The 57,671-nt window shown below is 57.1% G+C and carries 38 protein-coding genes (1 of these 38 running past the window's edge); 5 read left to right on the top strand and 33 right to left on the bottom strand.

Going from position 1 to position 57,671, the window contains the following annotated elements; translation table 11 throughout:
- Nucleotides 1-12: 12 nt before the first annotated feature.
- The 4 genes from H6F75_RS18170 to H6F75_RS18155 form a co-directional block, all read right to left on the bottom strand.
- On the bottom strand, nucleotides 13-525 hold the full coding sequence (locus tag H6F75_RS18170) for a TetR/AcrR family transcriptional regulator (protein ID WP_199303996.1): 513 nt from the start codon (nucleotides 523-525) through the stop codon (nucleotides 13-15).
- A gap of 264 nt (nucleotides 526-789) precedes the next feature.
- A complete protein-coding gene (locus tag H6F75_RS18165; RefSeq protein WP_190753853.1) occupies nucleotides 790-1,212 on the bottom strand; it encodes a VOC family protein in 423 nt (140 codons plus the stop codon).
- A gap of 26 nt (nucleotides 1,213-1,238) precedes the next feature.
- Nucleotides 1,239-3,533, bottom strand: a complete 2,295-nt coding sequence (glgB, locus tag H6F75_RS18160; protein ID WP_190753852.1) for a 1,4-alpha-glucan branching enzyme — start codon at nucleotides 3,531-3,533, stop codon at nucleotides 1,239-1,241.
- Nucleotides 3,534-3,654: 121 nt separating this feature from the next.
- Nucleotides 3,655-3,951: a hypothetical protein gene (locus H6F75_RS18155; RefSeq protein WP_190753851.1), complete on the bottom strand. Its 297-nt coding sequence runs from the start codon at nucleotides 3,949-3,951 to the stop codon at nucleotides 3,655-3,657.
- 159 nt (nucleotides 3,952-4,110) lie between these two features.
- Between H6F75_RS18155 and H6F75_RS18150 the strand changes: the two genes are divergently transcribed.
- Nucleotides 4,111-4,803, top strand: coding sequence for a pre-peptidase C-terminal domain-containing protein (locus H6F75_RS18150; RefSeq protein ID WP_190753850.1), 693 nt, complete (start codon nucleotides 4,111-4,113; stop codon nucleotides 4,801-4,803).
- A 242-nt stretch (nucleotides 4,804-5,045) separates the two neighbouring features.
- On the opposite strand, the gene H6F75_RS18145 is transcribed toward H6F75_RS18150, so the two are convergent.
- The 21 genes from H6F75_RS18145 to H6F75_RS18045 form a co-directional block, all read right to left on the bottom strand.
- Nucleotides 5,046-5,807: a phycobilisome rod-core linker polypeptide gene (locus H6F75_RS18145; protein WP_190753849.1), complete on the bottom strand. Its 762-nt coding sequence runs from the start codon at nucleotides 5,805-5,807 to the stop codon at nucleotides 5,046-5,048.
- Nucleotides 5,808-5,951: 144 nt separating this feature from the next.
- Entirely contained in the window at nucleotides 5,952-7,352 is a 1,401-nt protein-coding gene (gene fumC / locus H6F75_RS18140) for a class II fumarate hydratase (RefSeq protein WP_190753848.1), read from the bottom strand.
- A gap of 140 nt (nucleotides 7,353-7,492) precedes the next feature.
- Entirely contained in the window at nucleotides 7,493-8,332 is an 840-nt protein-coding gene (locus H6F75_RS18135; RefSeq protein WP_190753847.1) for a PEP-CTERM sorting domain-containing protein, read from the bottom strand.
- 190 nt (nucleotides 8,333-8,522) lie between these two features.
- The gene (locus tag H6F75_RS18130; protein WP_190753846.1) at nucleotides 8,523-9,710 is read right to left on the bottom strand and encodes a DNA double-strand break repair nuclease NurA; all 1,188 of its coding nucleotides are present in this window, start codon (nucleotides 9,708-9,710) and stop codon (nucleotides 8,523-8,525) included.
- A gap of 534 nt (nucleotides 9,711-10,244) precedes the next feature.
- Complete coding sequence (locus tag H6F75_RS18125; RefSeq protein WP_190753845.1) at nucleotides 10,245-11,453, bottom strand: ferrochelatase; 1,209 nt, start codon at nucleotides 11,451-11,453, stop codon at nucleotides 10,245-10,247.
- A gap of 175 nt (nucleotides 11,454-11,628) precedes the next feature.
- Nucleotides 11,629-14,811 carry a hybrid sensor histidine kinase/response regulator gene (locus H6F75_RS18120; protein ID WP_190753844.1) on the bottom strand — a complete coding sequence of 1,061 codons (3,183 nt, stop codon included), beginning with the start codon at nucleotides 14,809-14,811 and terminating at the stop codon, nucleotides 11,629-11,631.
- Nucleotides 14,812-15,043: 232 nt separating this feature from the next.
- Complete coding sequence (locus tag H6F75_RS27795; protein WP_199303995.1) at nucleotides 15,044-17,989, bottom strand: methyl-accepting chemotaxis protein; 2,946 nt, start codon at nucleotides 17,987-17,989, stop codon at nucleotides 15,044-15,046.
- Between the two features lie 56 nt (nucleotides 17,990-18,045).
- Nucleotides 18,046-18,621 (bottom strand): chemotaxis protein CheW, encoded by a 576-nt coding sequence (locus H6F75_RS18110; protein ID WP_190753843.1) that lies wholly within the window; start codon nucleotides 18,619-18,621, stop codon nucleotides 18,046-18,048.
- A 13-nt stretch (nucleotides 18,622-18,634) separates the two neighbouring features.
- Complete coding sequence (locus tag H6F75_RS18105) at nucleotides 18,635-19,000, bottom strand: response regulator (RefSeq protein WP_190753842.1); 366 nt, start codon at nucleotides 18,998-19,000, stop codon at nucleotides 18,635-18,637.
- A 51-nt stretch (nucleotides 19,001-19,051) separates the two neighbouring features.
- Complete coding sequence (locus H6F75_RS18100) at nucleotides 19,052-20,248, bottom strand: response regulator (protein ID WP_190753841.1); 1,197 nt, start codon at nucleotides 20,246-20,248, stop codon at nucleotides 19,052-19,054.
- 351 nt (nucleotides 20,249-20,599) lie between these two features.
- The gene (locus H6F75_RS18095; protein WP_190753840.1) at nucleotides 20,600-21,091 is read right to left on the bottom strand and encodes a hypothetical protein; all 492 of its coding nucleotides are present in this window, start codon (nucleotides 21,089-21,091) and stop codon (nucleotides 20,600-20,602) included.
- 84 nt (nucleotides 21,092-21,175) lie between these two features.
- A complete protein-coding gene (locus tag H6F75_RS18090) occupies nucleotides 21,176-24,184 on the bottom strand; it encodes a hybrid sensor histidine kinase/response regulator (RefSeq protein ID WP_190753839.1) in 3,009 nt (1,002 codons plus the stop codon).
- Between the two features lie 146 nt (nucleotides 24,185-24,330).
- On the bottom strand, nucleotides 24,331-27,801 hold the full coding sequence (locus tag H6F75_RS27790) for a GAF domain-containing protein (RefSeq protein WP_199303994.1): 3,471 nt from the start codon (nucleotides 27,799-27,801) through the stop codon (nucleotides 24,331-24,333).
- Nucleotides 27,802-27,955: 154 nt separating this feature from the next.
- Nucleotides 27,956-28,474 carry a chemotaxis protein CheW gene (locus H6F75_RS18080; protein ID WP_190753838.1) on the bottom strand — a complete coding sequence of 173 codons (519 nt, stop codon included), beginning with the start codon at nucleotides 28,472-28,474 and terminating at the stop codon, nucleotides 27,956-27,958.
- Nucleotides 28,471-28,857, bottom strand: coding sequence for a response regulator (locus tag H6F75_RS18075; protein WP_190753837.1), 387 nt, complete (start codon nucleotides 28,855-28,857; stop codon nucleotides 28,471-28,473). Before H6F75_RS18075 ends, H6F75_RS18080 begins: the two co-directional genes overlap by 4 nt.
- Nucleotides 28,858-29,048: 191 nt before the next feature.
- Nucleotides 29,049-30,047, bottom strand: a complete 999-nt coding sequence (locus H6F75_RS18070; RefSeq protein WP_190753836.1) for a response regulator — start codon at nucleotides 30,045-30,047, stop codon at nucleotides 29,049-29,051.
- 943 nt (nucleotides 30,048-30,990) lie between these two features.
- Nucleotides 30,991-33,534, bottom strand: coding sequence for a UDP-forming cellulose synthase catalytic subunit (gene bcsA, locus H6F75_RS18065; RefSeq protein WP_190754174.1), 2,544 nt, complete (start codon nucleotides 33,532-33,534; stop codon nucleotides 30,991-30,993).
- Nucleotides 33,535-33,772: 238 nt separating this feature from the next.
- Entirely contained in the window at nucleotides 33,773-36,079 is a 2,307-nt protein-coding gene (locus H6F75_RS18060) for a cellulose biosynthesis cyclic di-GMP-binding regulatory protein BcsB (RefSeq protein WP_190753835.1), read from the bottom strand.
- Nucleotides 36,080-36,169: 90 nt separating this feature from the next.
- Nucleotides 36,170-37,438, bottom strand: coding sequence for a glycosyl hydrolase family 8 (locus H6F75_RS18055; protein ID WP_199303993.1), 1,269 nt, complete (start codon nucleotides 37,436-37,438; stop codon nucleotides 36,170-36,172).
- Nucleotides 37,439-37,497: 59 nt separating this feature from the next.
- Nucleotides 37,498-39,861 carry a tetratricopeptide repeat protein gene (locus H6F75_RS18050; RefSeq protein WP_190753834.1) on the bottom strand — a complete coding sequence of 788 codons (2,364 nt, stop codon included), beginning with the start codon at nucleotides 39,859-39,861 and terminating at the stop codon, nucleotides 37,498-37,500.
- Nucleotides 39,858-41,078: a hypothetical protein gene (locus H6F75_RS18045; protein ID WP_190753833.1), complete on the bottom strand. Its 1,221-nt coding sequence runs from the start codon at nucleotides 41,076-41,078 to the stop codon at nucleotides 39,858-39,860. Before H6F75_RS18045 ends, H6F75_RS18050 begins: the two co-directional genes overlap by 4 nt.
- A gap of 867 nt (nucleotides 41,079-41,945) precedes the next feature.
- On the opposite strand from H6F75_RS18045, the gene H6F75_RS18040 reads away from it, so the two are divergent.
- On the top strand, nucleotides 41,946-42,671 hold the full coding sequence (locus tag H6F75_RS18040; RefSeq protein ID WP_190753832.1) for a hypothetical protein: 726 nt from the start codon (nucleotides 41,946-41,948) through the stop codon (nucleotides 42,669-42,671).
- A 14-nt stretch (nucleotides 42,672-42,685) separates the two neighbouring features.
- Here H6F75_RS18040 and H6F75_RS18035 read toward each other — a convergent pair whose 3' ends face one another.
- On the bottom strand, nucleotides 42,686-43,225 hold the full coding sequence (locus H6F75_RS18035) for a pentapeptide repeat-containing protein (RefSeq protein WP_190753831.1): 540 nt from the start codon (nucleotides 43,223-43,225) through the stop codon (nucleotides 42,686-42,688).
- Nucleotides 43,226-43,361: 136 nt separating this feature from the next.
- Nucleotides 43,362-43,706: a hypothetical protein gene (locus H6F75_RS18030; protein ID WP_190753830.1), complete on the bottom strand. Its 345-nt coding sequence runs from the start codon at nucleotides 43,704-43,706 to the stop codon at nucleotides 43,362-43,364.
- Nucleotides 43,707-43,948: 242 nt separating this feature from the next.
- Here H6F75_RS18030 and H6F75_RS18025 point away from each other — a divergent pair, with 242 nt between their 5' ends.
- Both H6F75_RS18025 and H6F75_RS18020 read left to right on the top strand, forming a co-directional pair.
- The gene (locus H6F75_RS18025) at nucleotides 43,949-44,257 is read left to right on the top strand and encodes an antibiotic biosynthesis monooxygenase (protein ID WP_190753829.1); all 309 of its coding nucleotides are present in this window, start codon (nucleotides 43,949-43,951) and stop codon (nucleotides 44,255-44,257) included.
- The gene (locus tag H6F75_RS18020; RefSeq protein WP_190753828.1) at nucleotides 44,241-44,777 is read left to right on the top strand and encodes a GNAT family N-acetyltransferase; all 537 of its coding nucleotides are present in this window, start codon (nucleotides 44,241-44,243) and stop codon (nucleotides 44,775-44,777) included. Before H6F75_RS18025 ends, H6F75_RS18020 begins: the two co-directional genes overlap by 17 nt.
- Nucleotides 44,778-44,805: 28 nt before the next feature.
- Here the strand turns inward: H6F75_RS18020 and glcD are convergent, their stop codons facing one another.
- The 6 genes from glcD to H6F75_RS17990 form a co-directional block, all read right to left on the bottom strand.
- Nucleotides 44,806-46,278, bottom strand: a complete 1,473-nt coding sequence (glcD, locus tag H6F75_RS18015; RefSeq protein ID WP_190753827.1) for a glycolate oxidase subunit GlcD — start codon at nucleotides 46,276-46,278, stop codon at nucleotides 44,806-44,808.
- 156 nt (nucleotides 46,279-46,434) lie between these two features.
- On the bottom strand, nucleotides 46,435-50,943 hold the full coding sequence (locus H6F75_RS18010; RefSeq protein ID WP_190753826.1) for a hybrid sensor histidine kinase/response regulator: 4,509 nt from the start codon (nucleotides 50,941-50,943) through the stop codon (nucleotides 46,435-46,437).
- Between the two features lie 61 nt (nucleotides 50,944-51,004).
- Nucleotides 51,005-53,653 (bottom strand): methyl-accepting chemotaxis protein, encoded by a 2,649-nt coding sequence (locus H6F75_RS18005; RefSeq protein ID WP_190753825.1) that lies wholly within the window; start codon nucleotides 53,651-53,653, stop codon nucleotides 51,005-51,007.
- Nucleotides 53,654-53,706: 53 nt separating this feature from the next.
- Nucleotides 53,707-54,237 (bottom strand): chemotaxis protein CheW, encoded by a 531-nt coding sequence (locus H6F75_RS18000; RefSeq protein WP_190627170.1) that lies wholly within the window; start codon nucleotides 54,235-54,237, stop codon nucleotides 53,707-53,709.
- A 43-nt stretch (nucleotides 54,238-54,280) separates the two neighbouring features.
- Nucleotides 54,281-54,646 (bottom strand): response regulator, encoded by a 366-nt coding sequence (locus tag H6F75_RS17995; protein WP_190521686.1) that lies wholly within the window; start codon nucleotides 54,644-54,646, stop codon nucleotides 54,281-54,283.
- 253 nt (nucleotides 54,647-54,899) lie between these two features.
- Complete coding sequence (locus H6F75_RS17990) at nucleotides 54,900-56,171, bottom strand: response regulator (RefSeq protein ID WP_190753824.1); 1,272 nt, start codon at nucleotides 56,169-56,171, stop codon at nucleotides 54,900-54,902.
- Nucleotides 56,172-56,982: 811 nt separating this feature from the next.
- Between H6F75_RS17990 and hmpF the strand changes: the two genes are divergently transcribed.
- On the top strand, nucleotides 56,983-57,671 hold the beginning of the coding sequence (gene hmpF, locus H6F75_RS17985) for a pilus motility taxis protein HmpF (protein WP_190753823.1). 1,063 nt of this gene lie beyond the right edge of the window; 689 of the gene's 1,752 nt are visible here — the first part of the coding sequence; the start codon lies at nucleotides 56,983-56,985; the stop codon falls past the right edge of the window.

The following is a 57,671-nucleotide window of genomic DNA, read 5'->3' as shown; positions in this document are numbered from 1 at the left end:
GACGCAAAAAAATTAGCTGGGTGTTGCTAGCTGTTGAATATAGGTTCTTAAATGGGTTAGAGCCTGTTCTAAATAGGAGGGGTCGTCATATAGCTTACTGAGCATAATGCCTCCCTCAATGGTGGCAATCAAAATCGTAGCTACTGTTGCAGCATCTACGGTGGGTTGCAGCTCACCGCGGGCAACGCCTTTGTCGACAATGCGCTCAATCAGCGATCGCCAAGCATCCATCGCTATCTGCGTTTGCTTTCGTAACGCCGGGTGGGCATCATCGCTCTCCACCGCTGTATTGAGGAGTGGACAGCCACCCTGAACCGGCGGATCCTCCAAAAACCGTTCATAAACACTAAGTATGGCCATTAACCTGTCTACGGCGTGGCGCTTACCTTTCAGAGCCCCCACAAATAGCTGCTGAACGCGCTGAACTGCGAAGACAAAGGCCTCTAAGGCCAACTCATCTTTGCTGCGAAAGTGGTTATAAATACCCCCCTTTTGCAGTCCTGTCACCCGCATCACATCAGACATCGACGACCCAGCGTAGCCCTGTTGGTTAAACAGGGCTACGCTGGGTCGATGATATGCGCCTTGGTAACTTGGGCTTTTGACATCCGAAAAAGACTGATCGGTCTGATTCGGACTACCAGCAACTTCTAAAGAGGGCAAGGGTTAGCTACGGCGTAGAAACGTAGCCCTACCGATTGAAGCGACATCCGAAGACGTTGAACGTTCTTGTCTGTACAGCTGTTGTGATGCCGATCGAGTTAATCCTGGGAAGGTACCTTGGAGCGCTCAATCCGGCGCTGCCCACTGTGGATTCCAGACAATCTCCCAAAGGTGGCCGTCTGGATCCTGGAAGTATCCCGCGTAACCCCCCCAAAAGGTCTCTTGGGGTGGCTTGACGATGGTTGCACCGGCGGCGATGGCTTGCTCCATAACAGCATCGACTTCTGCTCTAGAGGCCACGTTGTGCCCTAACGTGAACTCTGTCGAACTGGGTGCGCCCCGCAACAGCCCTGTGTCATGGGCAATGCTCTCGCGGGGCCAGAGGGCAAGTCTTAGGTCTGACTGAAGATCGATGAAGACAACGGCTCCATGCTCAAACTCCTGGCCCACAATCCCGGCTGTTGAGAGGCCTAGGCCATCTCGGTAAAACTGCAGCGATCGCTCCAAATCATCCACGCCAAGGGTGATAACAGTAATGCGTGGTTGCATAGGGACCTCGACCAGCTAACTCTCGGTTATTGACCTGATAGAGCTTTCTGAGTTTCTTCCGAAGTCAGCTTCAGCACAATCACTCCCAGCGGTGGCAGAGTCAGATCCAGCGAGTAGGGGCGGTTGTGAAAAGACCAATCCTCAGACCATTTACCGCCCAGATTGCCCATATTGCTGCCGCCAAAGTCGCGGGCATCGCTGTTGAAGAGCTCTCTGTAGTAGCCCTGTTCGGGCACACCCACGCGGTAATGGCTATGGGGCTGGGGCGTAAAGTTGCACACCACAACAACAAACTCATCACTGCCCTTATCGCGGCGAATAAAGGCCACCACGCTGTGGCGGTTGTCGCTACAGTCAATCCACTCAAAGCCAGCTTGGTCAAAGTCTTGGGTAAACAGAGCCGGTTCACTGCGGTAAAACTCGTTGAGCTTACCCATAAAGTGCTTAAGGCTGGCGTGGGCCTGATGCTGAAGCAGGTGCCATTCCAGGTCGCCCCAAACATTCCATTCGCTCCACTGACCAAACTCCATGCTCATAAATAGGGTCTTCTTGCCCGGGTGCATGAACATGTAGGTGTAGAGGCAGCGCAGGTTGGCAAACTTTTGCCACTCATCCCCCGGCATTTTGCCCAGCATATTGCTCTTGCCGTGCACCACCTCGTCGTGGGACAGCGCCAGCATGAAGTTTTCAGTGAAGGCGTACCAAATGCTAAAGGTGACGTTGTTCTGGTGGAACTGGCGGAACCATGGATCCATGTTGAAGTAGTCCAACATGTCGTGCATCCAACCCATGTTCCACTTGAGGTTGAAGCCTAACCCGCCCACGTAGGTAGGCCAGGAGACCATCGGCCAAGCAGTCGATTCTTCTGCGATCGAGAGCACCCCAGGGAAGTAGGTAAACAGCACATGGTTTACCTGGCGGAGAAAGTCTGCCGCCTCAATATGTTCGCAGCCGCCATAGTCGTTAGCCACCCACTCCCCATCCTTGCGGAAGTAGTTGAGGTAGAGCATGGAAGCTACAGCATCTACCCGGATCCCATCAATGTGGTACTTTTCAAACCAGAAGATGGCGTTGGCCACCAAGAAGTTGCGCACCTCATTGCGACCATAGTTAAACACCAGGGTGCCCCACTCCTTGTGCTCGCCCTTGCGGGGGTCAGCATGCTCGTAGAGGTGGGTGCCGTCAAAGAATGCTAAGCCGTGGCCATCTTTGGGAAAGTGGCCTGGCACCCAGTCGACAATAACGCCAATGCCGTTGGCATGGCACTGATCGACAAAGTACATAAAGTCTTCGGGCGTTCCGTAGCGAGAGGTGACGGCGTAATAGCCGGTGACCTGGTAGCCCCAGGAACCATCGAACGGGTGCTCAGCAACGGGCAGTAGCTCGATGTGCGTGAATCCTAGTTCTTTGATGTAGGGGATCAGCCGATCCGCTAGCTCTCGATAGGTAAGGAAACGAGCTCCGGGCTTGAGCTCAGCTACCGTAACGACCGGTTCTGGACTGCCATCGGGGCGCAGGGCAGGGCTAGCCGATGACTCGTGCAGCCAGGAACCAATGTGCAGCTCATAGATAGAGACTGGCTGGGTTAAAGGCTCGGTCTGGCGACGCTTTTCCATCCAATCGGCATCTTGCCAGGCGTAGCTGTCTAGATCGGTGACAATAGAGGCAGTTTTGGGCCGAATTTCTTGCTGAAAGCCGTAGGGGTCGGACTTTTCGTAAATGTGACCGTCGTAGTTTTTAATTTCGTACTTGTAGTGGGTGCCAACGTCTAACCCAGGAATAAATAGGTCCCAGATGCCGTTAGAGAGGCGGCGCATCTGGTGTTTGCGGCCATCCCAGTAGTTAAAATCGCCCAGTACCGATGCGTTGCGAGCGTTAGGGGCCCACACGGCAAAATACACGCCAGTGACGCCTTCGACTTCAGTGAAGTGCGCACCTAGCTTTTCGTAAATGCGGTGGTGGTTGCCTTCGCTAAAGAGGTGGATGTCGAAATCGGTGATAGCACGGGTCTTAAAGGCGTAAGGGTCATAGATGACGTGGACATGGTCACCGATAACGTATTTGAGCTGGTAGTTAGCCAGATCTTGAACCTGCAGCACACATTCAAAGAAGTGAGGGTTATGGTTGGGCTCCATAGGCACTTCTTTATGCTCTTCTGGCAGTACTACCCAGGCTTTCTCAGCCTGAGGTAAATAGGCTCTTACGGCCCAGACCGTTTGACCATCTTGCTGCACCATGTGCGGCCCTAAGATTTCGAAGGGGTCATGGTGCTGGTTCCAGACGATCCGGTCAATCTGCTCAGCGTCAACGGTTGCAGGCATGTTATTAAAGGTCCACAGGGGGATATAGACGGTCTATGTAAATTTACTATCTGCGGAATAGAGTAACAAAACTTAGCGATTTCCACAGGGAAATTTTCGCGTATCTTGGTTTATTTGGCCCCTACCGTAAGAAAGGGAGAATGGGCTTAAGGAGACGCCTTAGCTGCAAAAGTTTAATCAGTTCAGCAATATCAGGGTTAACCACGGTCTCGGTGTTGGGGTCGCGCAGATGCTCTTGCAGAGCAGCGTAGTCTGCGGCAGAAAGCGGCTCTCCGTCAAGGGGCGATCGCGCCTCCGTAATTACCTCTGTGCGTAAAATTTCTTCGGGAATGTCATCGGGAGGCGGCAGTGCTAGGGCACGCTCCCCTAGGACGGCCATCATTCCTAGACAGGTTAATACGCAGTACAGACGGGGCATAGGTAGGCTAAGTAGCATGGCTCCAGTATTACCATAGCCTGCTGAGACACCGCTAATGGTTCCGTAGGCTAGGTCGGCCTTGTGTTAGGCTGCATGGCAGATTTGTGTGTTCGTTGTTTCTCCAAGGGAGGTTGCATGGGTTTTCTACGGTTGTTTCCTGTGGGAGTAGTCGCGCCTGTGGCCTTGGTAGGGCTGCTGGCTGGCCCGGCAGCGCTGGTTGCTCGCGCCGATACCGTGCTAGAAGAGGCGGGCACCATCTATCCGGCAGAGTCTACCTATACCTTCGAGGGCACAGCCGGACAGGTGATGACGATCACCTTGGCCAGTGAGGACTTTGATCCAGTGTTGTCGTTGACAGGGCCTGACGAGGCCGAAATCGCGACTAACGACGATTTTGGCGGCACTTTAAACTCAACCATCATCGTCGAGCTGCCTGAAGACGGTACCTACACTGTGGTAGCTCGATCATTTTCAGGTCAGGGTGGCGACTATGACCTCGTTGTGCGCACCTCTACCGAATTTGAGGTGACCTATGCCGAGGCCGAGGCCCTGGCTCTGGCCGAAGACTACTCCGGCGCCATTGCTGCCTACACTGAAGCGATCGCAATTGACCCAGATCAATCATCGGCCTACCTAGGGCGGGCCCAGGCCACCTTAGGGCAGGTGTATGTGGAGCAAGGCGATTCAGTAGAAGGGCCAGAAGACATCCCTTTAGAGGCAAGAGAGTCAGTGATTGCCGATTTTGAGCAGGCCGCTACCCTGTTTGAGGCGAATGGGTCTGAAGACTGGGCCGCTTCTCTACGAGAGCAGGCCGAGGTGCTGCGCAATGCCGAGAGCCCACAACCACAATAGGTAAAACTCTTCAGCAACTTTTCCGGACGGAGTCTCGTCTTGGTGAAAAGGTGAATGGTAGATGCACCCTGAAAAGTCCCACTGGCAATAGCCAGGGGATTTTTTTTGCCCATGCACCCCGTTTTGAAAGAGCTCCTGACCAACGGACCTATCAAGCTTGGACAAAAAAAGGGATGCCAGCCGTAGCTCGCATCCCCAATGGTGTTCTAGAAATATAGCCAGAAGGCTATTGCTGAACCTAGTTACGACGACACTTTGCGGTAGGGCACAGCAGTGGCGATGTTGATGTCGCTGGTGGATACGCGAGCGGGTGCCGCACCAGTGGCTCCAATGCTGCGGGCCATACCTAGGAAGCCCTGAGGATTGCCAGCGGTAACCTTCTTCTCCTGGGGAACGTAGCGCTTGACTTGAGACTGCCACACAATCTGAGGGAAGCCCAGTTGGTTGCGGTGGTAGGTGTCGTAGCGGGGGTTCTTGATGTGGATGGGGCGCTCGCCTTCGGGGCGACCGGGCAGTACCCGGCGCTTTTGATAGGGCACGGTGTTGTAGCCAAAGCTGGTGAGGTACTCTTCGCTGTCGAGTAACTCATCGACTAGGCCTTTAATGCCCTTGTTGGCCACGACGATAGACCAGGCAATTTTTTCGCGATCGCTGTATACATCGCGGCCCAGAATTTTCTGGACGCAGTGCTCAACGAACTTGTAGTTGCTGTTCTTCTCGTAGAAGCTGCTGTAGAAGGTCGGCGACAGCGCCAGGCCACGAATAAAGTCGCGCACGGTAATTTGACCGTTGCGCAGCTGCGATTCCAGAAAGGTCTGGCGATCGCACTTAAAGGCGTGGAAGAAGATCTGCCGATAGGCTGCCGTAATCAGCGCATCCATATCGCTGGTATCGTACAGGTCATCGGTGGAGAAAATTCTGGGCTGTTCGTCGCCGCCAATTTCGTAAGCCGCAACGCGCTGATTTTGACTGGACGGGGAATAGTTTAGTAACGGAAGAGACACGTTTGAATCTCCAGAATCTTAGGAAAATTTACAAACTTTAAGGATGATCATACGGGAATGGCTGCCGCGAACCTGAGCATCCTGAGCAAATCAACATAGTCCTTAACATTCCACAGGTGTGGACACTGTAGCGGTTGCTGTGGCTCAAGGATGGGTCATGCGGCGGGGGACAATCAGCCGATCAAACTCCGATTCTGAGACATGGCCTAGGGCCAGGGCGGCCTGCCTCAGGGTGAGGTCGTGCTCAAAGGCGTGGTGGGCAATCTGGGAGGCTTTGTCGTAGCCAATGGCTGGGCTCAGGGCGGTGACCAGCATCAGCGACTGCTGCACGTACTGGTCGATCTTTTTGAGGTTAGGGGTCATGCCAGCGACCAAGAACTCAGTGAAGTTGTGGCAGCTGTCGGCCATTAACCGCACCGATTGCAGCAGATTAAAGATCATCATCGGCTTATAGACGTTCATCTCCAGAGAGCCGCTGGCTCCGGCAAAGGCTACCGCTGCGTCATAGCCCATGACCTGCACCGCCACCATCGCCAAGGCCTCGCACTGAGTCGGATTTACCTTACCCGGCATAATCGATGACCCCGGCTCGTTTTCCGGTAGCTGCAACTCCGCGAACCCAGCTCTCGGACCACAGCTCAGCAGACGAATGTCGTTGGCGATTTTATAGAGCGATACCGCCAGGGTTTTGAGCACGCCGCTGGCCATCACCACAGCATCGTGGGCACCCATGACGGTGAACTTGTTGGGGGCGCTGACGAAGGGTAGTCCAGTGATGGCAGCAATGTGTTCGGCGGCAGATTCAGCAAAGCCTGGCCCAGCATTGATGCCGGTGCCGATCGCCGTGCCCCCCAGAGCCAGCTCGTACAGCCCTGGCAGGCAGCCCTCGAGGCGTTTCAGGTTGTCGTTGAGCATGCCCACATAGCCAGAAAACTCTTGGCCTAGGGTGAGCGGTACGGCATCTTGCATGTGGGTGCGACCAATCTTAACGATGTCGCTCCAGGCCTGGGCTTTTGCATCCAGGGCATCCCTCAACCGGGTGACGGCGGGGCTTAGGGTGTGAACGAGGGCCTGGGCGGCGGCGATGTGCATGGCTGTGGGAAACACATCGTTGGATGACTGAGACATATTGACGTGGTCGTTGGGGTGAATGGGGGTTTTGCTGCCCATCTCGCCGCCCGCCTGCTCGATCGCCCGGTTAGCGATTACCTCGTTGACGTTCATGTTGCACTGGGTGCCACTGCCGGTCATCCACACGTGCAGCGGAAAGTGATCGTCGAGGGTACCGTTGATAACTTCATCTGCGGCCTGCACAATCAAGTCAGCTTTTTCCCGGGGCAGTTTGCCCAGGTCAGCATTCGTTAGCGCTGAGGCTTTTTTGGCGATCGCGATCGCATGCACCACCTCCAACGGCATTTTGTCTTTGCCAATGGAAAAATAGCGAATCGATCGCTGAGTTTGGGCTCCCCAATAGCGATCGCTGGGCACGGCGATCGCCCCCATGCTGTCAGTTTCCTGGCGGGTGTGTGGTGTCGGTTCAGCCATTGACGGTATTTCCCAGCGCACTATTCTCCGATTCAACCATAGGGCAAAGCCTTTAAGCGCCTTTCAATAGAAAAGCTCCGACGACATGGGTAAGTCACCGGAGCACTGTGGGCAATTTTTAGACGTTGAGACCAGCTGACCTAACCCTGCTTTTTGCGGGCTAGCCCGGCGGCGCTGAGGCCCACCAGTACTAGGGCAGCGGTAGAGGCTGGTTCTGGCACAGTGGTGTTGGGTTCTTCGGGGGTGAGGCCTTTGGCGACGAAGAACGAAGCGTGGGACAGGTCTTTTTGATCAAAGGTGGCCCAGGTGCCGCTGTTGAAACTGGTGCTGCTGTCGAAGTAGTAGGCTGTGTAGGCGTTACCAGCCTTGAGACTGACCACAAAGGGACTGGTCACGGTCTCAGCTAGGCTCCAGGTGCCACTGCCTTTGCCGGTTTGTACCCAGCTAAAGCCATAATCATTCGGCCCAGAGGAGTTGCGCCCACCTTCATACTTGCCATCGAACACCCAGCCGTCCCCCAGGGTACTGTCAAGAAAGGCGGTGAGGTTAGCCGCGATGCCGCTGCTGACATCGTTGCCCGATGACGTCATGCACTGGCTGTAGCTGAGGGAAGACCCGCCCGCCAGAGGATTACTGGTCACCGAACCGCCAGAACAGGCAAAAGCAGAAGTCGGCTGGCTAGTGGTCGTCGCAGGGGGAGCTATGGTAGTGGTCGTTGCAGGGGGAGTTGTGGTAGAAGCAGCATTACCGTTGCCATTGCTATTGCCATTAGCCTTGGCTGGTGGAGTAAAGTCAGCCGGCGGAGTGGAACTGGCTGGTGGAGTGGTGGTAGCAGGTGGAGTGGTGGTAGCCGGCGGCTGACTGGTTTGATTGCCTTTCCCATTGCCGTTGCCGTTAGCTTTGGCTGACGCTTCGGGAGCCATCGCTCCTAGCAGGCCCACTAGCGCTAGGGCAAATCCTAAGGTTTTAAAAGTTTTCATGCAGGGCAAATCCTTCTTAAGTAGGCACTGTAGGCAGTAGCCATAGACGAAAGGGGGCGTTTGCGTCTGATGGTCTCTCCGAGACAGATATGGGTTTTGGGTGTACTTCTTTACTAAAACACTCTCCGTAAGAGAGTGTGTAGGTCAAATTACGGAGTTTGGGAGTGGTTCACAAAGACTTTATAGTGAGCTAGCGGCGGCGCTGTTTGCTGACCATTTTGCGGGAGAGCCTCAGATTGATCGCTTCGCGATCGGCCCAATCTTGCAGCACGCGCAGAAAAATGTGTTTGTCTTGGCCCTGAAGTACGGCGGTTTGGTCGGCGGTTTCAATGCTGTAGGGGTAGCCGCCGCCAATAATCACTTCGCCTCTCACCCAGTTGAGGTATTGAGTGATGTGGCCACTTTCCCACATCCACCGGGGCATTTCGAGCCGCACGGGGTGACCGTCACGGGTAGTTTTGAGATAGGTAAAGGCGATTTGATCGCCGTAGTCGTTGTACTGGTCTAAAACGCCGCCGCGATCGCACTGAAACACGGCGCTGCGATCGCCCCACTCCATCAGCCGCGCCAGCAGTTGGGCGTCGTGAATGCCCTCGGTGGCCTCTAGCCCATAGACGTGGTGCAGCATTGTGGTCAAGTCGCGGGCGTAGGAAGTATCCACATAGCCCACCAGGGGGACGCGGCGGCGATCGCTGGCCTCTAACAGCGAGAGAATAGACTGCACGTAGGCAGTTTGGCTCTCCTGGTCAAAGGCTTCAGCAAAGGTGACCACCAGAGCCCCGTCGAAAAATACCAGCGTGCGCTCTGGGTCTTGGCAAGCGTTAATATATTCGACCAGCCGCGCCACCTCCATTTGAAAGCGGCGAATGTTGACGCGGCGCTCTACGGGCTGAGCTGGGTTTGGCCCCAGCTCAGCAGGGGTCATAAGATCGACCCGCACATCTTTTTTGTAGGGACGGGTGGCGCTGTGGGGGTTCTCAAACCAGCCAATTTGCAGCAGCGCAATTGGGATAGAAATATCTTTGCCAGGGGAGATTTGGGAGCCATCCACCGCGAAGGTGGTGATGTCTTCTAGCACGGTCTGCACCCACTGGGCGCTCTGTTCGCGGTTCGTCCAGCGATCGCTCACCGGGCCAGATTCCGTGAAGAAAAACGGCAAAATGCCTTTTTCAGCGGCGATCGCCTCTAGGGGACGGGCTCCCACCGGCCCGGATAGGTTATCTAATTGAGCGAGCTGCCTGTTGTGTGGCAGGGCGGCAAACTCAATCCACGCTCGGTTGTAGGCGTGCATCAGCTCAAACTTAGCCCGACTGAAGGCGCTAAAGGCATCTCGCTTTTGGTCGAGCAGGGCTTTAATTTGGCTGGAACTCACTGGCATAACCCATCCATTGCTGAGAACACCTGTATTAACGGCTGATTCTAGCGGGTTTGCTGTGGCTTTGTCACGAAGGGTCTTTGGGTAGTAGCGATCGCTGACTACAAATACCTACCTGCGATTGATGTTAGATTGCATTGAACCCGTCTGCTGCTTGCGGGCGATCGGACGCAGTGAAGCCAAAAATGCTCGCTCCAAAGTTCAGTATTCTTAACCATGTCTAGAGCAATGGTCCCCAGGCAGTCTAGAGATAGAGCAATCAACCTCAAAAAACTATGGCCCTCAAGCTTTATCTGTTGGCATCGCTGATGGTTTTTCTTCTGGCTATTAGCTCATTCTTAAATGACCCGTCAAACCCCAAGAGCCGCCTGAGCAGCTGGGCGTTTTTAGGGTTGGCTGTGGCGCTTAGCCCGATTACTTTGCCCAATATGGTAATGAAGCGGATAGGCAAGTCTCGCCCATCCGCCTCTATGCGCGTGTCGTCATCTAGAGCCTGAAATGATGCTTTCGCTTCAGGCGCCAGAGACAAACCCGGTGCTAGTGGTGATGATGACCGTGATCATGGCTGTGACCGTGATCGTGTCCGGGTAGATGGTGGTCGTGGCTGTGACCGTGGTGACTGTGCACCGCCGCCGCCTGAGATGCCGCCAGGGAAGGATTGATCGCTAGGGCATCTTCCTCCAGTAGATCGGCAATGTGCTTGTCGGCCCAGGTGGCCGCCATGGCTAGGAAGTCAGGGCGATCGTTGACGCAGGGCATCTGCACATAGGTCACGTCGGGGCGCTTGCGGCGCAGCCCTTCGATAATGTGCTCAACGTCCAGCAGGGTCTCATGGTTTTCGGTGGCGAAGCCGATGGGCATAAATACCAGGGCAGTGGCCCCCAGATCGATCAGGTTGCGGGCTGCTAGGTCAGCGTTAGGCTGAGTCCACTTGATCAGCGGGGTGTCGTGGTTGAGCCAGCCTACTGAAATCAATGGGTACTTGTAGATCAGGCGATCGCGCACTTTGTCGTAGAGCTTTTGGCTCTCGTCAATGCCAGAGGTAAAGCCCTTGGCCTCGTGGGGACAACCGTGGTTCATCAACACAACGCCGGTTTGGGAGGGCAGGTGGGCCACGGCTAGGTGGTCTTTGATTTTTTCTTCGACCATGGTTGCCAGCAGGTCGATATAGTCGGGGGCATCAAAGAATGAGGGGATGTAACGCGTTCCCTTGACCCAGTGCTCGGTGCCGTCGGAGAGCTTGACCAGCGCCTCGTTCACCTGTTCGATCGCAATACCGCTGGTGAAGATAGAATCGACCACCAGCAGAGGATAGATGAGGAGTTTGTCGTAACCCTCTTGCTTGATCTGCTCTAGCACTTGGTCGGGCAGGAAGGGCTTACAAAAGTTAAAGGCTTTGAACACCTTGACGCGATCGCCCCAGCGTTCCTGCAAATTAGCCTCGATGCCGGCCCGCTGGGCCTCAAAAATAGCGTTGTGGGGAGAGATAAAATTGCCGTGCTGGTGACTCCACTCATGGAGGTCGAAGGCGGCCAGCACTTTGGCCAGCGGCGGGTAAACCCAGGTGGGCACGGGGGCAAATTTTGCCGTTAGTAGGTTGAGCGCCTGCTCGTTGTAGTTGGCAAAGTCTTCGTAGCTTTCGACTTCGCCGTAGCCCATCAGCAGCACCGCTACCCGGCTATCGCTAGAGGATGATGGGTGGGAGTGAGATGCAGATGTCTGAATAACATCAGGGGTTGCAACCATAGTGCTTGCTCTTCGGAGGTGTATCTTGTACAGGCTAACATCCCCCTATAGGGGATAACATTAACAAAACCAGCAGGTTAGATAGACCTGAAGCGGTCTGTAGGTCTGAGTCAGACTGTGTGGGCATGGTACTGAAGCAGGTTACGAGCCTACTATCCCCCCAGAGGCATATCTATTAGCCAGTGACGAGGGGAGCGGCGATGCCGGTACCGATCGCTGCGCGAATTGCCGCCAAAAACTCCTGCTCTAGGTAGGGCTTGGTGAAATAGTCGGTGGCTCCCAGCTGCATGGCCAGCCAGCGGTGCTTGTCGTTGCTGCGCGAGGTTAGCATCAGGGTGGGAATTTGGACTAGGGCAGGATTTTGGCGGCGAGCAGTGAGAAACTCAAAGCCATTCATGTTAGGCATTTCAATGTCGCAGACCACCAGCTCCACGGCGGGGTTTTGCGCTAGCTGCTCTAGCCCTGCTTGGCCATCGCGGGCCTGCAAGACCCGGTAGCCCGCCCGCTCTAGGGAAAGCGCCAGAGTGCGGCGAGAGGTGACGGCATCATCAATCACTAGCACTGTGGTGGCAGCGTGTAGGGTGGTCTGGGGAATGGGGTCGGTGGGCAGCAGGGGAGCGGGTTGGTCTAAGCCTGCCTGCGGGGCATCGGTTGCAGGGCAGCTGAGCAGATCATCTAAGAACGCTTGACCGTCGATAACGGGAATGACACTGCCATCGCCCAATACAGTGCAGCCGTAGGCGTAGGCAGGCGGGCTAAGGGCTGCACCAAAGGGCTTGATCACCGACTCTTGCTCGGTGACGAGGCGATCGACTTGGATCGCAAAGTGGCGATCACCCCGCGCTAAAATCAGCACCGGAGCTTCCCAGTCAGCGGGAGAGGGCACTGCTGCCAGCACCTGACTGAGGGGCAGCTCGGGTCGCAGGCAGCGGTAGGAGAGCAGATCGCCGAGGCCGTAGACGGGCACCCGCTGGTCGCGCCAGGTCAGCCAGGTCTGGTCGGTTTCCTGTACTAGGTGCTCTGAGCGGGGCACCAAGATCTCGGTAATGCTGTCGCTGCGAAAGGCGATCGGAGTAGACCCCACAAAGCAGATCAACAGATTGACGATGCTTAATGTCATGGGCAGCGATAGGGTGAATCGGGTGCCTGCCCCCGGCGCCGACTGTACGGTAACAGTGCCCTTGAGCCGCTGCATTTGGTCGCGAACTACGTCTAGACCAACCCCCCGCCCCGACAGATCGCTAACCTGCTCGGCGGTGGAAAAACCCGGTTCAAAAAGATAGCGAGAGAGCTGGTCAGTGCTGGCGGCGCTGGCCTCCTCGGTCGAAAGCCAGTTTAAATCTACTAATCGCTGGCGCACACGCTCCAGGTCTAGGCCCCGGCCATCGTCGCTGACTTCAATGGCGATCTGGCGGCCCCGGTAGCAGGCCCCTATGGTGATCTGGCCAATCTCGGCCTTGCCCTGACGGAGGCGTTCTTCGGCGGGTTCTAAACCGTGGTCAAAGCCGTTGCGCAGCAGGTGTAGCAGGGGGTCGTAGAGCTTTTCTAGCACGGCTTTATCGACCAGCAGAGCGGTGCCTTCGAGGGTAAGAGCGGCAGGTTTGCCGTAGGTGTGAGCGAGGTCTCGCAAAACTCGGGGAAAGCGATTGAGCACTTGGCCTAGGGGCACCATACGGGCGTACATCAGGTCGTCTTGTACCTGGGAAAGCATTTTGCGGTGCTGCCCCAGCAGCTGATCGGTCTGGCGGTTGAACAAAGTAATGTCGGCGGCAGCTTCTTCGAACTGCACCATCTCTTCGAGCAGAGTTTGGGTATGGGTGTAGAGGGCCGTGTAGGTGTCCATTTCTAAAGAATCGAAGCCGGAGGGGCGGGCTGGCGCGGCGGGTGCAGCGGGGGTAAACTCGCCGATAGTGACGGGCTGACGTTGGCGATGGGGGGCGATCAAGATTTGATCAGAGACGCCTTGCAGTTGCTCTACGGTGGCGCGCACGCGCTCGAAGCGACTAACCAGTTCTTTTAGACCGAGACGGATCTGGTTGGTTTGCAGGGCCAGGCCGTTGCGGTTGATGGTGAGTTCGCCGAGCTGGTTTTCGAGTCGGGCGAGGCGTTGAGTGTCGACGCGGACGGTGAGGGGGGGAGATTGGGGGGGTGGGGAAGATGGGGAGGTGGTGGGGTGAGGAAGTGAAGTCTCATTTGGGGCTGAAACATTGCTGTCGCCCAATGTGGCCTCAGTAAATATGGCCTCAATGGCAGGTGCAGGGTTGCGGCTATAGTTGTTGGGATCGGTGAAGGGGATAGGCGCTGGGGCATCGATCGGGCTGAATTGCTCTAGCCCTGGCGGCGCAGGTTGGTCGACCTCTGTGGCTGACTGGGATTGGGTCAGCCATGCTAGGGCATCAATGTTTGAGGGCAGTTCTGCATCCCAGGTGCTGGCGATTAAATCGTCATCACCAAAAACGGATGTTAAGAACTGCTCTGAAATCGGTTCTAGGGACAGCTCTGAGTCTGGTGCTAGGGAAGAATCTGCAATTGCTGCTGGGGTTACTTCTAGGGTTGGTGTTGGGATTGGGGCCTCGGTAGCTAGGGCTTGCAGAGCAGCGGAGGGTTCGCCGCCCGTGGTTGAACTGGCAGTGAGGACGGAGGCACGACCTTGGGTAAAATCTGCCACGGCCAGGCGGGTAATTTCTGTCGCCATATCTGGGTTTACGGCTAAGGCCTGGAGAGTGGTTTCGGCAATTTGGGCAAACCCAGGCAGATCAAGCAATTCGGCAAAGCCCATGAAGATTTCGGCCTGAGCGCGCAGTTCGCCAGCGACTTCGTGGGCCTCGGGCTGCTCTAGTACGTGGCTCAGATGATCTAGCCCCTGCTGCACGTCCACCTCAAAGATAGAGGTGGCCATGTTAAACCCGAGGTCTGAGGAACTGGGGATGAAGTTCTCGGTTTCGGCCATGGCGCTGGCGAGGCGCTGCTCCAGGTTTTGCAGAATGGGTTCTGCCTGGGTCAGGGCCTGCTCTCCATCGAACGTGCCCTCGGTGAGCTGCTGGGTGAGGGGCAGCCGTAGGCAGTCGAAGGCCTGCAAGAGCTGGCTTTCTAGCTCGCTATCGATCGCCACAGTGTCGCTATAGAGGGCTTTGAATAAAGCCTCTAGACGGTGGGCCAGGGTTTTAATCGGTTCTAGCCCCACACTAGCCGCACCCCCCTTAAGCGAGTGGGCCGCCCGCATGATCTGGTGAATCTCGGCTGTGTCGCGCTGCGATCGCAGCCCCAGCAGCCCCGACTCGATGGTGTGCAGCAGCTCGGGGGCTTCTTCGAGGAAGAATTGATAGGCCTGGTCGCGGATGTGGGGAGGGGTTGGCATGGGAGGGGTGGGGAGTGGATGGGTAGGGGGTGAGGGAGATTAGGGGAGAAAGAGCCGTATCGCGGGCCAGTTGGTCGGGGCTAGAGCTATGGCCAAGTCGCTTAAGCACCGTCGTGACCCACGGATGGAGATGGGGAGTGGGGCAGGTTAATGGTGGGCAATGCCCACCCTACGGGTTTCTTAGTGGCTGCATTCCACCCATCCACCCCCTACGCCCCACCCATCCACTCTTCTAGCTGACCTTGAACCGGCCTACCTCCTCTTGCAACGCCTGGGCGACGGAGCGCAGCTGAGCGAAGGAATCGGATACCTGATTGGCGGCGGTGGAGTTTTGGCTGGCGCTGGCGGCGGCGCTGGTGATGGTTTCGCTGACCACTTCGGAGGCTTGGGTTTGGACCACGGTGGCGTCGGCGATCGCGGCCACTAGAGCACTGATCTGGCGGCTGACGGTGGTGATCTGGTTGAGGCTCTGGCGGGTTTCATCGACTAGCTGGGTGCCGGTGACCACCTGCTCAGTGCCGGTTTCCATGGCGGTGACTACAGCGTTGGTTTCGGCCTGAATGCTGGCCACCAGCTTTTCGATTTCGGTGGTGGCTTCGGCAGACTGGCGGGCCAGCTCGCGCACTTCTTCGGCGACTACGGCAAAGCCTTTGCCGCCTTCGCCGGCGCGGGAGGCTTCGATGGAGGCGTTGAGGGCAAGCATGTTGGTCTGGGCTGCAAAGCCGCTGATCAGGTTCACCACGTTGGAGATTTTTTGAGACGACTCGCCCAGGCGCTTCACTTTTTTGGCGGTGTCGGCCACGGTTTCGCGAATGGCTAGAATGCCGTCTACAGTGCGGTTCATGGCGGCGTCGCCCTGGGCCACGGTCTGCTCGGCTTCGAGCACGGCGGCTTCGGCTTTTTCGGCATTGGTGGCGACTAGGCGCACTGAGCTGGCCATGTCTTGGACGCGATCGAGGGCGGCCAGCATGGCTTGGGCCTGCTGATTGGCTGACTCGGCCAGGTCGCGCACGGAGGTTTGGTTAACGTCGGTGGTGGTGGCCACCTGGCGGGAGGCGTCTTGCACCTGCACCACAATTTTTCGCAGACTGGCGATGGTGGCGTTGTAGGAGTCGGCCAGGGTGCCAATTTCGTCCTCGGTGACCTGGGCGCGCACGGTCAGGTTGCCCTTACTGACCGGATCCACATCCATCAGCAGCTGTAGGGCGCTGCGCTGGAGGCCTTCTTTGAGCTGCCGCTGTTCTTCGGCCAAGTTGCGGGTGCGCTCGATTAGGTTTACCCGCTCCATCACTAGGCCCAGCTGTAGCCCCAACTGTTTGAGAAAGCTAATTTCGACCTCTTGCCAGGGGTGCACGGCCTGGCAGTGGTGGGTAATCAGCAGGCCGTAGAGCCTGCCCTGCCCAACGATGGGCACCCCCAGAATCGATTTGACCCGAAGATTTTGCAGTAGGGCCTGGTGCTCGGGGTGAAAGGCAGCATTGGCGACGTTATTTTCGAGCAAGATGCCTTCGGCCTCGTACTTAGTACGGGTTTCAGCGGGAATACAGGGATCATCAAGCTGTTGCTCCAAGGCGCTAGGCCAGCTGGCCTCTACCGATTCGGCCACGATCGCGCCACTCCAGTCGGGGTTGAACTGGTAGATAACTACCCGATCGGAGGCGAGAATATCGCGGGCCTCAGACACTAGGTGTTTATAGACGGGCAGCAGCTCGGCGGAGTCAACAATTTTGGCTCCGGTAATGGCGGCGGTTAGGTTGGCCCGGCGAGTGTTGAGGGTTTGCTCGCGCACAAAGCCGCGCACCTGCACGACCAGCTCGTTGAAGGTTTGGGCCAGGGTTTGAGCTTCAGACGACCCCACTAGGTCGGCCTGGGCATCAAGGTTGCCCCGCGAGACTTCTTGCGCTTTGCCTGCCAGGGCATTGAGCGGCGACGAGATTTGCTGGGCTACGGTTCGAGTTAACAGGGCGGCCACCCCACCCAGCACCAGCCCCACCAGCCCTAGGGTGACCAGGTTTTCGCGGCCAGCGGCACGAATTTCGGCGACATCCATCGATGCGATCGCCACCCAGTTCAGCCGGGGCACCGTCGCTAGCGAATACTGTTTGCCCTGGTAGCTAAAGGTAGCTACTAGGCTTTCTGCGCCACCAGCAGCACTCACCGCCGAAACTTCCAGATTTCTGACCGGGAAGGCTGAGTTGATCTGCTGTTGCAGAGCATTGGGGGCGGTCTCGGCCTGGGCAGCTTGGATGACAGCAGTAGCCAGCTTACCCACCACCTCGCCGCCGACTAAGTTAAGCGATCGAGGCGTTAGCGCTGCTTCTTGGCCCTGCTCGTCAAAGTTGGCCAGCACATAGTTAGAACTGGGTTCGAGCAATTGCACCTGCTGAGAGCCTTGAATACCAGCGTTGGCTAGATACTCGTTGAGCTGCTCAAACTCCAGGGCGGTAATAAAAAATTTCACCGCTCCTAAAAATTCGTTGCTGTTGGGATCGCGAATGGCTTGGCTAAAGTCGATACCGACCCGAAAGGTAGAGGCATCGTAGCCGGGCTGGCCAAACCAGAACCCGTTGCTTTTGGCCAGTTCCCACCAGTCTTGGCCTGATTGTACAAAATTGGCTGGAAGACTGCTGTAGCCTACGTTGAAGCCATTGGCCTCGGTGACAATGATCTCGGCAAACTGTTTGACAGCGGCGGTTTGGGCTAGGTAGTCGTTAAACGCAGGGTTAGTGGCCAACTGCTTGCGCAAAATAAACCGCGACTCCAGGGTTTCTTTTGGCACCTGCAGCAGATTCAAGTTAGTTGTTAAGGCGCGATCGCGGCGAACTTTATCTAAAACTAGCGGGTTTTGAGCAAAAACCTGAGCAAAGGCAATTTGCTCACTCACGTTGCCGCCGACGGTTTCACTGGCCAGCAGGGCCTGCCCCTGCAGATCTTGGGTGATGGTGGCGCGGGTGCGGCTTTGGGTCAGCGCATAGGTGATGAGGCCACTGACCAATAGGGGGACAAGGCTCAGGGGCAGTACCGCAGACAGCAGCTGCTGCCGCAGACTGCGACCGGCAAAATACTGTTTGACAGCGCCTTTGCGGGGGGCGGCGGCACCGGGGGTGGGGGGCACTCGGTCGGGCTCTACCGTTTGAGGCTGCGGTTGGGGGTGAGATAGCGACGAAACTTGAGTCATAGCAAATAACCTTAGGAGTTCAACATAATCGGCTTAGCCGATGCACTCTGGTCGGGCTAGGCCTGGGCCATGGCGTTTAACACTGCTGTGCCGTCTAAAATTAGTTGGGGCCGGTCGGCGCTATCAACACAACACCCTCGTAGAAAGGGCAGCAGACCGGGCTCAACAGAAATTGACTGGCCTGACGCCGCTGATAAGGGCTGTAGGGCGGGGGTCGGGTAGGCCACCATTGCCTCTACGGCGTTGACCACCAAACCCAGGGTGGGGGGCGGCTCGTCTGCAGGTTGGTCAGCCGTGTAGGGAGGCTTGATCACCACCACCGTGTGGCGGGTGGCGGCTTCGGCCTGGTTATACCAAGGAGCAAACCCTAAAAAATGGCCCAGATCGGCGACCCACAACATCTCGCCCCGCCAGTTGTAGAGGCCCATAACCCAAGGGGCCATCTGAAACATGGGCACTACCTGGCCGATGGACAGTTTCATGATTTCGACCAAATTGGCTCCCGGCAGCAGCAGGGGCAGACCGCCGTTAACGATGACCTTTAAAAACTGCTCTTCGGGTGGTGATCCAGTCGAGGTATCTTCCAGTGGAGAAGTGAAATTGTCGGTAGGCATTGCGGTCTCGAAATTCATTGCGCTCGACTCCTTAGGCGTTGACCAGTTGATTGACGGCCTGCATCAGCTCGTCTTGGTCGATGGGCTTGGCCAGGTAAGCATCAGCCCCCTGTTTTAAGCCCCAAAATTTGTCCATTTCGGTGCTTTTGGTGGAGCACATAATCACGGGTACCTGCTTGGTGTTGGTGTCTTCTTTGAGTTCGCGGCAAATTTCAAAGCCGCTGCGATCGGGCAGCACCACGTCGAGAATGATCAGATCAAAGTGGTGGCTTTTGATCTGATCAAAGGCTTCTTCGGCGCTTTTGGCAGTGAGGATGGTCAGGCCGCGATCGCGCAGGCAGAGCGTGAGAATTTCTTTGTCAGTAAGACTGTCTTCGACGATGAGAACTTTGCTCATGAATACACCTAGGGTAGGGAGAATTGTGAAGAAGATAGAAGAAGTTGAGGGTTAGATGCGGACGGGGGCGAGGTGTTTGCGAATGACAGAGAGAATCACGATAGGCTCCATGGGTTTACTTAAGAAATCGGTGGCTCCCAACAACCGGGCGCGCACCTGATCGACTAGGCCGTCGTTGCCGCTGAGAATGACGATGGGAACGTCTTTAAAGCGAGATATTTTGCGCAGATTGCTGCAAATTTCGTAGCCGTTGGTATCGGGCATTACCAGGTCTAAAAACACCAAATCTGGCTTTTGGGCCAGCAGGGTCGGTATTGCCCTAGAGCCTTCAGTAATCGCTAAAAAGTCGTGTCCCGCCGCTCGAATTACCTGGCCCATGGCTTTGCAGATTAGGGGGCTGTCGTCAACGCAGGCGATCTTGAGGGCCGCTTTGGGGGCTGCCTCGGTAGCCCTAGGCGGGTTTAGACCCTCTAGGGGTGGAAAGTCAGCTACCTCCACCAGGCTGATCCACCCTGACTGAATGTAGGGCTGTAGCGCTTGGGTGAGGTTCAGCACGTCTTGGCCCAGCTTGACCGCCAGGTCGCGCAGGCTGCGCTGACCATCGAGCAGCTGCATGAGCGATTCGTAAACCCGGGGCGAAACCGCCGCCTGAATCGGCTCGGGATGCTGAATTACTGGCGCTAAGTTGGGTGAGTAGGTCTCTAGCCCAACCTCTAGCCAGGCATCCCAAAGGTCGGTCACCGAGGTCAGTAGTTGGGCATCGTCTACATAGACTGGTATCTGGCTAGGGGCTAGAGGCAGCTGCCGGGATAGCTGATACTGGGTTTCACGGGCTTGCACCAGGTCAAATAAGATGTCGGTCACAATATTGGTGCTGATAGCTTGCAGCGCTTTGCTAGAGAGCTGCCCCTCACATAGCCAGCGCTGGAGCAGCTGGTAATCCCAGTCGTGGGGCCAGCTAGAGCGGGGGGCAGCCGTCGAAGATGCTTGCAGCGCTTGGTAGCTCAGCTCAGGGCTGGGTAGCCAGGCCTGGGCTTGGCGGTACCACTGCCGCATCGGGTGCACTCCGCCCCTGCCATAGACCAGCTGCCCCCGGTCAAAAAATAGAGTCCACTGGTGCCCTTCTGGCACAGACCAGGTGATCTGCCCACTAAAGCTGAGCCGCTTCAAGACAGGAAAGATTTGCAGTTTTTTAACTCGCAAATACTTAGATAGAGGCTTGGAGTACTGCACCGATCTGCCACTCATGTTATTTGCCTTGCCGTAGCCTGCCTTTTGGTCGCTAGGTTGAATGACGATTGGGTACGCCTCATCCTGAGCCAAAATTGACAGAGGATGAACTATTTTTTGAAACTCTTTTGACGCTTATATTATTGTTAGCAGAAACTCATTTATCTAGTAGAAATTTCAGTTAGAGATCAAGGTTTATTTAGGCAGTGTTAACGGATGATTTTCTTGAGTTATTCTCAAGACACTAAAAACCATCTCAGGTATTTCTCTATAAATCAACTCGCTGAGCTGTAAATTCGAGAATTTTCTAAAATTCTTAAATAGTGTTAAGGTAATATTATTTTGATTAAAAATTTCCGGTTTTCTATTCTAGAGAAGTAGGGAGTCAACATCTAGCAAAAACAAAGGTGGATCAGTTTCATTTAAAGTAATCAGGGTGTTGAAGCCTCGTAGATGATTCATCATCAAATAAGTGGCGGGCACTGGGCTAAAAGCCGATTGGCGCGCCCGCTTTAGACTCGGCACACCGTCTATACGCAGCCCCAAAAGCCCGAAATGCGGTGATTCGACCACCAAAATAGATTGGCTGGAGTCACTCTGCACTACTGGTTTAGGGACAGTTGAGCCGGGCAGTAGCGGTGCAGAGCAATAGATGCGATCGGCCACATCCATAATTGGAACGTTCTCTTGATTTAGCTGAGTCAACATCAGACTCTGAGCTGGTCCATCGGACATGGGAATCACCCGCCGGGCCAGGGGCAGGGGCAGGCAAAACCAGTTGTGGCGTAGCTGAAAGGCAATTAGCCTCAGGGTGGGTTCTTGGGCAGGAAGACGGCGGTAGCGGGTGAGTGCAGAAGTCATAGGGGGAAGGGGGAAAGGTTTGAATTTTGAGCTTTGGATTTAAATCCTCAACTCAAAACCAAGAACTCAAAACTAAGAACTGCGCTAGGACACCAGGACAGGTTGAATCAGGTCTTCGAGGGTTTTGAGCAAGGTTTGCTCGTTGTAGGGCTTAGTGAAATAAGCGGCCGCCCCCAGGCTCATGGCTAGCTGGCGATGCTTTTGGCTACTGCGGGAGGTGAGCATGGCGACAGGTAGGTCTTCATGCTCTGTTTCAGCTTTGAGCCGGGCTAAAAAGCCGTAGCCGTCGAGGCGGGGCATTTCTACATCGCAGATTACGGCTTCGACCGCTAGACCAGCAGTGAGCTTGTCGAGGGCGTCTTGACCATCCTTGGCCTGGGCTACCTGGTAGCCCGCTTTTTCGAGGGTGAGGGCGAGTAGGCGGCGCACGTTGATCGAGTCGTCGACTAGCAGCACGGTGGGCTTACGGGCGGCGGTGCTGGTCTCGTAGCCAGGGCCGCTGGTGAGATAGGCCTGCATCGGGGTATCGTCGAGGGTAGCGGCACCGGAGGCTTCGCAGCTCGCGATCCAGTAGAGTAGCTCGGCGGTGTTGATCAGCGGCACCACCTGGCCGTCACCCATGATGGTGCAGCTGTTGAAGCCCTTGGGCATAGGCAAGTTGCCGACCACGCGGCGCAGGGCGACCTCTTGCTCGCCCCACGATCGCTCCACCTGAAGTCCCACCAGTTTCTGGTTGGCGCGCACCAGCATCACCGTGGGGGTGGAGATAGCGGGGGCGGTTTCGGGGCTTTCGATCACCACTGGGCAGTTGAAGTGCAGCCAGTCGGCTAGGCGCACTAGCTGCACCAGCTCGCCATTCCACTCAAAGCTTTCTCGACCGGCTGTGGCCAGGATGTACTCAGCGGGCAGGGCAAAGATTTCTTCGATCGCGTCCACCGGAAAGGCCATGCGCATGCCCTTGCTCTCGGTGATCAACACCCGCGTCACCGACAGGGTGAAGGGGATGGAGATGGTGAAGGTGGTGCCGGCGCCAAGCTGGGTGTCGACCTGAATGTCGCCCCGAATCTCCTTGAGCTTGCTGCGTACGACATCCATGCCGATGCCCCGTCCGGAGAGGTCGGTGACGGTTTTAGCAGTGCTAAAGCCCGGCTCAAAGATTAGGGACAGCAGCTCCTGGGTGCTGGCGGCGGCCAGTAACCCGTCGTCGAGGCCCATTTGGCGGGCGCGATCGCGAATTTTTTCTACCGCGATGCCGCCGCCGTCGTCGCTGATGGTGATCACGGTGCGGCTGCTCTGCTGCTGAGCGCTAATGGCGATCGTGCCGACAGCGGGTTTGCCTCGCTGCTGGCGGGTTTCGGCATCCTCGATGCCGTGGTCGAAGCAGTTGCGGATGATGTGCATCAGCGGCTCTTGTAGGGCTTCGAGCACGTTGCGATCGACTAGGGTGCGATCGCCCTTGAGCTTCAGCTCTACCGGCTTGTTGTACTGCAACGACATCTGCCTGAGGGAGCGAGGATAGCGATCGAAAACATCCGCCAGGGGCCGCATGCGCAGCTGGGTGAGGTTCTTTTGCAGCTGGCGGGAGGTTTTGCGCAAGGTGTGAGTGGTTTGCTCGGTGCCGTCGAGCGATAGCTCAATGTCGGCCCCTACCTCTTGGAGCTGAATAATCGTTTCGATGATTTCGCGAAAGGGCAGGTGCAGGTCGCGGTAGTGGTCGAGTTCGAGCACATCGAATTGCGATTGCAGAGTTGTGTCGGCCGTTTGGGAAACGAGCGCTAGGCCGTTCTGCAAGCCGGGAGCGGTGGGCAGCCGTGGTGCCGAGGCATCTTGGGTGGCGACGCGATCGTAGGCGGCACGCAGGTCGCTATTCACTTGGTCGAGGGTGCGCATACGGGTTTGCAGGGTGCCCACCAGCCCCCGCAGGCGACTGACCTCTAGCTCGAGCCGGTGGCGCTCGATAGTGAGTTCGCCAAACAGGTCGCTGAGCTGGTTAATCTGCTTGACAGGCACTCGCACGGTGCTATCGCTGTCGGCTTCATCGAGGTTGGGGGCTGGGCTGCCGGGGGCTGCCGTTCCTGGAATGTTGGCCCCATGGGCAGCAGCAGTGTCTGCGAATTCAAACTTGGCATTGCCTCCTAACTCTGACCAAGAGGCAGCGACATCGTCGGTGATGTCGGCTTCTAAGTAGTCAGGCTGCAACGCCGAGTCATCCCCTAGGGGCCAGACCGGGGCGGTAATGTCGCCATCCTCTAGATGGGGAATGATGTCGCCAGGGATTTCAGCAATGGGAATAGACTCGAAAGTAGCGCCTACAACTACCATTTGAGTTGGAATTTCGCCCAGATGGCCGGTGAGTACCAGGGCCTGGGCGCGCCGCCACACGGCTAGGGCTTCCTGCACAACTATCACCAGATCGTCCTCCGCGACCAGGGTGACCTGGTTTGCCACCGACTGGCAGAGGCTGACAAACGCCTCCAGCTGAAGCATTTCCCCCAGCCCGCCCAGCTCTTGGGCAAGAATTTGAACCTCTTCTCGCAGGCAGGGCGATTGCTCGCTCAGCACCCCCTCCAGCCGTTGGAGGCAGCCCTCCACCTCGCTTTGAAAGAGCAGCGGAATCACATCCTGGCCGTCTTCGGGGGACAGCATGGAGTAGGCGTCTTCCTCGATCGGGTCGCCCAGGCGATCGTGGAGCCGCTCGAATATGGGGGCGGCATGGTGCTCAAGCCACCGCTCCTCAACGGGGGATTGGTGGCCCTGGCTGAGGCACTGGCGCTGGCCCACCATCACTTGGCTTAGGCAGTCGACCGCCGCCAGCAGCAGTTGCTCTAGGTCGGCATCAATGTCGAGCTTGCCTCGCTGCACTTTTAGCACCTTAAGGCTGTCTTCGAGGTGGTGGGCTAGATCGCTGAGGAGTTGAAACCCCATGAGGGCGGCCCCCCCTTTGATCGAGTGGGCGGCCCGTAGAGCTTCGTTGATGGTGCTCGCTTCAAAGGTTTGGGTCAGGCCCATCAGGTGGGTGCCCAGGGTCTCAAGGTATTCTTGGGCCTCGTCGAGAAACTGAAGCCGAATTTCAAGTTCCTTTGCGTCGGACATGGTGGGGGAAGGGGTGGGAGAGTACGGGGTAGGGGGGTAGGGAGTGGATGGGTGGATGGGTGGATGGGTAGGCGGAGATGAAATGTTGACGGTTGGGAGAGAAGCTATTCACCCCGTTACCCCCTACTCATCCACCCCCTATCCATCTACTCTTCGCCGGTCTTGAAGGTGCCGACGGTGGCCTGGAGCGATCGCGCCACATCCACTGTTTCTCGCAGGGAGGTGGAGATCTCCAGGGAGGATTGAGAGGTGCGGGTGGACTCGGCGGCGATCGCCTGCATAAGCTGGGTGACGCTCTCTGAGATTTCCACCTGGGAGACGGTGGCGTCAGAAATGGAGCGTACCAGGATGTCGATCTGCTGGGAGACGTCGAGAATGCGGCCCAGGCTCTGCTTGGCGTCTTCGACCAAGCGGGTACCGGCGACTACCTCGGTGGTGCTTTGGTCCATGGCGTCGACCACTTCGGCGGTCTCGCGCTGAATGGTTTCGACGATACGCTCGATCTCTTTGGTAGCTTCGGCGGAGCGGGCGGCCAGTTCACCAACTTCTTCGGCGACCACCGCAAAGCCCTGGCCCTCTTCCCCGGCGCGGGCGGCTTCGATGCCGGCGTTGATGGCCAGCAGGTTGGTCTGCATGGCGATCTGGTTAATCAGCGACACCGCCTTCGAAATCTGCTGCGACGATTCGCCCAGGCGCTTCACCTTTTTGGAGGTTTCGCCAATAATGGCTCGCAGCGTGAGAATGTTTTGCACGGTCAAATCCATCGCCTGGCCGCTGGTTTCGGCGGTGGTGGAGGCGCTGTTGGCGACTACAGCGGCCTGCTGAGCGCTGCGGGCCACCTGCTGAATAGAGGCGGTCATGGCTTCGACTGAGGCCAGGGTTTGGGTGACGTCGTCGGCTTGGCGCAGGGCCTCGGCGGCCAGGGTCTGAATGGCCCCTTCGTTTTCGCCCAGGGAGGTGTTGACCTGCTCGGTGGAACTTTTCACCTTGGTCACAATTTGCCGCAGACTTTCCACAATGGAGTTAAAAAAGTCAGCAACGGTGCCGATTTCGCCAGCGGTGACGTCGGCACGCACGGTGAGGTCGCCGCGGGAGGCACCCTCAACCTCGCTGAGCAGCTCAAGCAGCTGCATTTGCAGGGCTTCTTGCTTTTGGCGGCGTTCCTCAGAGAGGGTTTCGGTTTGGGCATAGAGGCGCGATTGCTCTAGGGCAAAGCCCAGCTGAGTAGCCACCTGACGAAAGAAGTTGACCTCCATGGCATCCCATTGGCGGGGGCCGCTGCACTGGTGGGCAATCAGCAGCGCGACCAGCTCTTCGTTCACCAGAATGGGGGCGACCAAGTTGGCCTTGACGTTGTACTGCTCGAGCTGGCGCAGGTGGCACTCGGTCAACCCGGCCTCAGCCAGGTTAGACACCGCCTGCACCCGGCCCTGGCGGTACTGTTCGATGTATTTCTCTTTGAAGCAGGGGTCGTAGACCTTGTCTTCGAGGGCGGCAGGCCACCCTTGCCCCACCGACTCAGCGACAAAGGTGCCCCTCCAGGTGTCGTCGAACTGGTACACACTCACGCGGTCGGTTTGCAGAGCCCGGCGGGTTTCAGTAACGGCGGCGCGGAAGATGCGATCCTGGTCGAGGCTTTCGCGCATGAGGGAGACGATTTCAGTAATCTGGCGCTCGCGGGTGGCGGTAACTTCCTGCTGTTGCAGCACGCGAGCCTGACTGAGGGCGTAGCCAATCTGGACGGCGACCTGCTGGAGCAGATCAATTTCATCGGTGGTCCAGTCGCGGGGGCGATCGCACTGGTGCACGCATAGCAGGCCAACCAGTTCATCGCCGACCAGCAGCGGGGCTACCATATTGGCCATCACCTCCAGTTTCTCCAGAATGTCGCAGTGGCAGTGGGAGAGTTGGGCCTCGGTACGGTTGGTCATTGAGGTCACTCGCCCGGCGTAGTAGCGCTCCAGGGCTTCGGGCGTGAGGGGGTCGGCAATGGTTTGACCCATGGCTCGTTTCCAGCCCCGTCTTACCGCCTCAGCGGTAATGTCGCCACCTTTGAAGTCAGCATGAAAGCGGTAGATCAGCACGCGATCGACCTCAAGGACTTCTCGCAGGCCCTCCACGGAGGTGCTGAGAATGGTTTGCTCGTCGAGCGACTGGCGAATGCGACCGGTCAGACCGGCCAGCAGGTTAGCCCGGGCGGCGGCGAGCTGCTCTTGTTTGCCCTGGCGGCGCAGCAGATCTTCTGACGCGGTGATATTCTCGGTCAGTTGGTTAAAGGCCTGAGCCACCTGACCCACCTCGTCGGTGGCGTAGATCTCAGCGCGGGCTTGGCGATCGCCCATGCCAAACTTCCAGGTGGCCTGCTGAAGATTTTGCAGCGGGCGCAAAATGGATCGGCCTAGCAGAGCGGCAATTCCTACGTTGGCGGCTAGGGCGGCTAGGGCAATTAGCATTTGCAGCCGCAAGCTGTTGCCAATCATGGCGTTGAGGCCTGCTTCGGAGGTACCGCGCACCATCACCGCGACCGGCTCGCCGCTAAAATCTTCGATGGCGCGGGCGGCCAGGGTGTAGGTAGTGCCGTTGATGCGATCGCGGCGGGTCACCTCCTCTCCGGGGCGAGCGGCGGCCTGCTCAACCAGAGTTAATGAGTCGAGGGGCACGTTGGCGGCAGCCTGATCAATCTCCGGGTTGTCGCCGGTGTAGAGACCGGTGGCGACCTCAAAACCCTCTTCGCCCCGCTGGTAAATGGCGCTGTAGCCGTTGCTAAAGGGCGCGATCGCCTCCCTGGGAATAGCATCTTTGCCGTTGACAATATCGCCAGAGACCAGCGCCCCCACCACCAGCCCCGAGACTGGGTCGCTAACCGGGGTAACGGTGTAGCGAATCAGCGCGTCTTGGTCAGTGAAACCCGCTGGTAGGGGAGGTGCCTCATTGCGCAGCTCTGCCCAACTAACAATGGCGCTAGTTTTGACCTGACGCGGGTTTTGCAGCACCGTACCCACCAGGCCATTGGGGTCAAACGACTGGCCTCGGCGATCGCGGTTGGCATTGGCAATGATTCTCAGATCGTTGCCCACCAGGGTGGCGTACTCAATGTTGCGGGCCTTGATTTCGTTTTTGAGAATTTGCTGCACTGAGGCGATCGCGCTCGACGGCACGGCTTCGCCCCGGGCGTAGGCCGCCGCCGCATCGATAATGGCGCGGTTGTCAGACTGGCCTCGAAAGCCAAATCCCATCTGATTGATTTTGATGTTGTATTCAATGTCGGTGACTGCCAGCTCAGCCTTAGCCTGGTTGAGCAGCTGACTGCGCCCGCCAGAGATAATCAACAGCGACCCCACCCCCACCAGGCCCAGCACCGAGATCGCCTCGGAGGTAAACAGGCCCGCCATCTGCTTTTGCCGCACGCTCAGGTTGCTGAACCACTGCACCCAGCCAAACTGCGATCGCTGTGTAATTTTGACCGTGTTTTTCACGTCTGAGCCGTAGGTTGCCCCGCGATACATCAACCCTTCAGATTGGCTGACCATGGGGTCTAAGCTGTTGGCCTTGCCGTTAGCCGGGTCAGGCTCTTCAGCCGCGTTGGTAGGCGTGTAGGGTCGAAAATCTGTGGTCATGGGTCAACTACCTTATAAATGAGCTGGGTTGGGTTGAGAAATAGGGCTGCCCGACAGACGTGGGGCATAACGTTGAAGATGCTTGGCAAACTGCTGATGATAGGGAGAGCAGGCGGCCCTTGGGCTAGGGCTAAGGAAACCGGAAGCAAAAAGGCTAAAGCGCTTGTAAAGCAGGGGCGCGCAGCAGGGCTTCGCCATCCAGCCCCAGCAGCACTTCTCCCTCTTGCAGCACACAGCCCCGTAGAAAGGGCACCAACCCCGGAGGCACATGGGTGGGAGCTGGCTGCATATGCTGGGGCGATAGACTGAGAATGCCGTCGACTTGGCTCACTCTCAGCCCTAGGGCCACGGTCCCTAGCTGCATGAGCACGAGGTTGTACTGCTGCGAGTTGGGGTAGGCCGTGGGCAGACCCAGCAGCAGGGCTAAGTCAACCACCCACAGCACCCGGCTACGGCGGTTGATTAGTCCCAAGAGGGCGGGGGGCATGTTGGGCATAGGGGTGATGCGGGCGGCGGGGGTGGCGATCGCCTCCTGCACTTGGCGAGTGGGCAGCAGGGCCGGCTGGGTGCCCAGGGTAAAGCGCAGATAGCTGTGGGTCAGCGGCGTGAGCGCTTGGGTCGCCAGGCCACCCTCGCCCGACGACTGGGGCCGAGCTAGCGATAGGTTACTCATCGGTTCACCTTGATCACGGTGAGCACGGCCTGCACCAGCTGATCGCGGGTGTAGGGCTTGGTGAGATAGATATCGGCCCCCTGTCGCATGCCCCACAGCCGGTCGATGTCTTGGTTTTTAGAGGTGCAGAGCACGATGGGTACGTGGGCGGTGGCGGGCTGTTTTTTGAGGCTGCGGCACAGCTCAAAGCCGCTCATGCCCGGCATGACTACGTCGCTAACGATGACATCGGGGGGATGCTGGGCGGCTTTCTCCAGAGCCTCTTGCGCTGTAACGGCGCAGATGACAGTACAGCCGCTGTCGCGCAGGTAGTGCATCATCAGCTCCATTTCGGATGGGGTATCTTCAACCACCAAAATGGTGCCTGCTAGAATCGCTTGCATAATCGATTTACCTAAATAGTGGATAGATTGCTGCTATCGTTTTGAGCTGTTGACTGAAAAAGCCGATCTAACTAAATCGCTTGGGCAAGCCCAGCCGTAGAAATATTTAGCGTTGCAGAGGCTAGCTCTAGCTAGAAGGAGCTGCAAAAGCGATCGCGAAAACTTATAGAATAAAACTCAAAAACTTTGGGCTAATTCAAATACTTAAAAATGAACTTAAGCAAATCTGACTGATTAAAGGGCTTTGTTAAATAGCCCGATGCTCGCACCAGTTTTGCTTTAGCGCGATCAATAAACCCAGTGTTACTCGTTACCATAATGATGGGAGTATTTTTGAAGTCTGGATGGCGGCGCAGCAGCGAGCAAAGCTCATAGCCATCCAGACTGGGCATGGTGACATCTAGCAAAATCAAATCGGGCTTGGTTCGAATCACCTGCATCAGCGCTTTGACGGGGTCGTCGATCATAATGACCGAGAAAATTTTGTCATCTAAAAAGCTGTTGATAGCCTGAAGCACCGTAGGGCTATCATCGATGCAGGCAATGGTGTAATGGGCTTTAGCGCCTGGTTTTATACCCCCCGTTTGTAGACTAGGGCCACTACCGGTTACCGCAGGAGCGGCCGCAGTTACCGTCGCGCTTTCCCTACGGGGGTAGCCACCATTAAGTTGGCTCAAGCCGTTACGACGCTGTTTGAGACGGGCATAGCATTCTTCTACCGTGGTGCGCAGGTTGAGCTGGCAATAGCGGGGGGCGTTGCCCAAGCTGTTGCCCTCGATTAATTCATGGCTGCCCTGGCGCACGTCTAAAAAAGCTTCTAGCACTTCTTTAGATAGCGTTTCGACCAGAGTTGACGCTTGATTGGGATGTAGGTGCTGCTGCTCAACTAACCAGCAAATGGCATGGTAGTCGGCGGTGGCTGTGGTGGCCTGCTGCTCAAAGAGGAGTCGCACCTGCACGCGCACTGCGCTTACCAACGATGGCACCTGCACGCTTAGCCGCCGTAGGTGGCTGTCGAGTCGCTCAAAAGCCCGGTCGACGGTAGAAACATAGGTGAGCTGTCCTTGGTCTAGGTGCAATAGCCAGGTGTTAGTTGGTGTAACGACTTGAAGACAGCCGGTTGCCTGGCGACTACTCACCTGGGCTAACAGGCTAAGGGGGTGCAATTGAGTAGAAGAAGACGGTGCCATGGGAGCGGGGTTCAAGAGCGATGGTTGCATAGCAGTTCACAACAGAGACAGGGGAATGCACAGTGGATGGTAGATAAAATCGGCGGCTCACCGTGCGCCACCCGCAGGGGCACCGCAGCGCTATAGCACGCTAGATAACGATGCTTTTGATGTAGGACAGCGACAATAATGCCGCCAAAAAACTTTGGGTTGCGCTAACTCATCAGATGATTTAGCCAGTAGCCACAGCTGGAGCGATCGCACAATCGCCTCGCTAGCAGAAATCAATCTTGGCCAGCGGCAAAAGATGATTCGTACAAGATGGCAGTGGGTGAAATATTGATTGAAACCTTAGGGCTTGACCTTAATTAAACCATTCTCAAAAAAAGCGGTGAGCTTAACAGCAAATTGTGAAGCGGTAGATGCGGTAATGAGAATGAGTAGGAGTAAGCGGCTCTTACCTGATCTGGGGGCTGAACAGGAAGCCAAATTAGCAAGACTCCAATTTTTAACTGAAGCAAATAGAGGTTGTTTGAAAAGTGATCGATTGTCAGGAATGAAGCGCTAAACCGTTACTTGCATAATCTAATAATAACAGATTGTATAATTAAAATTATGAAAAATAAGTGAGCGCTAGAAAGTAGAATTGACTGACTATAAAGTGACAGTGAAGGTTTGAGTAATTCATTTTTGTGAGTTAGATAGGTTTCTAAAACAATTGGATTCCGAATCGCTTAAGTTCTGCGCACGATCGATCTTGCGTTTTGAAGATCGGTATTCAAAAATGTTCAAGGAGAACTTATTCGGCAAGAGTATTAAACAGTTGCTAACGACCAAAGAACGATTTGATCACGCCGATCGACCTTTATTAGCCTGAGGTGTCAAGCTCTGCATAAACAGGAATGCGTCCATGGCTTGAGCGATGCAACCTCACGCAACGCAACCCAGGGCCTTAAATAAAGGGCTAGGTTAGCGATCGCAGCAATGTCTGAATCTTGCGTCGCTGCTGGTTAACCAGCGCCGTGGGAAAGGTCAATTCCAGCACCAGCCTCGCCTCCACACCGTTGAGGGTGGGCAGTTCTATCGCCTGGGCCACCTGAGCGACTATGCTCTGGGCCTGAGGCAGCTCACTACTGGGCAAAAACAGCAGTCCTACAGTGGGGAAGGTTTCGAGTAGGGTGGCGCGATCGAGTTCTGAGACATTCTGCACCTCAAGACGCAGGTCACGACTGCCAATTTCGACCACGCGGGCCAGGTAGCTGTCACCGTGCCAGCCCTCCCAGGCCAGCTCCACCGGAGCCTGCACCTGCTTACGCATTTTTTGACCGGTGGCCGGTTGCAGGTCAGTGAATACGCGCCAGAGAGTGGTGGCGATAAATTTCAGCGATCGCAGCGGCTTATCCACCTCCTGGCGGGTCTGGGAATACCATTCCTTCACGTCAGAAAACAGCACCAGGGTGAGATCGTCGGCCTGACTGGGGCTGACATTGATAAAATCCATTGCCAGCTCGGTTTCTAGGCGACTAGTGGCTGTAGCTCGCATAATTTGAGCCTCGAGAAGGACGCGACCGTCGTAGTCGCCCACCAGCTCCACCCAAACCTGGTCGGCTACGTTGGGCCATTCTTCGAGCTGCACCTGAGCACCACTCTCGCTCACATCAATGGTTTTGCCCGTCCAGCTCTGGCCATCGCTGTGGATGATGGCGGTTAGCTGCCGGGGCAGGCGGTGGGCGCGGCGCAGCTGGGGCTGTTCAAGGGCTACCAGACAGGCGGCCAGCACCAGCACCAGGTTAAAGCCGCACCACAGGGCGTTGATCAGCACCGCCTGGGTGTCTTCGGGGCTGAGCAGCAGCCAAAAGGGCACCGCCAACAGGGATGCCGCTGTCAGCAATCCCAGGACCAGCAGATATCTCACGCTGTTGGCGTCAAAGGTGCGCTGGTTGACCACTAGCCCCTTAGCCGTCACGTTAAAACTGCCCAGTTTGGGGTTTACCAGAGCCAGCAGCGTTACGATGCCCGCTTGAAAGGACATGGCAAACTCGTAGATTTCGTTCCAAAAGGAAAACCGCACCCGCTTGTAGGGGATGTGGTTGGTCTGCATCGACAACACAATGTGGGGTAGTGCGTAGAACAAGGTTTCAATGCCCAAGCCCTTCACCGAGTTGATGCTAAACAGCAAAAACAGCGTCGGAGCTAGGGCATACATCAGCCGAGGGAAGCCAAAGAAAAAGTGGGACGTGGCGCTGAAGTAGCAGACCCGCTGGGCCAGCGACAGCTTGAGCTGGCGGTTAAACAGCGGATTTTCCAACCGCAAAATCTGGGCCATGCCCCGTGCCCACCGCACCTGCTGCCCCACGTAGGCCGAGAATTTTTCGGGCGCTAGCCCTGCCACCATAATCTTGTCGTAGTAGATGGTGCGGTAGCCGAGGGAATGCAGCCGCAGGGCGGTGTGGCAGTCTTCGGTAACGGTTTCGGTGGCAATGCCGCCCACCTCTAGCAGGTGATTGCGCCGCACGACCGCCGCCGAGCCGCAAAAAAAGGCGGCATTCCAGGCATCGTTACCCTTTTGCAGCACCTTGTAGAACAGCTCGTTGCCCACGGGCACCTGGCCCTGGGTGAGCAGGTTGCGCTCAAAGGGGTCGGGGTTGTAGAACCAGTGGGGCGTCTGCACCAAGGCCACGGTTTTGTCGAGAAAAAAGCCCACGGTTGCCTGCAAAAAGCCCCGCACCGGAATGTGGTCGCAGTCCAAAATCAGCACCAGATCGCCCGTGGTGCGCTCTAGGGCCGTGTTGATGTTGCCCGCCTTAGCGTGGTCGTTGTTGTCGCGAACGAGCAGCTTGGCCCCCAGCTCATCGCAGATCGCCTGTAGCTCAGCCCGCCGCTCGGGATATTTGCGGCCATCATCCAGCACGTAGACCTGCTTTTTCTCTGGAGGGTAGTCGATCGCCACCGCCGCCACCACGGTCTTGCGCACGATCGCCACATCTTCGTCGTAGGTAGGAATGTAAACATCCACCGTGGGCCACTGAGCTTGGGGCACGGGGGTGAGGTCGACAGCGCTGCGATCGCGCAATCGCAGCGTTTGAAAATACGACAAAAACAGCGTCCCTAGGGCATACAGTTCGGCCCCATAGAGCAGCAGGGAGAAGATCGCATCCAGCGGCGTGTCGAAATTGAGGGTGTTGCGGGTGCGGTAGTAGAGATAGCGCAGGGTGGTGAGGCTGCTGAGGGTGATCATAAACAGGTGCAGCCGCTCGCGATCGCCATTGCTGTGGGCATGGCCATCCTCTAAATGCAGAATGCTGTAGCCCAGGGCAATCAGCAGCCCCGCCACAATCGCCTGCTGCCAAATCGCTGGGTGAGCCACCAGCAATGGCTTGGTCAACAACCCTAAACAGGCCAACAGCAGCAGCATTTGCCAGCGGCTGAGGTGTCGGGTGAGCGCGTAGGTGCGATCGGGCAGGGTTTTGGTTAGCCAGTGGTGGAGGGGTGGGGTGGGGTGGAGCATGGGGGTGGATGGGTAGGCGGGTGGATGGGTAGATAGGTGGGCGGGTGGATGGGTGGATGGGTAGGCGGGTGGGCGGGTGGATGGATTAGGAGCGTGGGGGTGGGGGGTAGTCAAGTGTTGAGTCAGTGGGATTGTTGGAAATCTTTAGGGGATTGACAAAGGGCTTTTCCCAAAAAGTTTCCAAATTCTGCCCACTCACTTACCCATCCACCCATCCACCCATCCACTCGCCCACTCCTCACTCCCCGCTGCGCCGCATGTAGGCCTGCGTGGCTCCATAGAGCAGCAGCGTCAGGGCTACCGTGGCGGGTACGATGAACATCCAGTTATGGCGAGTGACTTGCCAGAGCCAGGGGTAAGGGGTGGTGGTAGCGAGCTGTACCTGAGGTGACTGGCGCAGGGTGGCCAGGCGATAGTCGGCACTGGTGTAGGGGTCGGGGTTGGGCACCTGGGCGCTAACCAGTACGGTGTCGCCCTCAATCTGATAAAAGAGGGGGTCGTGGCGCAGCAGATCGGCGACCTGGGCCAGGCCGGTGTCGTCGCGGCCGCTGAGGGCCAGCACTACCCGCTGGGAGTTCCAGGGCGAAATGACGGATTTCATCAGCCCTTCGCCATCGGGGAGAGGCTGCACTTGGGCATTGCCCCACTGGCGGGTGCCGCTGCCGCGCAAGGCAAAGCCGTCTTCGCTGAGCAATTCGGGCAGGGGGAAGCGGGGTTGAGCACCGATCGCCACCAGATGCCGGTCATTGCGAACCTCCTCGGGCAGGTCGGCTTGACGGTAGACGGCGAGCTGCACCGAGTCGGCTTGACTGAGGCGACCCAGGCGTTCGGCTAGCTCTAGCAGCACGGTGACGTCGTTGGCAGTGGGGCTATCGGGCAGCACCACCGCCGTGGTGGACAGATCTTGCGGGGCGGTGAAGGGATAGCCGGTTTTGAACAGGTCTAAATCGGGCAGGCTGGTGATGGCGCTGCGCTTGAGGCTAAAGCTGGTGTCGCTGTGGATGGTGCCCCAGAGCTGTTGGTCGGTGACGCGGCTGCACGATCGCCGCTCACGCGGATCTAATCGAAAGTTGACCTGGAGCTTGGAGGTGGGGGTGATGCGATCGCTCGGCAAATCCACTTCTAGCGTGCGGTGGTTGGCGCCTTTTACCTCGGTCAGCCGTTCCCCGGTAATCGATACCCCGTCTAGCTCCACATCCACCATTGAGGTGAGCGGGTTAACCTGGGGGCCATAGCTATAGGAAAGGCGCATTTTGCTGCCTCGCAGCAGGCGATCGTCGGGCAGGGCCTTGAAGCCAATTTCCATTGCTGGGGCATGGGAGCCGCGCACGGTCATCTCGTCCAAAGGCTGTCGGGTAGGGGAGGTGAGATCGGTCAGCAAAAAGTCGTTTTCTTCGGGCAGGTAGCCCGGCCACTGGCGATCGGGGGGAGTGGGCACATCCCCAGCTTGGTTAACCACCACCCCATGGCCTGTAGCAATCTGCTGATGTTGGGGTTGCACGAGGTATTGCACGGCCTTGGCCACCCCTGCCTCACCGTTGCCGGTGACGACTAGCACCGGAGAAAAATCGTCTGCTGCTGTAGACCACATCAGCAGTCCAGATTCGTCAGGTAGAGGTTTACCCGCGTCATCAACAAATTTGCCGTCTTTGAGGGCAAAGGGTAGGGTCAAATCGGCCAAGCTGGGCTGCTGGGCTGGGGTTCCCAAGACCACAAGCCGTTCTTCGGCAGCCAAATCTTCCAGCTTATTCACTAAGCGGGTGTCGAGGGGGCGATAGTGGGCGGTGCGACCCAGATAGGTTTGCAGCCGGGCTGTGGCCGTTAACCAGGGGCCATTGGTAGCAGTCGGTTCCAGGTAGGCGATCCGGTTGGTTTGCAGACTCAGCGTGTCAAACAGCGGGTAGGGAAACTGGCTAAAGTCTGGCGTCACCGCCTGAGGCTGGTAGTTAAACACCAGTTTGGAGTCGGGCAGTACCTCGGTCCACAGCGAGGGGTCGAAGGGGTCTTGGGTACAGGTGGGGGAATTGTTTTGCAGCGCCGCGAGAATCAGCTCGTTGTCGTCTTGCAGCAGATCGGCGGGCACTTCCATGACCGCATCGCCAATTTTGCCCATGGGCTGGTTGAGGGGCAGGCTGCCAATGCTGGTGCCATTGATCAGCACTGTCAGGTTAGATCGGGTGGCATAGAGGGCAGCGGAATGGCGGTAACGCAGCAGCACCTTGACTGATTTGGCCTGCCAGTTTCGGGGGCGGGTGAAGTGCAGCCGCTGCTCGTCGTAGATGCCGCTAAAACGGAGGCGATTGCCCACCACCGGGCTGCGGTTAAATTCCAACACGTACTGGCCAGGTTTAGCGGGGGCAATCACCGGGGCCGCAGGCAAGCTCGTCGGCAGGGCGATTTCGGCCAAGGCGGGAGTCTCTGCGGTGGGAGCCGTATCCTGAGCCAGCAGCGGTTGCCCGGTAATTAGCAACAGGGTGGTGAGGTAGAGGGCCAGGCGGCGGCGGGCCAAAGGGGAGAGGACGCGGAGAGACGGGAGGAAGGGCATGGGAGGGGGTAGGTGGGTAGGTAGGTGATGTGGGTGGGTAAGCGACGGGAAAGTGAGGAAGCGGTGATAGTTGACGTTTTTTGCGGTTGATTAGGGACTGCAGGTGCCGCCAGTGGTTTTGAGGCGATCGGGAGAAATTTCCAAGGGCAGCAGGCCAAACCAGGCAAGGTTTTGGGTGTAGTAGGCGGTATCGCTATCCCAAAAGCCGTTTTTGTAAGTTGGCTGCAGTTTTTGACTCAGAATTTCGGCGGCGATCGCGGGGTCTACCCGGGTCAGGGCCAGGTAAACCAGGGCATAGTGGGCGGTCGATTCGTAGCTGGTTTCAGCACTACCATCGAGGGTGAGGCGGGCGGGCAGGCGGCCATTTTGCTGCCAACGGCGAATCAGTTCGGGAGTACGGGCCTCTAGGTAGGCCTGGGCGCGGGGTTCGTTAAACCAGGCGGCATCTTGAGCAATGCGCCACCAAACCCGGAAGGCATCGAAGCTGTAGCGGCTTTGCAGCGGGTAGTCGAGGGGGAGCTGGCGGTAGGTGCCGCTGGCTGGGTTGTAGGCAATCCAGTCGGGGGGCAGGCCAGTGGCAGAAAACTCCGACAGGTCATCGAGCATGGTGTAGCCGCTGTCGATTAGGCTGGCCCAGTCGTGATCGCGATCGACCTCAGCAAACAGACGAAAGCTGGCGGGGGCAAAATACGACGGGTTGAGAATGACCTGGTCGGGCTCCAAGCTAAAGGCATCGGCAGGGCCGGGAATGAGTTGGCGGGTGCCATCAGGTAGCTCCACCGTGCCGTGCTCCCAGATGTCGGTCAGCAAGGCGCGAGCGTCGTCGAGGTATTGGGGGCACGACCAGCGGCGAGCGGCTAAGATCAGCGCGGTGGCGGCGTCGATGTCGGCGTCGGTGGCAAAGTTGGCATCCAATGTACCCCAGGAGCTGTCTGGACGCTGGCCCCATTTCCAGGCCCAGAGCAAGTCGGTTGGCTCGCCCGCTTCATCCAGGCGAGCGAGGTTGCTTTTGGCCCAGGTGTAGGTGCGATCGAAAGTGACAGGGTCGTTGATGGCAACGGCCCGCAGCATGGCGTAGGCCTGGCCTTCTGAAACGGTGCGATCGCTGTCTTCCCGGTCAATGACACGGCCATCGTCCTGAATAAACCGGCTGCGGTAGGCTTGCCAGCTTTCAATCAGCAGGTCGCTTTGGGGGCTGGGGACGGGCAGATTTAGGGCGACTTCCCCAGTGTTGAGGCAAGCGCAGGCGGCGGTTTGAATGGTGCAGCTGGGCGCGGCGGCTACTAGCACCAGAGCCAGGGGCAGGATCGTCAGCAACATACGGGTTTGCGTACGCCGCAGGTTAAAAAGTCGCATCATGGTAGGTCACCGGGGGGTGGGTGAGTGGATGGGTGGATGAGTGGATGGGTGGATGAGTTTTAGTAGCGCTCCCAGCTGGGTTGAAAGCCGCGGCGGCGGAGTAGGTCAAATTCCACGTCTTGAGCGCGCTGTTCGAGGTTGATGGGGGCGGCTTCGGGGGGGAGCTGTCGCAGTTGCTCTAGGGCCGAGAGCTTTTGGTCGTCGGCAATGTTGAGTTCTGCGATCGCATACCGAGCCTCCCAGTAGTCAGGATTCAGCGCTAGCACCTGGTTATAGAGGGTGCGGGCGGTGGACAGATTGCCCTGCTGAAACTGCACCCCAGCTAGGGCGGCCAGGGCACCGAGATTCTCAGGCTCTCGCTCTAGCACCTGCTGGTAGGCGGTGGTGGCCAGGGGCAGGTTCCCCTGGCGCTGGGCTAGCTCGCCCTGGAAGAAGTACACCGTCAGGTCGTCGGGGTTAGCAGCAATCAGCGCGTCCAGCTCGACCTGGGCTTGGGTGGGATTGGTCTGGGCCAACAGTTCAATAGTTCGCCACCGCAGCCAGAGATCGTCTGGCTGCTGGGTGAGTAAGGTCTGGTAGAGGTCGGCGCGGCGGCGATCGGCAGGCAGTGCGCCGGCTAGCTCAAACAGCTCTGGCGGTGGATCCTCCAGGTTTTGGGAGGCCAGCCAGCTCTCGAGGGTTTCAGCAGCGACGGTAGAGGTGATTTGCCCAGTGCGGTAGGCCAGCAGGGCGTAGCCCAGGGGATAGTTGGGGTTGTCGGGGTAGGCGGCGATCGCCGCTAAATACACCGGCAGCGCTGCCTCGGGCTGGCCTTGCAGAGTGCGCACAAAGGTCAGCCCCCGCAGGGCATCGGCGATGGTCTGCGAATTGGGCTGGGCGGCAATTACAGCCTCGTAGCGGCGGGCGCTGGCCTCCAGATCGCCCAGCTGCCGCTCTAGGTCGGCGACCAGCAGTTCTGTGCCCCAGTCGCCCTGCCCTGCACTGGTGGCGCTGTAGGCAGTGAGGGCATCGCGGGCGGCTTGCAAGTTGCCTTGGGCGAGGTGAAGTTGGGCGATGCGATAGGTCAGCAGCGGCGCATTCACCACTGCTGCCACGGCTTCGTAAACGGGCAGCAGGGCCGGGTCGGGATTATCCACACGCACCAGGGCGGTGGTAATGGCTCGCTGCTCCGGCGCTGAGCCGGGCATGGGAGAGAGCAGCGGCAAAATTTGCTCGGCCACTGTGGTGGCACTCTCGCTCCCCAAGCTGTAGGCTAGCAGGCGCGCTTTTACCACTAAGCTGGCGGTGTCAGGGTTTTCCACTGCCAGTTGCTCAAACATGGTCAGCGCCAAGGGCTGCGTGTCGGGCCACTCGCTCAGCACGTCGGCCACCTCAACCCGCAGGCCGTAGCTGGGAGCCACAGTCGCATCCAATGCCTGCTGGTATAGCAGGGTGGATTGTTCAAACAGAGCAGGGTCAAGCTGGCGGCGACCGATCGCACTATAGGCACGGGCCAGCGCCAGCCGCGCGTCGGCCTTACCCACCAGCGGGGCCAACAATTCCAGCGCTTTAGTGGTTTGACCACCGGCATCGTAGGCATTGGCCAGGCCGGTGCGAATGCTGAGAGAAAGGGCATCGGTGCGGTTAGGCTCTCTCAGTTTAGGTTCGAGCAGGGCGATCGCCCCCGCCGCATTGCCCGTCTCTTGTAGGGTCAGCGCGTAGGCCGTCAACGCCTCTACAGGCAATTCCCCTATCTGTCGGTAGCGGTCAAACAGAGCTAGAGCACCGTCATAGTCGCCGCTAAAGCTATAGATCTGTGCTGCCCCCAACAGCGTTTTGGGAGACGGATTCCGGCTTAGGAGCAGATCATAATCGGCCAGAGATTCAGAAAAGCGCCCCTGGTAGCCATAGAGTAATGCTCGCTGGCTAAGGGCCTCAAGATTGCCAGGATTTTGAGCTAACAGTCGAGTGAGGGCATTAATTCCCCCAATCTGCCACTCGGGCCGGTAACCGCCCAGCTCGCCCAGGGCTTCCAAGGCTTTGGAATTGTCAGGACTGACTTGCAGCACTGCCTGATAAGCGGCCCAAGCATCGGCGTCTCGGCCTGCCCGCTGGTAGGCGATCGCCAGCCCCAGCCGCGCCTCTGCAGAGTTTGGCTGCTGGCGTAGGGCCGTTTGGAAGGCGGTGATCGCGTCATTCACCCAGCCGCGATCGAGCAGAGTGTAACCTTCTCTCACCTGGGGCGATCGTTGCGCTAGGGCAGCGGGGCTGGCAACAATCTCTAAACCAAGGACGAGGGCTCCTATTAATAGAGAATTTCGCGCTAGGAAAAGTCCTCTAGGGATTCCTCTAGTTTCTTTAGGTAGAAAATCCTCCTTCAAGCCCCCATGGGGAAAGGGGGAGGATTTGGCGTTGTCCAGTTGCTTATGGGAGATGATTTTCATTCTGCTGCCCTCCGCAGGGGGTTCCACATCAGGTCGTAGCGCATCCGAAAGCCCAGGTAGGTTTCGCTAAAGGCGTTGCGCTGTTGCACACTCACCCCGGCGCGCAGGTTGTCGACAACTTGGGCGTCATAAAATAGCTCCCACACGTCGGGGGTGGGGCCGCCGTTGGCTTGCCGCAGAGCGCTATTGGAGAGCTGGCGACCGTAGCCCAGCCCGAGGCGATCGCCCGGCATAAATACGTCTAGCCCGTTGACGCCCAGGCTGTAGGTCTGGCCGCTGGCCCCCAGGGTTTGGTTGGTGTACCAGCCGTAGCGGCCAAAAAAGCCCAGCTTGAGACCAGGGATAAAGGCCTCGGCATTGAGGCCAAAGCCCGTCTCGCGATCGCCCGGCCGCGCACCAAACTCACCGTTGCCTCGATTAAACGAGCCGATCTCGCCAAAACCGTCGCTCTGGCCGGTATCGGTCGAGGTCACGTAGGTGCCCCGCACAATGGCATTGCCAAACCGCACCCCCACTTCCCCAGCAAACGAGTCGAGGGCAAAGCTGCCCAAATCGCGGCTCGACGAAAAGGTTGTGGCCGTCAGCGACACCGCATCCACCGGGGTCCAATTCACCAGGGCACCGGGGCGGGAGGCCACGTTCACCGTGCTCAACGCCGGGTTGGTTTGAAACACCGGGTTAAAGAAATGGGTCAGCGAGTCTTTGGCAAAGCTGTTGCGATCGAGGTACGAGGTCAAATCCATCAGCCCCACCGTGAACCGCAGTTCGGGCAGGTTGGCGGGCGAGGCCGTGAGATACAGCTCACTCAGGCTGAGGCCGGTTTGGTCAGTGTTAGAAAAGGCCTGCCCAGTGCTGAGGTCTACCGTAGCCCCGGCAAATACCGAAGGGCTGAGCACATAAATTCCCCCCACCCGCAGACGGGCTGAGCCCTCACTCCCCTGCTGCAAATAGGCCGCTTGGGCGAATACTTCAGAGCGCTCCGCTGGTTCGACAGTTTGGGCGACAGTCTGCTCTGGCTGAGATGGGGTATCGGCAGCAAGGGTTGTCGTTAAGGGAGCCGGTTCTGGTGTGGTCGGCACTGCGATCGGCAACTGAGTCGGGGAGCTTTCTTCAAGAAGCGCCGCCTCAGAGAATTCTTCTTCTAGCGATCTGTCAGCCTCACTGACCTGGGTTTGAGGCATGGCCTGGGCCAGCACCTCAGCAGGGCTGCTCTTCACCGTCTCTGGTTTGGGCCGCGGCAGAACCCTATCGCTGTTCGGCAACCAAAGCTCGCTGCTAGCAGCAGGGTCTACAGCAAATTCAGACCCACTATTTGTAGGAAATGCTGCCGGTGCATTCGTAGGCAATGCACCGTCTTTAGACAAATGGTTGGTAGGGAAGCTGTCTGCCGCTAAATCATTTTTAGGCAACTCGCTCCCCCAGGCAGCGGAGGGCAGTCCCAAGAGCGCAGTTGCCAGCACAATACCAGTTGTCGCGCCAGGTTTCAGCGCATATCGCAGCGCTGACCAAGCACTTATAGAATGCTCCATAAGATACTCAAAATAATTGGATGAAAATAAGCACGAAAGATATATCTGGCCTGCTAAGTAGCCAAATTAAAGAGATAGCTTGAATTCGCTAATCGATTGCCAATACCTGTCAAGGCAATCTAGCTGACATTCTCGCGCTTTAGTTCTTGCAAACCAAGGCGATCTAAGTCTCGGCGATCGTTGACATTTGATAAAAAGACTAAACTTTAGTCTGCAAGTATTCGACTATTGATCGGATCAACAGCGAAGATAAATTTCTAGAAACGTTGAATAAATTGATGTAATCATAACTGGGATCAACAAGCTGAGAATCAAACTCAGGCATCTAGTGACGGAATAATGATGTCAGGACGATTTCAGCTCAGGTACAGTCAAGCTCGGTGTTAGCGCTAACTCCACCTACAGATAGATTTTCCGCCGTCAGGATGAAATGCCGAAAAAGTTTTTAGCCTCTAGCCTTTGTGTGGAGTTGCAAAAGGCGTTCTCTAGGTATTGGTGTTAGAGGCGCGCTGTGGTTCTATGGGCTCTAGATAGATTGTTCCTCACCGCTAGTCAATGATTATTTCACGGCTAAAGAGAATTGGGTTGTTGGTGCTTACCCTGGTAGCCTGTGCGGCTTGTCAAGTTGCTCTGCCGCCCGCCTCATCTATTCCAGAGGCCACAACGCTCACCCTTAAAGCCACAGCTCAAGGCAATGGCGAGTTTGCCCTCGTTGGCACTACGAATTTACCTAACGATACTCAGCTGACGGCGATCGCCCTGCGACACTTGCTACCTGAAGGCACCACCTCTGGCGATCAGCCCCTCTATTCGGTGCTCGACTACCAGCCCGTCACCGTTGCTAATGGCCAGTGGTCGGCCCAGCTCAATCTCTGGCAGGTTGCCGCTGATGGCCGCTACCAAGAACCCTGGCAAGCCGAGGCCAATGCCCTTGGCCTAGCGGCTCAACCTAGCAAAACCGTGCAATTTGCCATTGTGCTGGCCCCTCACCATTTGGGTGCAGCTCTCAACGGCAAGCTAGCTCAAAATGGGCAGCAGCGACTAGCAAATGTGCTGCGAGTAACCTCCGGTGGAGAACCGTTTTTGTGGGCCGACCAAGTGCTGGCGGTTGCCTTGCCCAATGGGCAAACTACTCCCCCAGCAGACTTGCTAGCTCGCGCTAATGGGGGTTGGGGCGATCGCTACCTGCTGGTGCCAGAACCACCGCTGCCCTATACCCTCACCCCCGCAGACGAACGCCAAACTACCGCTCCCCTAGGCCCAGACGAACTGCTGCGCTAGGGTTGACCTCAAGGTTAAGACATTGCTTGCGGCACGAAAGCGCACTCTGAATCACGTATGGTGCCGTCAGGCATGACAGTTTGGCAGAACTTAGCGCCAGTTAGGTTGGCCTTGGTCAGGTTGGCTCCGGTCAAATTGGTATAGCGCAGGTTGGCCCAGTAGAGGTTGGCGTGGGTTAAGTCGGCTTTAGTGAGGTTAGCGCCTTCTAAATTGGCATGGCTAAGGTCAGCGTGGTCAAGACAACAATCGCGCAGGTCGGCATTAATCAGAGTGGCGCGGTGGCAGTGAATCTTGCGCAGATCGGCTTCGCGCAGGACGGCATTGGCCAAAGAGGCCCCGCGCAAATCAGCTTGGGCCAAAGTAATTTGATAGCCATCAATGTGGGTGAGGTCAGCCTGGTATAGGTTGGCCCGCGTGAGGTTAGTGCGGCGCAGGTCAGCATTGGCCAGGTGGGCTGCTGCCATGTTTAACCCCTGCAAATTTAGCCCGTGCAGGTCGCGGGCACCGGCCTGGTAGTAGCGATTAACCAGTTCTCTAAGGGTAGCTGGGGTCATTGCTGTAATGCCCTCTAAATAACGTTAAAAAAAGTGTAAAAAACAATGGGGGTGGTCGTCAGACCTACCCCCATTGTCGCGCTGCGATCGCGCTAGCGCACCAAGCATTACAAGAATGCTACATTCTCAGGCAAGCCTAAACGGCCCCAACACCTTTGCCGCGCTCATCGGACTCGGTGGTTACCTTACCTTTTTCTTCGTTTTGATTAATTTCGCGCAGTTCAGCCACACGTCGGTTTTTCTCGGCCTCTGCTTCTTCGCGCAGGTCACCGGGCTCATTGATGTACATTTCAGGCTCGATGGGGTAGTTATTGGCGAGACCTTCTTTGTCCACAGTTTGCCCACCGTGGATATCGGTAGGACTGTCGGACTCATCGCGTGGGTTCTTAAAGTTGCTACCCTCGCGTTCTTTACGGGCAGCAGTTTCTGCTGGAATAATATGCGGATCGTAATTGTCGCTTTCGGCTCTAGGATTAGACATTAAAACCTCCGGTAAGAATATAGTTAAGCGATTTAGGTAGGGTAAATTTCTCAGTTGTTACCCATCGCTGATGCAACTTTAGAGCGATACCTCCCCCAGTTGTATCTACCAGGAGGCTGAGGCTGCTGCTATAACCTTTGAAGGAGAAACCTCGTCTCATTTTCTGATGATGAAGGTAAAATAAATTCGCTATCTCTGCGTAGAAAAATAGCCGAGCTTGATTTCCAAAAAAAGGACATTCAATGGTACTAGAAGTTGCTGTTTTAACGATCAAAGCGGGTGCTCAATTTGAGTTTGAGAATGCTTTTCAAAGAGCTTCTAATATCCTTGTCGCTATGCCGGGTTATATGTCCTGCGAATTGCAGCGCTGTATTGAAACCAAGAATCAGTATGTGCTGCTAGTGCGTTGGCAAACTCTAGAAGACCACACTCTAGGGTTTCGACAATCACCAGAGTATCAAACCTGGCGTGCTCTGCTGCACCATTTCTACGAACCTTTCCCTACGGTTGAACACTATGAAACCGTATTGAGTCATGAAAATCTTTCCTGATCTTGAGACCCCGAGGCTGTGGCTACGCCAGTCAACTGAAGCCGACGCCAATGCTATTTTTTCGCTCTTTTCAGACTCCAGGGTGACTCAGTTTCACGACCTCGATACCTTCACTCAGCTCGATGAGGCTAGAGCGATCGTTGAACGGCGCAAAGTAGGATTTGAAACCGATCGCGGTATCCGCTGGGCGATCGCCCTCAAGCCTAGCAATTCTCTCATTGGCTCCTGCGGATTCACCTGGAATAGAGCATCAAATCTAGCCGAAGTGGGCTATGAATTGGCTAGCCAGTACTGGCGACAAGGCATCATGACTGAAGCGTTGAGCGCCATCCTAACCTATGGTTTTGAGGTAAAAGGTTTAGATAATATTGTTGCGGAGGTGATGCTAGAAAATATTGCCTCTCAACAGCTGTTAAAAAAGCTGGGATTTCAAAGTCAAGGCGTGCTTAAAAACCGTGGTTTTTGGAAAGGAAGACATCACGATTTAGAACAATTTTTATTGTCCAGACCGCAAACCTAGACGGTGGCCTTCTTCAGCTAAAGCCATTCTAAAAGTGCTCCACATTGGGCAGGGTTACGGCCGCTATGCTATGGGCCGCTTCGCCGCAGGTGCGCGGGGAGGGCAACAGCTTGGTGGGGTTGGCCAACAGATCGGGGTCGAGAGCCTGGCGTACCCAGCCCATTGTCTCCAAGTCTGTTGGCGAAAACATGTCGGGCATGTAGCAGCGCTTGTCGGCCCCAATGCCGTGTTCGCCCGAGATGCTGCCACCCACGCGCACGCACAGCTTGAGAATATCGCCGCCCAGGTCTTCTACCTGCTCCAGTTGGCCAGGGATGGCATTGTCGTAGAGAATCAGCGGGTGGAGGTTGCCGTCCCCGGCGTGGAAAACGTTGGCCACTCGGTAGCCGTGCTTGTCGCCTAAGGCCTCAATTTCTTTGAGCACGTAGGGCAGCTGGGTGCGGGGAATGACGCCATCCTGCACGTAGTAGTCGGGGCTGAGCTTGCCCATGGCGGCAAAGGCGGCTTTACGGCCCTTCCACAGTCGCAGGCGCTCCTCAGCCTCGGTGGCGATGGTGATAGTGCGAGCCCCGTTCTGGCGGCAGAGATCAGCAATGCGATCGCCCGTAGCCGTCACCTCCGCCGGCAAGCCATCGATCTCAATCAGCAAGATCGCTGCCGCATCGCGGGGGTAGCAGTTGGTGGCTACTACGTCTTCCACCGCGTTGAGGCTAAAGTTGTCCATCATTTCCATCCCAGCGGGAATAATACCCGCGCTGGTAATCGCTGACACGGCTGCCCCCGCTGCCTCAACTGAGGTGAAGTCGGCCAGCAATACCTGAATTGACTGGGGCGCTTTGAGAATGCGCAGGGTAATCTCAGTGGCAATGCCTAGGGTACCTTCAGAGCCCACAAATAGCCCGCAAAGATCGTAGCCAGGGGTTTCGGCTACCTCGCCGCCGAGGGTGACAATGTCGCCTGTGGGCAGCACCACCTTGAGACCCAGCACGTGGTTGGTGGTCACTCCGTACTTAAGACAGTGCACCCCGCCTGAGTTTTCGGCCACGTTGCCCCCCACCGAGCACACCGACTGGCTCGAGGGGTCAGGGGCGTAATAAAAGCCCGCTCCGCTCACCGCTTGAGTGACCCAGTTGTTAATCACCCCCGGCTGCACGACTACTCGCTGGTTGTCCAGATCCACCGAGAGGATTTGGTTCATGGTGGCGGTAACGATCAGCACCGAGTCTGCGATGGGCAGTGCCCCACCTGAAAGGCCAGTGCCCGCCCCTCGCGCCACAAAAGGCACTTGAAAGCGATCGCAGATTTTGACCACCGCTGCCACCTGCTCGGTGGTTTTGGGCAGCACGACCACAGCCGGTCGCTGACGATAGCTGGTCAGTCCGTCGCACTCGTAGACCAAGATTTCTTCTTTGCGGCGCACGACGCGATCGCTCCCCAGCGCAACGCTAAAGGCGTCAATGATCGGTACCCAGTCAATGCGCGATCGTTCCGCTACGGTCATAGCCCACACTGCTCAAGTTGTCTGTGATCCTAACCTGAACTGCCGTCGCTAAGCAGGGCGATCGTTTCCCGTTAAGGGCTCGACCATACCCACGAGCGCTCCGACCCATGAATTCGCCCTTGATTCGCCCCTCATTCGACTGACGGTTGCTAGCCCTTAAATTTCGGGTTCTTCAGATAGCTTGCGAGGAATCATGTTCTCACCCTTGAGCATGCGCTTGGCCGCATCCAGCAGCATTTCCTCCAGGTAGGGCTTGGTAAAGTAGCCTTTAGCGCCCAGATCAACGGCCATCTGCCGGTGGCGATCGGCCCCGCGGGAGGTCAGCATAGCGGTGGGAACCCGGCTCAGCACGTCATCTTTCTGCATCCGCGAGAGCAGTTCTAGACCATCCATGCGGGGCATTTCGATGTCGCAGAAGACTAGGTCGCAGGGTAGGCCGGAGCGTAGTTTTTCCCAGGCTTCCTGGCCGTCGCGGGCCTGTTCGACCCGATAGCCAATCTTGTTGAAGCTCATCGACAGCAGTTCACGCACCGTGATCGAGTCATCCACAATTAGCACCGTTGGGTCGGTGTGAGCGACGGTCTCAACCGGTTCCTCATCCACTGTCTGCGTCCACAGCGAGGTCGAAGCATCGCGCCGCAGGCGACCGCTGGCCAGATCGATCAGCTCCAGCACGTCGGCGATGGGCATAACTCGCCCATCGCCCAACACCGTGGCACCAGCAATGCCAATGGGCTTAGGTACTGGCCCCTCCAGCTGTTTAATCACAATCTCCTGTTCGCCAATCACCTGGTCAACCTGAAGAGCGATAAAGGTGCTGGCGCTGCGCAGCACCACCATAGAGACCACATCTTCATCCAGAGGGCCACCGTAGACCCGGCCCCGACCTAGACTGCGATTGAAGCGCAGCAGATCGCTGAGGGGACGGAAGGGCAGAAGCGTGTCGCGCCAGAGAATGCAGGCGTGGCCCTGGGCGTCGGTTTGAATGCGCTCTTTGGGCACGTCAAACATATCCTCAACCCCATCCATTGGGAAGGCGATGCGGGCCTGGTTGTTGACGCAGCTCAGGGCCTTAGTAATGCTCAGGGTAAGCGGCAGGCGGATGGTAAAGCTGGTGCCTTTGCCCACCTCAGACTCGACGGTGATCGAACCGCGAATGTCGGATAGGGCAGTGCGCACCACATCCATGCCCACGCCGCGTCCAGAGAAGTCATCGGCCTGATCGCGGGTGCTAAAGCCCGGCAAAAATAGCAGGTCGTAGACCTCGATCTCGGTCATGGTTTGGGCTTCGGCGGGGGTAATTAGCCCCTGCTTGAGGGCCTTGGCCTTAACCACTGCTGGGTTGATGCCGCCACCGTTGTCAGCGATGTAGATCACTGTTTGGTTGCCTTGGTAAAAGGCCCGCACAGTAATGGTTCCTTCTCGCCCCTTGCCCGTAGCCAGGCGCTCTTCGGGCGACTCAATGCCGTGGGTAATGGCGTTGTTGACCAAGTGGGTCATGGGGTCGTAGAGGCGCTCTAGAATCATTTTGTCGATCAGGGTGTCGCGCCCTTCGACCACCAGCTGGGCCTCTTTACCGCACTTCAGAGAAATATCGCGCACGGCACGGGGCAGACGCTCGGCGGTTTGGCCGAAGGGCACCATGCGCGCCTTGTTGAGACCCTCTTGCAGCTGGGTGGTAACCTGGCGAAACTGGCGGGCAATCTGGTCGGTGGAGTCAATGGTGAACTCAATGTCCGACGAGGCCTCCCGCACTCGGACAATCAGCTCAATCATCTCCTGGGAAAGGGTATGGAAGCCGGTGAAGCGGTCCATCTCGAGGGCATCAAAGGTGGCCCCGGTGGCGTGACCGCCGCCTCGATCAGAGGATGAAACCCCTAGGGCAAAGGCTTGACGGTTGGCAATGAGCGAGCTTTCTAGCAGCGATCGCTCGTACAAATCGCGCATGCGCTGCCCCACATCGTTGAGCTGCGAGACCTGGTGCAGCAGGTTGTCGAGAAACTGCCGCAGGCGTTCCTGGTCTTGCTCCAAGGAGTTGCGGTTGACCACCAGTTCACCCACCAGGTTGCTGAGGGTGTCGAGGTGGCCCACCGAAACGCGCATGGTTTGGTCGGTGGTGTTGGCGGCGCGGCGCGGCGATCGCCGCGCCGCCTGCATCGATGCGGTCCGCCGAGTCCCTAAGCTTGGGGCTGACCCGCCGAGCTGGTCGGCTTCTTCCAACAGCTTCTCAAGATCACCAAATTCATCATCGCTGCTGTCAAAGCTGGGGCTGGCGGTTGGTAGCCCGTTGTCTGGCTGTCTTAGAGCCACGGTATCGACGATTGGGGACTCCTCTCCCAGCAGGGCCTCTAAATCATCGAAGCTGTCGTTATCCCCACCATAGTCATCAAAACTTTGGCGGGCGGATATAGGAGTAGCCTCGGTGTGACCATTGCCGTTGTAGGCATCTCCTCCAAAACTATTAAAAGCATTGTTGGATAGGCTCAGCTCATCGTTTAGAGACCCGTTTGAGTCAGCGAACAGGTCAGCTTCAAAGACGGGGTCATCTAGTAAGCTTTCTAAATCAGCAAAGCTGGTTTCTTCTGCCGGTGCCTCAGGCCAGCTCCCATCAACGTCAAAAGAGGCAGCGGTTAGCTCGTCCCCGTCGCCGTCGTCGGTGGGAATATCAAAACTGGCGTCGGCCTCGGTTGCAGTCGGCTCAGGTTCTACGATGGCTTCGTCAGGGGCGTCATCAAACGCGAGGTCAAAAGCACTGTCGGTAAGGTTCAGCTCTCCAAATGGGTCATCTAGTAGGTCATCAGCTTCCCCAAAAAGATGCCCAGCCTCTGCCGCCGCGTCTGCGTCGTGGATCTGTCTGTCTGTGGTGAGCAGACCCGACGAGCCACCGCTAAACAGTCCGTTGTTGTCAGCGCTGGAGCCCTCGCCGCTAGAGCTATCTAAGTCAAGCTCTAGGTGTAGCTCAGGCATGGTGTGGGCATCGTCATCTTCGATGAAGTCGCCGTCGTCGAGCGAGTCAAAGAAGCTATCGACCTCGTTGCTGGTGGCACTGGCTGCATGTGCCTCAGCAGATTCGCCCATATCAAAGAAATCATCCACAGGGGCGTCAGTGATCTCCCCTGCGCCAAAGCCGAGCTCATCGTCGAGAAAATCTGCCAAGGGGTCTACGGCGGTTTCGGGTGGGGCCGTAGACTCTGGTGCCGCATCTTCGATGGGCAAGTCGGGCGCAGCATTGACAGGCTCTGGGTTTGCATTGGGCTCGCTCCCCGAAGCGGGCTCGACGCCTGCGCCGGCATCGAGGTCGTATCCAAACAAGCTGGCCATATCGTCAATGGCCGGGTTTTCAGCAGTGTCAAGTTCGCCAGCGACCGCCTCGGTGGCAAACAAATCGGCAAACTCAGAGTTGTCGCTATCGGCGGTAACGTTATCGTCTAGGTCTAAATCATCTAGGGAGACATCTGAAAAGTCCTCTTCCCAGATGTCGGTTAAGCTCGCGGGGGCACCCTCGAACAAGTCGGCCAGACTGTTGAGTTCCGCTGCCCCTACCTCTGGCCCCATGCTGCCGGCTGTTTCCTGGGGCATAACGGGTTCGGCGGGCAGCGACGTGTCAAATTGCCCAAAGACCGATTCCAAACCGGTTTCGGTTACATTGTCGGTGCTGTCTAGGGTCAGGTCTTCAAGCCAATTGTCGGTGCTATCTAGGGCCAGATCGTCGGCGTTGCCTTCCTCCGCAGCCGCAAACAAATCGGCTAAGTCAGGCCCATCAGAATTGTCGTTAAGCGCTTCAGCCAGCAAGGCGTCGAGGGTGGAGTCGGAGTCGTCGCTGCTCAACTCGGGCTCAGCTGAAACAGGGAGCAGGTCTTGCAGTGTTCTGGAGGCGGCTACTTGGTTGATGCCTCCGGCTAGCACCTGGTCCTGAGCCTGCTTGAGGTCTTTGATCACCACTGGCGCTAGGGTGCGGTAGGTCTGGTCAGGGTTTGCGATCGCCCGCTCAACCACCTGAGTCAGACTGCACCACTGAGCCAGCTCAAACTGTTCCCCCAGGCTGTGCATGCGTTGGCATAGCCGATTGAGTGCCTGGCGAGACGTGCTATTGTCGGGCTGCTTAAAGGTAGCCAGCATATCTCGCAACAGCGCTGGGACATCGCTGCGAAATACAAGTTGAAGGGCGCTGGTCTCAGGGTGAGGTGCTGCCGCTACCATTGTGGGTCGCGATGGTGCGGTTGTTGGGGCCGCCGCTGGGGCGGCAGCAACCAGCGAATCAAGGTGAGCTTCAGCCTGCACAAAAATGGGCTCCAAAGGAGCCATAATTTCCTGGGCTTGGTCGTTGGTGAGGCCAAAGGGGCTTTGCAGCTGCTCCAGCTGCTCCTGCAGCCCATCAAAGATTTGCAGCAGCATGGTTTCTAGGTCGCGATCGGGGCGTACGGTCGACTCTTTCATCACCTTGAAAAAGTCTTCCATGCGGTGGCTAGTGCGCTGAATGCTGTTGAGCCCCAGCATAGCCGCGCCGCCCTTCACCGAGTGGGCCGCCCGAAACACTTCGTTCATCATCTCAGAGTCATTGACGGTGGCCGCCAGGTTCAGCAAACCCTGCTCGATGGTGTTTAGATGATCTTTGGCTTCTTCAATGAAGTACCCCAAGATGCGTTTTTGATCTTCAGGCAGCATGTCAATTCCCCTCTGAATGCTTTTCGACCGTGTCCGGCTCACTCCCGTTGGCTAACTGCACCTAATTATCTGACTTATTCACTTTAAAGCGCTCCACCGAGGTCAGCAGGTCGCGGGCAACCCCCACCAGGTTTTGCAGTGACCCTGACACCCGCTGGGCCTCCTGAGAGGTCTCCTGGGCGGTGAGTTCTACCGATTGCATGACCTGGGCTACGGCGCGGGAGGTTTCGGTCTGCTCTACGGTGTCAGCGGTAATCGATCGCACCAGCACGTCAATGCGGTTTGACACTTGAATGATGTCTTCTAGCGATCGCTTCGCCTGCTCCGCCAAGCGGGTGCCCTCAATTACCTGCTGGGTGCCCTCTTCCATAGCGGTCATCACCCCGCCTGTCTCACTTTGAATTTGCAGCACAATCTGCTCAATCTCTTTAGAGGCCTTGGCGGCCCGGTCAGCCAGCTGCCGCACCTCGTCAGCCACAATGGCAAAGCCCCGACCTGCTTCCCCAGCTCGCGCCGCCTCAATACTGGCGTTGAGCGCCAGCAAGTTGGTGCGGGAGGCGATCTGCGAAATCAACGCCACAATCTTCGAAATTTCCTGGGACGATTCCGCCAGACGCTTCACCTTGCGGGTGGTCTCGGCCACCGTCTCGCGAATCTCGAGAATGCCCGCCACGGTGCGCTCCACCGACTCACCCCCCTTGAGGGCCGTAGATGATGCGGTGCGGGCCACTTCCTCGGCCTCACGAGCACTTTCGGCCACCCGCTGAATTGAGTCGGTCATGACCTGCACCGAGTTCAGCGTCACCGCGAGTTCCTCAGCCTGGCGCAGGGCGTCTGCCGATAGACTGCGGGCAAAAATCTCGTTTTCCGTCGACCCCTTGCTCACCTGGCGAGCGGCCACACTCACCTGTTCTACAATCTCCCGCAGGTTTTGAATGGTCAGGTTGAAGGAGTCGGCTACGGCTCCCAGCACGTCAGCGGTTACCTCTGCCTGCACGGTCAAGTCGCCCCGGGCCGCCCCCTCCACGTCGTCTAGCAGACGAATCACCTGGCGCTGGAGGTCTTCCTTGGCCTGCTCTTGCTCCTGAGCCTTGCGCTGGGCTTCGCTAGTAGTGGTTAAAATCACCCGCGACATCTTGTTAAAGCTGCTGGCCAGGCGACCAAACTCGTCTTCGGTAAACACCGTGGCCCGAGCCGACAAATTGCCCCTGATCACTGTGTCAAACTGCTGCTGCAGGTCGTCCACACTGCGGCCTACCTGGCGGTGGGCCAACCGCCCAACTACCAGGGCTGAGCCAAACCCGGCTACTCCACCTGCTAAGGCCATCGCCGCGTGCACGGCTTTGGGCATCGATCGCCCTGGCTGTAGGGTCGAAGCGGCAAAGTTAATCACGCCTACCGCCAAGGCCGAGGCAACACCAGCAGCAATGGCAACGATCAGCTCTTTAGTCGGCAGAGGAGCATTGTCTAAAAAGCCCAGCCAATCTTGCTCAGTGGTTACCGCTTCCACATCATGGCTATCGGTTTGGGTAAACACGGGCAGGCTATCACTGGCACCCGCAATGCTAAAAATATCATCGTCGCTGATCACCGCCTGATCGTTCATATCGCTAAGATCAAAGGCGGAAGTGCCCCCGGTAAAGCCGCTGTCGTCCGTTGAAGTCAAACCGGAGGTGCCTACTGAGGGTGTGGTAAACCCAGCGGAGCTGTCTGATAGCTCAAAGTCGGGTAAGTTACCCAGATCGTCAAAGTCGCTAAATTCGTCTAAAAAGTCAACGTTGCTGCTGGGTTGGGTGCTGTCGTCTAAGTCGGGCATGTATCCATTGTCGGCGTAGGCGTTGTAATCAAGATCGGAGCTATCGCCAGCGGTGTCGAGGTCGTCGATCAGGAGGTCGGGCTCAGGGGCAAACACCGTCATGTCGTCGCCGCCGTCGTCAGCGGGAGGCCAGCTCTGGTCAAAGCTATGGGAGGCCAACTCCATGTCGCTGTAAAGATCACCCCTCTGAGCCTCGGTGGCCCCACCAAAGGGGTCGTCGGCATTGCCTACTTCAAGGGAATCAAAGGAGGCATCGTCATCAAAGGTGATATCGTCTAGGCTCTCCTGGCCCTCAGCCCAGCCGCTGCCGGAGTCAGCGCCAAAACTAAGGTTAGCCCTGTCATCAGGATCGGTGGCAAAGGGGTTGTCAGTGGCAAACGGATCGGCCGCAAAGGAATCGGCTAGAGCGGTATCGCTAAACCCGACACTGGCGATCGAGCTAGGCATATCGTCCTCAAGGCTAAAGTCGCCGAGGTCGAAATGGCTATCTGACAGACCGGGGGCGCTGGTGGCTCTGACGCCGCTCTCCAAACCCATCGATATTGAAGCATCAGCGTCGAAGAAAGTATCTCCGGCATCGGTTTCGTAGTCTATCGCCGTTCCGGAGGATGCCTCCGCAGCAAACTGACTGGCATAGTCGAGACCGTTGCTGGCATAGTCGACGTATTCGGGCTCTGAGGTGAGATCGAGCACAGCACTATACTGGGCCGCAGCTACATCGTACCGCTGTAGGCCGTAGCAGTAGATATGGCCTCGCAATAGCAGCACGCTGGGGTCTTCGGGGTAATCGTCGGCCAGCTGATCGATAACTGCTGCAGCCTCCGAGTAGTTGCCCTGTACGTAGGCTCGTTCTGCTTTTTGATAGGCTTGAGAGTAATCGATGCCTGAAGCCATGGTCTTCTCCTGCCGGTGCAAATGTCCTAAGGGGGTTAAGGATGGGGCTAAGCCTAGGTAGCCCAGCGAGCTGAACGAATAACAGCAACGTGGTCAAGCAGCCTGAGGGTTTTGTTTTCCTCAGCGTCAATGACCCATTCACCGCGCAAAAATGGAGCCATCGTGTCGGGGCTATTGTCTGACACCCGGGTCTTGTCAGGGTTGAGCCAGCGGGTGCCCACAATTCGATTAACGGCCAAGCCTAACATAGTTCCCTGATCTTCAATGGCGATGACCGAAATCTCTGGACGATCGGTGTTGAGCACCGATGAATACCCGAGAAACTGACCCAAATCAGCTACCCATACCACCCGTCCCTGCTCGTTGAGGGTACCCAGCAGCAGGTGCGATACGTTGGGTATGGGAGTGATGCGATCGGGGGGCTGCTCGATAATGCGACGAATGCCGGTGGCAGGTAGCGCAAATTCATCTTCGGGAGTGACAAAGAAGCGCAAAAATAGCTCGCCATCAGGCGTTTCCAGCTCTTGCAGCTCTGGATCTTGGTCTTGCCCAGTCTGGGTGAGAAAATCAGGATTGCCTACCATAAGCTTGTTGTTACGTTATCCTCTGTTGCGTCACGCTTGAGTTCTATCCCCTGAGCAGCTGCTTGACTGTGCCAACCAGTTCGGTAGGTTGAAACGGCTTGGCAATGTAAGCGTCTGCCCCCTGTTTCATGCCCCAGTAGCGATCGAATTCTTCACCCTTAGAGGAGCACATCACCACCGGCAAGTTTTGGGTAGAGGGATCGGCTTTGATGCGCCGACAGAGCTCGTAGCCGTTCATGCGAGGCATGACAATATCGAGCACAACCATGTCTGGGCGGTGGCTCTGAATTTGCTCGAGGGCTTCCATGCCATCGCTAGCTACGGTAACGCTGAGGCCGATACCCCGTAGTAGCTCGGTAATCATTTCCCGTTGAGGAATACTATCTTCTACCACCAGAACTGTACTCATAGGTTGATTCAAAAAAGGCCAGCTAAATGGCCAGACGTAAACCGTCAGTGACGCTGTGCTACCGCTGGTCAAGGCTTAAGTCACAGACTGACCACGCTTAAAGCAGCCTCTAAGGACTTCAAACCTGTGACTCTAACGTACCCTCAAACGCAGGCTATGCTGTCGGTTTAGATAAATTAATCAACCGGGTTGTTTAGATTATGGCGAATCTTATTGAAATTGATCTAAAAACCCTTTGTTAGGCTAAGGAATGTTACTTGGGCATAGGGGCCTTGCTAAAGTCGATGTCGAATTCGTCTTCAATGGCTTCGGCTAGCAGGGTGTCGGGACGGGGCCGGTTGAGGTCGCCGGGGCCAGCGTACTTTTCCACCAGTGCTAGCAGCTCGCCAGGGCCAAAGGGCTTGGTCAGGTAGTCGGTTGCGCCGACCATTCTGGCTTTAACGCGGTCTAAAAAGCCATCTTTGCCGGTAAGCATGACGATAGGGGTTTGGCGGAAGGCGCTGGAGTGTCTCAGCATGGCGCATAGCTCGTACCCATCGAGCTCGGGCATAGTAATGTCGCAAAGAATTAGGTTGGGCTGCAGCTGAAACAGCAGGCCCAGGGCTTTGAGGGGGTTGCCGATGGAGGTGGCTTCATAGCCTTGCCCAGCCAGAATACGCTCTACGGCCTGGCGAACGGTGGTGCTGTCGTCGACGCAGACGATACGGGGTAGGCGGTCGGGCCCAGGCCGTTGATTGATGGGGGCTAGGTTGGCCTCAGTAGGGCCGTAGACTAGGCTAATTTGTCCCTGTTGCAGGGCGGGGACTAGGCTGCGAGCGACGCTGAGCAAATCGCGACTGAGGTAGCGGGCAATGCGGCGAATGGAAGTTTTGCCATCCATCCAGGTAACCATGCGCCGATAGACTTGGTTGGACACGCTGGCCTGAAAGGCTTCGGGTGCCAGTAGAATCGGGCACTGATCGGGCGATTGCAGATGGGGGTGCAGCTGATGCCAGGTTTGGATTTGCTGAGTGATGCCTGCGACTAGGTCGCTGATGGCGTGGGTCATCAGCTGGGGACTGAGGGCTGAGCTGAGCTGGAACACAAAGGCTCCATGGTGGAGGCTCAGCAGGTCAAAGAGGGTTTCGTGCACCATGTGGCTCAGAATGGTGCGGCCCTGATCGGGGGTGATTAAGTGCTGTTCGAGTAAAGCCCACAGGGTGCCGTACTCGAGGGAGTTGAAGGCTGCGATCGCGGCAGTAGTGCTGGGGTCTGGCAGCGACTGGTCAATGCCGTAGCGGTGCAGATGGTCACGCAGGCGATCGAGCTTGTTGTCGGTGGTGCCGGCGTAAACGAGCTGCCCGTTGGCTAAAAAAACAATCCAGGAGCGAGAATCAGCCGCTGTGAGCCCCCCATCAAAGGATTGATTGGAGGACTGGTTGTTAGTGCTGCCGTAGCTTTCTAGGTACAGTTCGCCGGTGCGCTGCCCCAGCTCAATGAGCTGTAGAATGCTGCGAATATCGATTTCTGACAAATAACCCTGCATGAGGCAACCCAAGATGGGAACAGCACCTGATCGGCCAGGCCAGGAAAGGTCGGGAACTGAGTTCAGCATGCCCTGACTAGAAACCCAATCGTACCCTTTGATTCTCTTGCCATAACGATTACCCTGCTAGAGGGCTGTGCCGCTGTGCTGAAGTGTTTAGATCTAGGAGGGCAATCGCGTTAGCTCAGGATAAAAGGAGCTGGGAACCGGTCCTCTCCGGCATGTTCCCAGTATACGGCGCTTCGTTGGAGATGCTGCGCGTTCAGGTCACGTGCTCTGCTCGGTAGGAAGATTTTTGGGAACTCTAAACGTGTGCTTCCTGCTGGAGAGGCTGCTCGGCTGCGATCGCTTACCCCATGTACCGGTTCTACCAGACCAAAATTAGCTAAGATTCCCATTAGCTTTGGCACCAGCGGTAGGATCCCATGAATGGGTAAAATAGCTCTAGCCGTTAGTCAAGGGTTGATGCGGCCCAGAGCAGTTACGTTGTCGCTGCTTTGGTGCGTCGCGATCTTTCGGCTGCAGGAGCTTGAACTTTACCCTGACTCAAAGGGTTTGCGATAGGGTTTATGGGTAAGCCAAATTACAACTAGGATAGACGGTAGCTTAGGTGGTAGATAGGATGCCTGGGAATCGAGGCTCTGAGCTAATCTAGAGCTAGCTAAATAGTGTATCAGGACACATTTACGCAGCCACCCAATCGTCTACCTAAACAAGCAGCCCCGTTCAACCAACGGTGCAAGGTCTTTAAAATTACTGCGTCAGATTTATTTCCTTAACGTCAACGTTCTAAGCCACGAGGACCACCAGCGTGCTGTACCTAGCAGAAGTCCAGAAAAAGACCGGGTTTATTGGCAGCGGCAAGCCTGAGTTTAAGCTACTTGCCTGTCAGCGCAGCGAGAATAGCTGGAGTGCCGTGACCGGGGACGAGACCCTAGTGGCCCCCGACGACGCCTCCTACAACGCCGGTGCCTTGGTAATGGTGGAGGTCAGCAATAACCGCCAAATTCAGCGTCACTATGAGGCGGGGCGATCGCTGACCACCATTCTGCAAAATTTCTCTAACCTGAGCAAAAAGTCTAAGACCCAGGAGGAAGAAATTGAGCAGTGGAAGCAGTCGCTTACCTTCCAAAGCCAGGAGCTTAACCGCCGTGAGCTAGAGCTAGAGACCCGCCAGGAGCAGGTCGAGCAGGCCGAAGCCGATCTGGAGCAGCTGGATGCCCAGCGCCAAGAGCTAGATCAGCTGCGTCAAAGCCTTGAGCAACAACAGGAAGAACTCACCCGAAAGAATCAGGATCTTGAAGGGGCTTGGGCCCACCTCAACGGTGAAATGCGCCGCCTAGAAGAGCAGCGGGCTGAAGGTAGTGGAGCCGCTGGCCTTGACCCAGACCAGGTGGCCAACCTGCAGGGTGCCCTTAACCGTCTTACCGAAGCTGTGATGCCCGTTGAAGCACTGCGGGATCCGCTCACCCATGCCACCGATGGACTGAACTACCATCA

Origin of the sequence: Nodosilinea sp. FACHB-131 (assembly GCF_014695395.1) — a bacterium.
In the GTDB taxonomy this organism is placed as follows: Bacteria; Cyanobacteriota; Cyanobacteriia; order Phormidesmidales; family Phormidesmidaceae; genus Nodosilinea.
Note: the sequence above shows the minus strand (reverse complement) of the source record. Positions and strands in the feature narration are given on the sequence as shown.

Bases quoted from the DNA above. Each gene is read 5' to 3' on its own strand.
- H6F75_RS18005 (WP_190753825.1), bottom strand. From the start codon at position 53,653: ATGGCTTCAGGCATCGATTACTCTCAAGCCTATCAAAAAGCAGAACGA.
- H6F75_RS18035 (WP_190753831.1), bottom strand. From the start codon at position 43,225: ATGACCCCAGCTACCCTTAGAGAACTGGTTAATCGCTACTACCAGGCC.
- H6F75_RS18120 (WP_190753844.1), bottom strand. From the start codon at position 14,811: ATGCCAACCCCTCCCCACATCCGCGACCAGGCCTATCAATTCTTCCTC.
- H6F75_RS18020 (WP_190753828.1), top strand. From the start codon at position 44,241: ATGAAAATCTTTCCTGATCTTGAGACCCCGAGGCTGTGGCTACGCCAG.
- H6F75_RS18100 (WP_190753841.1), bottom strand. From the start codon at position 20,248: ATGAGTGGCAGATCGGTGCAGTACTCCAAGCCTCTATCTAAGTATTTG.
- H6F75_RS18010 (WP_190753826.1), bottom strand. From the start codon at position 50,943: ATGCTGCCTGAAGATCAAAAACGCATCTTGGGGTACTTCATTGAAGAA.
- H6F75_RS18130 (WP_190753846.1), bottom strand. From the start codon at position 9,710: ATGCCAGTGAGTTCCAGCCAAATTAAAGCCCTGCTCGACCAAAAGCGA.
- H6F75_RS18110 (WP_190753843.1), bottom strand. From the start codon at position 18,621: ATGAATTTCGAGACCGCAATGCCTACCGACAATTTCACTTCTCCACTG.
- H6F75_RS18170 (WP_199303996.1), bottom strand. From the start codon at position 525: ATGTCTGATGTGATGCGGGTGACAGGACTGCAAAAGGGGGGTATTTAT.
- H6F75_RS18000 (WP_190627170.1), bottom strand. From the start codon at position 54,237: ATGGTAGGCAATCCTGATTTTCTCACCCAGACTGGGCAAGACCAAGAT.
- H6F75_RS18090 (WP_190753839.1), bottom strand. From the start codon at position 24,184: ATGTCCGACGCAAAGGAACTTGAAATTCGGCTTCAGTTTCTCGACGAG.
- H6F75_RS27790 (WP_199303994.1), bottom strand. From the start codon at position 27,801: ATGACCACAGATTTTCGACCCTACACGCCTACCAACGCGGCTGAAGAG.
- H6F75_RS18025 (WP_190753829.1), top strand. From the start codon at position 43,949: ATGGTACTAGAAGTTGCTGTTTTAACGATCAAAGCGGGTGCTCAATTT.
- H6F75_RS18135 (WP_190753847.1), bottom strand. From the start codon at position 8,332: ATGAAAACTTTTAAAACCTTAGGATTTGCCCTAGCGCTAGTGGGCCTG.
- H6F75_RS18060 (WP_190753835.1), bottom strand. From the start codon at position 36,079: ATGCCCTTCCTCCCGTCTCTCCGCGTCCTCTCCCCTTTGGCCCGCCGC.
- H6F75_RS17990 (WP_190753824.1), bottom strand. From the start codon at position 56,171: ATGCAGGGTTATTTGTCAGAAATCGATATTCGCAGCATTCTACAGCTC.
- H6F75_RS18070 (WP_190753836.1), bottom strand. From the start codon at position 30,047: ATGGCACCGTCTTCTTCTACTCAATTGCACCCCCTTAGCCTGTTAGCC.
- H6F75_RS17995 (WP_190521686.1), bottom strand. From the start codon at position 54,646: ATGAGTACAGTTCTGGTGGTAGAAGATAGTATTCCTCAACGGGAAATG.
- H6F75_RS18040 (WP_190753832.1), top strand. From the start codon at position 41,946: ATGATTATTTCACGGCTAAAGAGAATTGGGTTGTTGGTGCTTACCCTG.
- H6F75_RS18075 (WP_190753837.1), bottom strand. From the start codon at position 28,857: ATGCAAGCGATTCTAGCAGGCACCATTTTGGTGGTTGAAGATACCCCA.
- glcD (WP_190753827.1), bottom strand. From the start codon at position 46,278: ATGACCGTAGCGGAACGATCGCGCATTGACTGGGTACCGATCATTGAC.
- bcsA (WP_190754174.1), bottom strand. From the start codon at position 33,534: ATGCTCCACCCCACCCCACCCCTCCACCACTGGCTAACCAAAACCCTG.
- H6F75_RS18095 (WP_190753840.1), bottom strand. From the start codon at position 21,091: ATGACTTCTGCACTCACCCGCTACCGCCGTCTTCCTGCCCAAGAACCC.
- H6F75_RS18155 (WP_190753851.1), bottom strand. From the start codon at position 3,951: ATGCCCCGTCTGTACTGCGTATTAACCTGTCTAGGAATGATGGCCGTC.
- H6F75_RS27795 (WP_199303995.1), bottom strand. From the start codon at position 17,989: ATGACTCAAGTTTCGTCGCTATCTCACCCCCAACCGCAGCCTCAAACG.
- H6F75_RS18055 (WP_199303993.1), bottom strand. From the start codon at position 37,438: ATGATGCGACTTTTTAACCTGCGGCGTACGCAAACCCGTATGTTGCTG.
- H6F75_RS18050 (WP_190753834.1), bottom strand. From the start codon at position 39,861: ATGAAAATCATCTCCCATAAGCAACTGGACAACGCCAAATCCTCCCCC.
- glgB (WP_190753852.1), bottom strand. From the start codon at position 3,533: ATGCCTGCAACCGTTGACGCTGAGCAGATTGACCGGATCGTCTGGAAC.
- H6F75_RS18165 (WP_190753853.1), bottom strand. From the start codon at position 1,212: ATGCAACCACGCATTACTGTTATCACCCTTGGCGTGGATGATTTGGAG.
- fumC (WP_190753848.1), bottom strand. From the start codon at position 7,352: ATGGCTGAACCGACACCACACACCCGCCAGGAAACTGACAGCATGGGG.
- H6F75_RS18080 (WP_190753838.1), bottom strand. From the start codon at position 28,474: ATGAGTAACCTATCGCTAGCTCGGCCCCAGTCGTCGGGCGAGGGTGGC.
- H6F75_RS18105 (WP_190753842.1), bottom strand. From the start codon at position 19,000: ATGAGCAAAGTTCTCATCGTCGAAGACAGTCTTACTGACAAAGAAATT.
- H6F75_RS18030 (WP_190753830.1), bottom strand. From the start codon at position 43,706: ATGTCTAATCCTAGAGCCGAAAGCGACAATTACGATCCGCATATTATT.
- H6F75_RS18125 (WP_190753845.1), bottom strand. From the start codon at position 11,453: ATGGTTGCAACCCCTGATGTTATTCAGACATCTGCATCTCACTCCCAC.